Source organism: Bradyrhizobium liaoningense, assembly GCF_018130825.1.
Classification (GTDB): Bacteria; Pseudomonadota; Alphaproteobacteria; order Rhizobiales; family Xanthobacteraceae; genus Bradyrhizobium; species Bradyrhizobium liaoningense_B.
This window is the reverse complement of the sequence record NZ_JAFCJS010000002.1, coordinates 1,030,417-1,086,509: the sequence shown is the minus strand read 5'-3', so window position 1 is coordinate 1,086,509 and position 56,093 is coordinate 1,030,417. Positions and strand designations below refer to the sequence as shown.

56 protein-coding genes (2 of these 56 only partly in view) are annotated in these 56,093 nt (G+C 65.1%); 40 read left to right on the top strand and 16 right to left on the bottom strand.

Annotated elements, in window-relative coordinates; all coding sequences use genetic code 11:
- From JQ603_RS13505 to JQ603_RS13445, 13 genes are all read left to right on the top strand, one after another.
- On the top strand, nt 1–574 hold the 3' end of the coding sequence (locus tag JQ603_RS13505) for a flagellar hook protein FlgE (RefSeq protein WP_212339939.1). Its footprint begins 659 nt before the window's first position; only the last 574 of its 1,233 coding nucleotides appear in the window; its start codon lies beyond the left edge, outside the window; the stop codon is at nt 572–574.
- A 34-nt stretch (nt 575–608) separates the two neighbouring features.
- Nucleotides 609–2,084 carry a flagellar hook-associated protein FlgK gene (flgK, locus tag JQ603_RS13500; protein ID WP_212339938.1) on the top strand — a complete coding sequence of 492 codons (1,476 nt, stop codon included), beginning with the start codon at nt 609–611 and terminating at the stop codon, nt 2,082–2,084.
- Between the two features lie 3 nt (nt 2,085–2,087).
- Entirely contained in the window at nt 2,088–3,134 is a 1,047-nt protein-coding gene (locus JQ603_RS13495) for a flagellar hook-associated family protein (RefSeq protein ID WP_212339937.1), read from the top strand.
- A gap of 69 nt (nt 3,135–3,203) precedes the next feature.
- Entirely contained in the window at nt 3,204–3,548 is a 345-nt protein-coding gene (flaF, locus tag JQ603_RS13490; RefSeq protein ID WP_212339936.1) for a flagellar biosynthesis regulator FlaF, read from the top strand.
- Nucleotides 3,548–3,958, top strand: coding sequence for a flagellar biosynthesis repressor FlbT (flbT, locus tag JQ603_RS13485; protein ID WP_212339935.1), 411 nt, complete (start codon nt 3,548–3,550; stop codon nt 3,956–3,958). Before flaF ends, flbT begins: the two co-directional genes overlap by 1 nt.
- Nucleotides 3,959–3,973: 15 nt before the next feature.
- Nucleotides 3,974–4,396 (top strand): flagellar hook assembly protein FlgD, encoded by a 423-nt coding sequence (gene flgD / locus JQ603_RS13480; RefSeq protein WP_212339934.1) that lies wholly within the window; start codon nt 3,974–3,976, stop codon nt 4,394–4,396.
- On the top strand, nt 4,393–4,659 hold the full coding sequence (gene fliQ / locus JQ603_RS13475; protein ID WP_018641238.1) for a flagellar biosynthesis protein FliQ: 267 nt from the start codon (nt 4,393–4,395) through the stop codon (nt 4,657–4,659). The genes flgD and fliQ overlap by 4 nt, the downstream gene beginning before the upstream one ends.
- Before the next feature lie 73 nt (nt 4,660–4,732).
- Entirely contained in the window at nt 4,733–6,814 is a 2,082-nt protein-coding gene (gene flhA / locus JQ603_RS13470; protein WP_212339933.1) for a flagellar biosynthesis protein FlhA, read from the top strand.
- Nucleotides 6,811–7,563 (top strand): flagellar biosynthesis protein FliR, encoded by a 753-nt coding sequence (fliR, locus tag JQ603_RS13465; RefSeq protein WP_212339932.1) that lies wholly within the window; start codon nt 6,811–6,813, stop codon nt 7,561–7,563. Before flhA ends, fliR begins: the two co-directional genes overlap by 4 nt.
- Before the next feature lie 6 nt (nt 7,564–7,569).
- Nucleotides 7,570–7,989: a hypothetical protein gene (locus JQ603_RS13460; RefSeq protein ID WP_212339931.1), complete on the top strand. Its 420-nt coding sequence runs from the start codon at nt 7,570–7,572 to the stop codon at nt 7,987–7,989.
- Complete coding sequence (locus JQ603_RS13455) at nt 7,986–8,462, top strand: rod-binding protein (protein WP_212339930.1); 477 nt, start codon at nt 7,986–7,988, stop codon at nt 8,460–8,462. Before JQ603_RS13460 ends, JQ603_RS13455 begins: the two co-directional genes overlap by 4 nt.
- A gap of 41 nt (nt 8,463–8,503) precedes the next feature.
- On the top strand, nt 8,504–9,016 hold the full coding sequence (locus JQ603_RS13450) for a flagellar biosynthesis protein FlgN (protein WP_212339929.1): 513 nt from the start codon (nt 8,504–8,506) through the stop codon (nt 9,014–9,016).
- Nucleotides 9,013–9,471 carry a hypothetical protein gene (locus JQ603_RS13445; RefSeq protein ID WP_212339928.1) on the top strand — a complete coding sequence of 153 codons (459 nt, stop codon included), beginning with the start codon at nt 9,013–9,015 and terminating at the stop codon, nt 9,469–9,471. Before JQ603_RS13450 ends, JQ603_RS13445 begins: the two co-directional genes overlap by 4 nt.
- Nucleotides 9,472–9,667: 196 nt before the next feature.
- Here the strand turns inward: JQ603_RS13445 and JQ603_RS13440 are convergent, their stop codons facing one another.
- Nucleotides 9,668–10,438 carry a response regulator transcription factor gene (locus JQ603_RS13440; protein ID WP_212339927.1) on the bottom strand — a complete coding sequence of 257 codons (771 nt, stop codon included), beginning with the start codon at nt 10,436–10,438 and terminating at the stop codon, nt 9,668–9,670.
- Between the two features lie 823 nt (nt 10,439–11,261).
- On the opposite strand from JQ603_RS13440, the gene JQ603_RS13435 reads away from it, so the two are divergent.
- A complete protein-coding gene (locus JQ603_RS13435; RefSeq protein WP_212339926.1) occupies nt 11,262–12,206 on the top strand; it encodes a hypothetical protein in 945 nt (314 codons plus the stop codon).
- 14 nt (nt 12,207–12,220) lie between these two features.
- Here the strand turns inward: JQ603_RS13435 and JQ603_RS13430 are convergent, their stop codons facing one another.
- Nucleotides 12,221–12,799, bottom strand: a complete 579-nt coding sequence (locus tag JQ603_RS13430) for a MarR family winged helix-turn-helix transcriptional regulator (protein WP_183244958.1) — start codon at nt 12,797–12,799, stop codon at nt 12,221–12,223.
- Nucleotides 12,800–13,451: 652 nt separating this feature from the next.
- Between JQ603_RS13430 and JQ603_RS13425 the strand changes: the two genes are divergently transcribed.
- Complete coding sequence (locus JQ603_RS13425) at nt 13,452–14,339, top strand: dienelactone hydrolase family protein (RefSeq protein WP_212339925.1); 888 nt, start codon at nt 13,452–13,454, stop codon at nt 14,337–14,339.
- A gap of 99 nt (nt 14,340–14,438) precedes the next feature.
- Here the strand turns inward: JQ603_RS13425 and JQ603_RS13420 are convergent, their stop codons facing one another.
- Together JQ603_RS13420 and JQ603_RS13415 are read right to left on the bottom strand one after the other, a co-directional pair.
- Complete coding sequence (locus tag JQ603_RS13420) at nt 14,439–15,707, bottom strand: serine hydrolase domain-containing protein (RefSeq protein WP_212339924.1); 1,269 nt, start codon at nt 15,705–15,707, stop codon at nt 14,439–14,441.
- Between the two features lie 119 nt (nt 15,708–15,826).
- Complete coding sequence (locus JQ603_RS13415) at nt 15,827–16,675, bottom strand: SDR family oxidoreductase (protein ID WP_212339923.1); 849 nt, start codon at nt 16,673–16,675, stop codon at nt 15,827–15,829.
- Between the two features lie 141 nt (nt 16,676–16,816).
- Here JQ603_RS13415 and JQ603_RS13410 point away from each other — a divergent pair, with 141 nt between their 5' ends.
- Nucleotides 16,817–17,533 carry an HAD family hydrolase gene (locus JQ603_RS13410; protein WP_212339922.1) on the top strand — a complete coding sequence of 239 codons (717 nt, stop codon included), beginning with the start codon at nt 16,817–16,819 and terminating at the stop codon, nt 17,531–17,533.
- A gap of 67 nt (nt 17,534–17,600) precedes the next feature.
- Here JQ603_RS13410 and JQ603_RS13405 read toward each other — a convergent pair whose 3' ends face one another.
- Nucleotides 17,601–18,008 carry a nuclear transport factor 2 family protein gene (locus tag JQ603_RS13405; protein WP_212339921.1) on the bottom strand — a complete coding sequence of 136 codons (408 nt, stop codon included), beginning with the start codon at nt 18,006–18,008 and terminating at the stop codon, nt 17,601–17,603.
- A 110-nt stretch (nt 18,009–18,118) separates the two neighbouring features.
- Entirely contained in the window at nt 18,119–19,588 is a 1,470-nt protein-coding gene (locus JQ603_RS13400) for a mannitol dehydrogenase family protein (protein ID WP_212339920.1), read from the bottom strand.
- A 143-nt stretch (nt 19,589–19,731) separates the two neighbouring features.
- Here JQ603_RS13400 and JQ603_RS13395 point away from each other — a divergent pair, with 143 nt between their 5' ends.
- The 6 genes from JQ603_RS13395 to uxuA all read left to right on the top strand — a co-directional run bounded on the left by JQ603_RS13395 (nt 19,732) and on the right by uxuA (nt 25,976).
- Entirely contained in the window at nt 19,732–20,547 is an 816-nt protein-coding gene (locus tag JQ603_RS13395) for a FadR/GntR family transcriptional regulator (protein WP_212339919.1), read from the top strand.
- A gap of 89 nt (nt 20,548–20,636) precedes the next feature.
- The gene (locus JQ603_RS13390) at nt 20,637–21,596 is read left to right on the top strand and encodes a sialic acid TRAP transporter substrate-binding protein SiaP (protein WP_212340006.1); all 960 of its coding nucleotides are present in this window, start codon (nt 20,637–20,639) and stop codon (nt 21,594–21,596) included.
- Between the two features lie 139 nt (nt 21,597–21,735).
- Nucleotides 21,736–22,314 (top strand): TRAP transporter small permease, encoded by a 579-nt coding sequence (locus tag JQ603_RS13385; RefSeq protein WP_212339918.1) that lies wholly within the window; start codon nt 21,736–21,738, stop codon nt 22,312–22,314.
- Nucleotides 22,315–22,318: 4 nt separating this feature from the next.
- Nucleotides 22,319–23,725 (top strand): TRAP transporter large permease, encoded by a 1,407-nt coding sequence (locus tag JQ603_RS13380; protein ID WP_212339917.1) that lies wholly within the window; start codon nt 22,319–22,321, stop codon nt 23,723–23,725.
- Complete coding sequence (locus tag JQ603_RS13375; protein WP_212339916.1) at nt 23,722–24,771, top strand: L-idonate 5-dehydrogenase; 1,050 nt, start codon at nt 23,722–23,724, stop codon at nt 24,769–24,771. The genes JQ603_RS13380 and JQ603_RS13375 overlap by 4 nt, the downstream gene beginning before the upstream one ends.
- Before the next feature lie 14 nt (nt 24,772–24,785).
- Entirely contained in the window at nt 24,786–25,976 is a 1,191-nt protein-coding gene (gene uxuA, locus JQ603_RS13370; RefSeq protein ID WP_212339915.1) for a mannonate dehydratase, read from the top strand.
- 173 nt (nt 25,977–26,149) lie between these two features.
- Here uxuA and JQ603_RS13365 read toward each other — a convergent pair whose 3' ends face one another.
- Nucleotides 26,150–27,088 (bottom strand): LysR family transcriptional regulator, encoded by a 939-nt coding sequence (locus JQ603_RS13365; protein WP_212339914.1) that lies wholly within the window; start codon nt 27,086–27,088, stop codon nt 26,150–26,152.
- Nucleotides 27,089–27,299: 211 nt separating this feature from the next.
- Between JQ603_RS13365 and JQ603_RS13360 the strand changes: the two genes are divergently transcribed.
- The 6 genes from JQ603_RS13360 (at nt 27,300) to JQ603_RS13335 (ending at nt 33,187) form a co-directional block, all read left to right on the top strand.
- A complete protein-coding gene (locus JQ603_RS13360; RefSeq protein ID WP_212339913.1) occupies nt 27,300–28,382 on the top strand; it encodes an ABC transporter ATP-binding protein in 1,083 nt (360 codons plus the stop codon).
- A 35-nt stretch (nt 28,383–28,417) separates the two neighbouring features.
- The gene (locus JQ603_RS13355; protein WP_212339912.1) at nt 28,418–29,134 is read left to right on the top strand and encodes an HAD family hydrolase; all 717 of its coding nucleotides are present in this window, start codon (nt 28,418–28,420) and stop codon (nt 29,132–29,134) included.
- A 15-nt stretch (nt 29,135–29,149) separates the two neighbouring features.
- A complete protein-coding gene (locus JQ603_RS13350) occupies nt 29,150–30,457 on the top strand; it encodes an NAD(P)/FAD-dependent oxidoreductase (RefSeq protein ID WP_212339911.1) in 1,308 nt (435 codons plus the stop codon).
- Nucleotides 30,458–30,478: 21 nt separating this feature from the next.
- Complete coding sequence (locus tag JQ603_RS13345; protein ID WP_212339910.1) at nt 30,479–31,525, top strand: ABC transporter substrate-binding protein; 1,047 nt, start codon at nt 30,479–30,481, stop codon at nt 31,523–31,525.
- A gap of 70 nt (nt 31,526–31,595) precedes the next feature.
- Nucleotides 31,596–32,408, top strand: coding sequence for an ABC transporter permease (locus JQ603_RS13340; RefSeq protein ID WP_211412278.1), 813 nt, complete (start codon nt 31,596–31,598; stop codon nt 32,406–32,408).
- Nucleotides 32,405–33,187 (top strand): ABC transporter permease, encoded by a 783-nt coding sequence (locus tag JQ603_RS13335; protein WP_212339909.1) that lies wholly within the window; start codon nt 32,405–32,407, stop codon nt 33,185–33,187. The genes JQ603_RS13340 and JQ603_RS13335 overlap by 4 nt, the downstream gene beginning before the upstream one ends.
- A gap of 72 nt (nt 33,188–33,259) precedes the next feature.
- Here the strand turns inward: JQ603_RS13335 and JQ603_RS13330 are convergent, their stop codons facing one another.
- Nucleotides 33,260–33,910 (bottom strand): TetR/AcrR family transcriptional regulator, encoded by a 651-nt coding sequence (locus tag JQ603_RS13330; RefSeq protein ID WP_212339908.1) that lies wholly within the window; start codon nt 33,908–33,910, stop codon nt 33,260–33,262.
- A gap of 207 nt (nt 33,911–34,117) precedes the next feature.
- On the opposite strand from JQ603_RS13330, the gene JQ603_RS13325 reads away from it, so the two are divergent.
- From JQ603_RS13325 to JQ603_RS13315, 3 genes are all read left to right on the top strand, one after another.
- On the top strand, nt 34,118–35,455 hold the full coding sequence (locus JQ603_RS13325; protein ID WP_212339907.1) for an MFS transporter: 1,338 nt from the start codon (nt 34,118–34,120) through the stop codon (nt 35,453–35,455).
- 19 nt (nt 35,456–35,474) lie between these two features.
- Nucleotides 35,475–36,968, top strand: a complete 1,494-nt coding sequence (locus tag JQ603_RS13320; protein ID WP_212339906.1) for a carboxylesterase family protein — start codon at nt 35,475–35,477, stop codon at nt 36,966–36,968.
- A gap of 77 nt (nt 36,969–37,045) precedes the next feature.
- Nucleotides 37,046–38,644, top strand: a complete 1,599-nt coding sequence (locus JQ603_RS13315) for a carboxylesterase/lipase family protein (protein WP_245003563.1) — start codon at nt 37,046–37,048, stop codon at nt 38,642–38,644.
- Nucleotides 38,645–38,742: 98 nt separating this feature from the next.
- On the opposite strand, the gene JQ603_RS13310 is transcribed toward JQ603_RS13315, so the two are convergent.
- The 5 genes from JQ603_RS13310 to JQ603_RS13290 all read right to left on the bottom strand — a co-directional run bounded on the left by JQ603_RS13310 (nt 38,743) and on the right by JQ603_RS13290 (nt 42,335).
- The gene (locus JQ603_RS13310) at nt 38,743–39,195 is read right to left on the bottom strand and encodes a universal stress protein (protein ID WP_212339904.1); all 453 of its coding nucleotides are present in this window, start codon (nt 39,193–39,195) and stop codon (nt 38,743–38,745) included.
- A 71-nt stretch (nt 39,196–39,266) separates the two neighbouring features.
- The gene (locus JQ603_RS13305; protein WP_212339903.1) at nt 39,267–39,695 is read right to left on the bottom strand and encodes a universal stress protein; all 429 of its coding nucleotides are present in this window, start codon (nt 39,693–39,695) and stop codon (nt 39,267–39,269) included.
- A gap of 372 nt (nt 39,696–40,067) precedes the next feature.
- A complete protein-coding gene (locus JQ603_RS13300; protein WP_212339902.1) occupies nt 40,068–40,826 on the bottom strand; it encodes an amino acid ABC transporter ATP-binding protein in 759 nt (252 codons plus the stop codon).
- Nucleotides 40,823–41,485, bottom strand: a complete 663-nt coding sequence (locus JQ603_RS13295) for an amino acid ABC transporter permease (RefSeq protein WP_212339901.1) — start codon at nt 41,483–41,485, stop codon at nt 40,823–40,825. Before JQ603_RS13295 ends, JQ603_RS13300 begins: the two co-directional genes overlap by 4 nt.
- A 13-nt stretch (nt 41,486–41,498) precedes the next feature.
- Entirely contained in the window at nt 41,499–42,335 is an 837-nt protein-coding gene (locus JQ603_RS13290) for a transporter substrate-binding domain-containing protein (protein ID WP_212339900.1), read from the bottom strand.
- Nucleotides 42,336–42,572: 237 nt separating this feature from the next.
- On the opposite strand from JQ603_RS13290, the gene JQ603_RS13285 reads away from it, so the two are divergent.
- The 8 genes from JQ603_RS13285 (at nt 42,573) to JQ603_RS13250 (ending at nt 50,407) form a co-directional block, all read left to right on the top strand.
- Nucleotides 42,573–43,490, top strand: coding sequence for an NAD(P)-dependent oxidoreductase (locus tag JQ603_RS13285; protein ID WP_212339899.1), 918 nt, complete (start codon nt 42,573–42,575; stop codon nt 43,488–43,490).
- A gap of 17 nt (nt 43,491–43,507) precedes the next feature.
- Entirely contained in the window at nt 43,508–43,861 is a 354-nt protein-coding gene (locus JQ603_RS13280; protein WP_212339898.1) for a RidA family protein, read from the top strand.
- A 9-nt stretch (nt 43,862–43,870) separates the two neighbouring features.
- A complete protein-coding gene (locus tag JQ603_RS13275; protein WP_212339897.1) occupies nt 43,871–45,097 on the top strand; it encodes a pyridoxal phosphate-dependent aminotransferase in 1,227 nt (408 codons plus the stop codon).
- Nucleotides 45,094–46,755: a thiamine pyrophosphate-binding protein gene (locus tag JQ603_RS13270; RefSeq protein WP_212339896.1), complete on the top strand. Its 1,662-nt coding sequence runs from the start codon at nt 45,094–45,096 to the stop codon at nt 46,753–46,755. The genes JQ603_RS13275 and JQ603_RS13270 overlap by 4 nt, the downstream gene beginning before the upstream one ends.
- Nucleotides 46,756–46,758: 3 nt before the next feature.
- A complete protein-coding gene (locus JQ603_RS13265; protein WP_212339895.1) occupies nt 46,759–48,024 on the top strand; it encodes an NAD(P)/FAD-dependent oxidoreductase in 1,266 nt (421 codons plus the stop codon).
- A 9-nt stretch (nt 48,025–48,033) separates the two neighbouring features.
- The gene (locus tag JQ603_RS13260) at nt 48,034–48,777 is read left to right on the top strand and encodes an aspartate/glutamate racemase family protein (RefSeq protein ID WP_018641179.1); all 744 of its coding nucleotides are present in this window, start codon (nt 48,034–48,036) and stop codon (nt 48,775–48,777) included.
- Nucleotides 48,778–48,885: 108 nt separating this feature from the next.
- Nucleotides 48,886–49,590, top strand: a complete 705-nt coding sequence (locus tag JQ603_RS13255) for a GntR family transcriptional regulator (protein ID WP_245003562.1) — start codon at nt 48,886–48,888, stop codon at nt 49,588–49,590.
- 37 nt (nt 49,591–49,627) lie between these two features.
- Nucleotides 49,628–50,407, top strand: a complete 780-nt coding sequence (locus tag JQ603_RS13250) for an SDR family NAD(P)-dependent oxidoreductase (protein WP_212339893.1) — start codon at nt 49,628–49,630, stop codon at nt 50,405–50,407.
- Between the two features lie 149 nt (nt 50,408–50,556).
- Here the strand turns inward: JQ603_RS13250 and JQ603_RS13245 are convergent, their stop codons facing one another.
- Genes JQ603_RS13245 through JQ603_RS13235 form a run of 3 tightly spaced genes read right to left on the bottom strand, consistent with a single transcriptional unit; the run spans nt 50,557 to nt 54,327 of the window.
- Nucleotides 50,557–51,351: an IclR family transcriptional regulator gene (locus JQ603_RS13245; RefSeq protein WP_212339892.1), complete on the bottom strand. Its 795-nt coding sequence runs from the start codon at nt 51,349–51,351 to the stop codon at nt 50,557–50,559.
- 19 nt (nt 51,352–51,370) lie between these two features.
- Nucleotides 51,371–53,104 carry an FAD-dependent oxidoreductase gene (locus JQ603_RS13240; RefSeq protein WP_212339891.1) on the bottom strand — a complete coding sequence of 578 codons (1,734 nt, stop codon included), beginning with the start codon at nt 53,102–53,104 and terminating at the stop codon, nt 51,371–51,373.
- Between the two features lie 8 nt (nt 53,105–53,112).
- Nucleotides 53,113–54,327: an ABC transporter substrate-binding protein gene (locus JQ603_RS13235; RefSeq protein WP_212339890.1), complete on the bottom strand. Its 1,215-nt coding sequence runs from the start codon at nt 54,325–54,327 to the stop codon at nt 53,113–53,115.
- A gap of 590 nt (nt 54,328–54,917) precedes the next feature.
- Between JQ603_RS13235 and JQ603_RS13230 the strand changes: the two genes are divergently transcribed.
- Nucleotides 54,918–56,093, top strand: the 5' portion of a protein-coding gene (locus JQ603_RS13230) for an MFS transporter (RefSeq protein ID WP_212339889.1). The gene runs 123 nt beyond the window's last position; the window shows 1,176 of its 1,299 coding nt (coding positions 1–1,176); the start codon lies at nt 54,918–54,920; its stop codon lies off the right edge, out of view.

Sequence of the window (56,093 nt, the reverse complement as noted above, 5' to 3'; positions counted from 1 at the left end):
TCAGGTCTATGACTCCTCGACCGGTACGTCGCTCGCCGCCGCCACCACTTTCACCTTCGATACGACCGCAACCGGCAAAGGCGCGCTGGCCGCGGCGAGCCCGACCGGTATGACCTTTACCGTTCCCGGCGGTGCGGCGATGACCCTGGACTTGTCGAACATGACGCAGGTCGGAACCGACTTCAGCTTCAAGGCGACCGTCAATGGCAGCGTTCCCTCGGACATCGACAAGGTTGATGTCGACGATACGGGCCACGTGACGGCGACCCTCAAGAACGGGCAGCAGTTGACGCTCTACACCATCATGCTCGCCGACGTCGCGAGCCCCGACAATCTGACCCCCGAGGCGGGCAACGTCTATTCGACCAACATGAACTCCGGCAACGCGCAGGTCGGGAATGCCGGCACCGGCGGCCTCGGCACGATCCAGTCCGGCGCCCTGGAAGACTCCAACGTCGACCTCGCGGACGAGCTCACCGGCATGATCGAGGCCCAGCGTGGCTTCACTGCGAACTCGAAATCGTTCCAGACCGGCGCGGACCTGCTCGACGTCGTCGTCAACCTGAAGCGCTGAATTCTTCAGCGCCCGTTCCGGGCAAGTGCAAATCATGTCCCTTACCGCCGCTCTCGACTCCGCCCGCGCTTCACTTATGGCGTCGGGGATCCAGTCCTCGACGATCTCGCGCAACATCGCCGGTGCCAGCACCGCCGGCTATTCGCGCAAGATCGCCGTGCTGGACAATCTTCCCGGGGCCGGCGTCTATGTGGCGGCGATCCAGCGCGCCGCCAGCTCGGGTCTCTACAACAACGTCTTGACCGCGACCTCGTCGTCGGCCAAGCAAAGCGCGATCTATGACGGTCTCCAGAAGATCGCAACTGCCACGGTGGACGATCCGGAGCTCGACCAGTCGCCGACGGCGCAGCTCAATGCGCTGAAGCAGGCGCTGCAGCAATATGCCAACGCGCCGGACAACACTACGCTGGCGCAGGCGGCGGTCACGTCCGCCAAGGACATGGCGACCTCGCTCAACGAGGCGACCAAGACCGTACAGTCGGTGCGTGAGGGCGCGGATGCCGACATGGCGACTTCGGTCGCCAACATCAACCAGCTCCTTACCCAGTTCGACAAGGTCAACAATGCGATCGTAAGGGGAACGATTTCCGGTGACGACGTCACCGACTATCTCGACCAGCGCGACAGCATCGTCTCGAAGCTCTCGGAGGAGGTCGGCGTCTCGATGTCGATCCGCGCCAACGGCGATGCTGCGCTCTACACCGACAGCGGTGTCGTGCTGTTCGACAAGACGGCGCGAACGGTCAGCTTCACGGCTACCAACATCTATACGCCTGGCACCACGGGCAATGCCGTCTATATCGACGGCGTCCCCGTGACCGGCGCCAATTCGGTGATGCCGCTGAAGTCGGGCAAGCTCGCGGGGCTCGCTCAGCTGCGTGACCAGGACACCGTCACCTATCAGAGCCAGCTCGACGAAATCGCGCGCGGCCTGATCAATACCTTTAAGGAGAGCGATCAGACCGCCGCGGCGCTGCCTGACGTTCCAGGTCTCTTCACCTATCCCGGCGCGCCGGCGATGCCGGCGAGCGCCACCGTCTCGGTCGGCCTTGCCGGCCTGATCAGTGTCGCAGCGTCCGTCGATCCGGCCCAGGGCGGCAATCCGAATCTGCTGCGTGACGGCGCGATCAGCGGCAACGCCGCGTACAACTACAACACCGCCGGCAACGGGGGTTACTCGGCCCGGCTGCAGCAGCTCATCGGCGGCATGGATGCGGCGCAGCCGTTCGATGCAACCACGCAAGGCAAGCCGAGTGGCAGCCTGATCGACTTCGCGTCGTCGTCGACGAGCTGGATCGAAAACCAGCGAAAGACCGCCGACTCCAACGTCACCTACCAGAAGACGCTGCTCGACCGCAGCACCGCGGCGCTGTCCAACGTCAGCGGCGTCAACATGGACGACGAGATGTCCTTGATGCTTCAGGTCGAGCGCACCTATTCGGCCTCGTCGAAGATCATCTCGACCGTCGACGAAATGCTGCAGAGCCTGCTGGCTGCCGTGGGGAATTAAGCCATGATGAGCGCGAACTACATCTCGACCTTGATGCTGTCTTCGTCGTTGAGGTCCTCGATCACGAACAACCAGGCCGCGCTGAGCAAGGCGTCGACGGAGGCGACCACCGGCCGTTTCGCCGATGTCGGCCTCGAGCTTGGCGCCACGACGGGAAGCGACGTCACCCTGCGCGCGGACTGGAGCTTCGCCGATCAGCTCGTCGACACCAACGAGCTCGTCTCGGGACGCCTCGACGTCACGCAAGCCCGGATCACCCAGCTCGGCACGACCGCAACGGACTTCCTCAAGGACCTGATCGCGGCCCGCAGCACCGACAACGGCGGGCGGATCGTCCTGCCGCCAGCGTCCGCCAACCTCCAGGATCTGATCGGCGCGCTGAACGTCTCCTATAACGGTTCGTATTTGTTCTCGGGCATCGACACGCAGAACCAGCCGGTCACGGCCTATGCCGCGGGCTCGGCCAGCAAGAACCAGGTTGACGCCGATTTCCTCGCGACCTTCGGCTTCTCGCAATCCTCAGCCAGCGTGGCCGGCATAACCCCGGCCCAGATGCAGACGTTCCTCGACACCACCTTCGATGCCGAGTTCGCCAGCCCGGCCTGGAACACCAACTGGTCGTCGGCCACCGACCAGGTCATGCAAAGCCGCATCTCCACGACCGAGATCGCCGATACGTCCGTTAGCGCCAACCAGACCGGCTTCCGCAAGCTCGCCGAGGCCTACACCATGATGGCGGATCTCGGGAACGCGAAGCTCAGCCAGGAGACGTTCCAGGTCGTCGTGGACAAGGCCATCGGCCTCGTCGGCAGCGCGATCACGGACCTCGCCACGCTCGGCGGCAGCGTCGGCACGGTCCAGCAGCGGATCACCTCCGCGACCGACAAGCTCAAGGCGCAGCAGGACATTCTGAACAATCAGATCATCGGCATGGAGAAGGTCGATCCGACCGAAGCCTCGGTCCGGGTCAACACCCTGCAGACCCAGATCCAGACGGCGCTGGCGCTGACCTCACAACTCCAGAAGATCAGCCTCATCAACTATCTCTGAGTCAGAAGTTCGTTTCCGAGGTTCACGACCCTTGTCTTGTTATTCCGTTTCCTGCGCAGAGTGGTCCTGATGACGTTTGAAGCCTATGCATCGGTCGTCGACGAGAGCGGCTATGAGGCGAGAGGCCGCGAGCGGCAGGCGCTCAGTCTCGGCATCGATCGCCTCGAGCGACTTCAGAAGGGACGCTACAGTTTCGAGGATCACGTCCAGAGCCTGCTCTATGTGCGGCGACTGTGGACGATCTTCATCGAGGATCTTTCGCATCCGGAAAACGGGCTTCCCGAGAAGCTGCGCGCGGAGATCATCTCGATCGGCTTGTGGGTGGTCAAGGAGGCCGACCGCCTTCGTGAGGAGAAGTCGAACGACGTCATGCAGCTCATCGAAATCAACCGCCTGATCCGAGACGCGCTCTAATGAAGATATCCTTGCGAGCTGGCGAACGGATCTACATCAACGGCGCAGTGCTGCGCGTGGACCGCAAGGTTTCCGTCGAACTCGTCAACGACGTGATGTTCCTGCTCGAAGGGCAGATCATGCAGGCGTCCGACGCGACCACCGCGATGCGGCAGCTCTATTTCATCGTCCAGCTCATGCTGATGAACCCGACCGACGTCGGGGACGCTTCGGCGCTCTACGCGCAGCACCACGCGGCCTTGGTCGCGGTGTGCGAAAGCCGCGAGATGCTCGAGGGGCTTGCCGCGGTCGACGAACTGGTCGAGGCGACCCGTTATTTCGAAGCGCTCAAGCGGATCCGGGCGCTGTTCCCGGTGGAGCAGGCGATCCTGGCCGGCGCCACCACTGAAGTCCCATTCGAGGCTGCCTGACAGCGGAGAGGCCACATGAACGTCACCAGCGCGACCGACAGCACCAGCAAGTCGACCAGTTCGACCAGCTCCACCACAACCACGTCTGGCAGCGGCATCGACTACAACATGTTTCTCCAGCTTCTCATCGCCCAGATGAAGAACCAGGATCCGACCAACCCGACGGACACTTCGCAATATGTGAGCCAGCTTGCGCAGCTCTCGCAGGTCGAGCAGGCGACGCAGACAAATACGAAGCTGGATGCGCTGCTGTCGTCGCAGTCGTTGTCGCAGGCGGATGGGCTGATCGGAAAGACCGTGAGCTTCACCGACTCGACCGGAGCGACCTTCAGCGGCAAGGTCAAGTCGATTTCCATCAACAGCGACGGCTCCATCGCGACCCTCGAGGACGGCACGAAGGTCGCCGTCGGGCCCGGCCTCACGATCAGCCAGTCATGAACGAGCGCGACGCCCTCGACATCGTCCAGGCGGCGATCTGGACCATCATCGTCGCCTCCGGGCCTGCGGTCGGCGCGGCAATGCTGGTCGGCACCATCATTGCATTGATGCAGGCTTTGACCCAGATCCAGGAGGTGACGCTGACCTTCGTTCCGAAGATCATCGTCATTCTCGTGGTCGTCGCCGTCTCCGGCTCCTTCATCGGCGCCCATCTCTCGACCTTCACCGAGATGGTCTATTCGCATATCGAGCGGGGCTTCTGAGCCGCGAGGCGGCCACCACCCTCGCGTAAGCTTTGCGCGGCAGATTACGGGGCGGACCCTCTGCCGGTGACCCATGGCCGATACGTTAGCTGCTAGCCTGCCCAGCCCGCGCCGATTCGGGGCGGACGCCTTCTTTGCGGCCGGCATCGTGACCATGCTCACGATCCTGTTCCTGCCGATACCGCCGATCCTGATCGATCTCGGCCTCGCGTTCTCGATCGCACTGTCGGCGCTGATCCTGATGGTCGCGCTGTGGATCCAGCGGCCGCTGGATTTCTCGGCTTTCCCGACCGTGCTGCTGATCGCGACCATCCTGCGCCTGGCGCTCAACATCGCGACCACGCGCCTCATCCTGTCGCGCGGCGGGGAGGGTGAGCACGCCGCCGGCTATGTCGTCGCCGGCTTCTCCAAATTCGTCATGGGTGGTGACTTCGTCATCGGCCTGATCATCTTCGCGATCCTGGTCACGGTGAATTTCGTCGTGATCACCAAGGGCGCGACCCGTATCGCCGAGGTCGGCGCCCGTTTCACCCTGGACGCCATCCCCGGCAAGCAGATGGCGATCGACGCGGACCTGTCCGCGGGTCTGATCGACGACAAGGAAGCCCAGCGCCGCCGCCGCGAGCTCGAAGAGGAAAGCGCGTTCTTCGGCGCCATGGACGGTGCTTCGAAATTCGTCCGCGGCGACGCCATCGCCGGTCTGATCATCACCGCGATCAACATCTTCGGCGGCATCGTGATCGGTGTCACCCATCACGGTCTGACGCTGTCGCGCGCCGCCGACGTCTACACCAAGCTCTCCGTCGGCGACGGCCTGGTGTCGCAGATGCCGGCGCTGATCGTGTCGCTGTCCGCGGGCCTGCTGGTCTCCAAGGGTGGCACCAGGGGGTCGGCGGAGCAGGCCGTGCTCCGGCAGCTCGGTGGCTATCCCCGCGCGGTGTCGGCCGCCGCGCTGATGATGTTCGTGCTCGCGCTGATGCCGGGGCTGCCGATGCCGCCTTTCGTGCTGCTCGGCGGCGTCATGGCCTTTGTCGGCTACACCTTGCCCAAGCGGCAGGCGGCCGAGAAGCAGAAGGAAGATGCGCGCAAGGCCGACGAGCGCGCCCAGGCCCAGGCCAAGGAATCGGTCAAGGAATCGCTGAAGACGGCCGAGATCGAGCTGGCGCTCGGCGGCCATCTTTCGGTCCACCTCCTGGGCTCGCGCACCGAGCTTGGCCACCGCGTCGCCAAGATCCGCAAGAAGTTCGCCAAGCAATACGGCTTCGTGATTCCCGAGATCAAGCTCACCGACAATCTGTCGATCGATCCCAAGAGCTATCAGATCCGCATCCACGACACCCGCGTCGCCCACGGCGAACTCAGGCTCGGAGAGGTGCTGGTGCTCGTCGACAAGGACGGCAAGCCCGACGTGCCCGGCGAGGAGGTGATCGAGCCCGCCTTCGGCATGAAGGCGCTGTGGGTGACGGAAGCCTTCGCCGACGAGGTCAGGCGGCAGGGCTGCAAGCCGGTCGACAATCTGTCGGTGCTGCTCACGCATTTGAGCGAAGTCATCCGGGCGAACCTCGCCCAGCTGTTGTCCTACAAGGACATGCGGGGCCTGCTCGACCGGCTCGATCCCGAATACAAGCGCCTGGTCGAGGACCTCTGCCCGTCGCAGATCTCCTATTCGGGCCTGCTGGCGATCCTGAAGATCCTGCTGGCCGAGCGCGTGTCGATCCGCAACCTGCATCTGATCCTCGAGGCGATCGCCGAGATCGCGCCCCATGTGCGGCGCTCCGAGCAGGTCGCAGAGCATGTGCGCACGCGCCTTGCCCAGCAGATCTGCGGCGACCTCTCCGACAACGGCGTGCTCAACGTGGTCCGTCTCGGCAATCGCTGGGATCTCGCCTTCCACCAGAGCCTGAAGCGCGACGCCAAGGGCGACGTCATCGAATTCGACGCTGATCCGCGCCTCATCGAGCAGTTCGCGACGGAAGCCAGCGCCGCCATCCGCAAGTTCACCGAGAACGGTACCAGCGTGGTGCTGGCGGTGACCCCCGAAGCCCGTCCCTATGTCCGGATGATCCTGGAGCGGGTGTTCCCGACGTTGCCGATCCTGTCGCATGTCGAAGTGGCGCGCAGCGCCGAGATCCGCGCGCTTGGAGCCATATCGTGATCAGCGGCCTCGCCGACAGCGTGCTGGTGACGTTCATCGTGTTCTGTCGCATCGGCGCCTGCCTGATGTTCGTGCCCGGCTATTCCAGCGTCAACGTCCCGGCCCAGGTCCGGCTGTTCATCGCGCTGGTCACGACGTTCGCGCTGGCGCCGATCCTGATCGCGGTCCTGAAGCCTCTCACGGAGAACGCGGCGCCGCTGTCGCTCGCGCTCCTGATCGGCTCGGAGATCCTGGTCGGCAGCGTCATCGGCCTCGGCGGGCGTGTGTTCTTCCTGGCGCTCCAGACCATGGCGACCGTGATGGCGAGCGCGATCGGGCTGAGCAACATCCCGGGAACGCCGGTCGCCGACACCGATTCTGCGCCGGCCCTGGTGCCGCTGATCATGGCATCGGTCACCACGTTGTTCTTCATGACCGACCAGCACTGGCAGGTGCTGCGCGGGCTGATGAACTCCTACGACGTCTGGCATCCCGGCGGCAGGATCGGCGGCGGCATGGCGCTCGACCAATTTGTCGGTCGCCTCTCCGAAGCGTTCGTGCTGACGCTGCGCATCAGTAGCCCATTCATCGTCTATTCCGTCGTCGTCAATTTCGCGGTCGGTCTGATCAACAAGCTGACGCCGGCGATTCCGGTCTATTTCATCTCAACGCCCTTCGTGCTGTTCGGCGGCTTCCTGCTGCTCTACCTCACCAGCGACGAGCTCGTGACGCAGTTCATCCTCGGCGTCTCCTCCTGGCTGGCGGAGTGACGGATCATGAAGTCGCGCGCGGACAAGCTTGGTCGGATGGTCTCGCTGGTGAAGCTCCAGCTCCGGCTGTCCGAGTGGCAGCTCGCGCACCTGCGGCAGCAGGAGCGCAGCCTGCAGGACGAGCAGGAATGGCTGGTCGGCGCACTGAACGAGGGCAAGCCGCCGGCGGGATCGTCGAGCGAGTCGATCGCACGGCGGCTCAACAGGACAAGCGTCGGCGCGCGCGCCGTGCAGGAGCAGGCCTCGCGGCAGCTCGACCAGGTCCGCCTCGAGACCCGCCGCGTGAAACAGCTCGAGGAAGTCGCCAAGGCGGCGCTCGCGGAGAAGCTTCGCGACGCCGAAAAGCGCTCGCTCGAGGAAATCACGGGAACAAGCCTTACCGTGCGCGCGTGGACGCCACGGCCAGCCAGCCGGAACAAGACATGATCGTGACAGCGACACCCGACCTCGTCCTCGATGTCCTCGAGGCCGCCGATCCCGTGACGCAGCGCGCGGCGACCGCGAAGCTCGACGCGCTGAAATCGTCGGGCGCCGATTTCGCCGCCACGATGGACGCCGAGGTCAGTAAGGCCGCGGCGGCCGCCGATCAATCCGCGGCGAAGGTCGCCGAAGCGCAGTCGGGTGCGGTGAACGGGCCTCCGGTGCAGGTGATCAAGGCGCCGGCGTCCGGCGAGGTCTACCGGAAGTTCGAAGCCTTCATCCTCCAGACCTTCGTCGAAACCATGCTGCCGAAGGAGTCCGAGGAGCTGTTCGGCAAGGGGACCGCAGGCAGCGTCTGGAAGTCGATGCTGGCGGAGCAACTCGGCAACCAGCTCGCGAAGGGCAAGGGCATCGGCATTGCGAGGCAACTCGCCGCAGCGAATCCGGCGGGACCGGACGTAACGGGGAAGGCCGGATGATGATCCGGAATGGGTGACAGAAGTTGAGGGGTGAATTTCCTATGCAGGCACAAGAAAGCGCGGCAGCCCTGGTGATGGAGCAGCCGGTCATGGACACCGAGGCGATGACGGTTGCGGCAACGTCTCCCGATGCGCTGTTGCCCGTGCTGCTGCCCAATGTCGGCGGCGAGGCGGTGATCGACGGCGCTGACGCGGTAAGATCGGACGAGGTGCGCGGCCTGCTGGCGGCGATCCGCCGGCTCGAAAGCATCGTCGAGGAGGAGACGGTCGCGCTCACGACGCGCAAGAAGATCGATTTCGACGACTTCAGCGCCCGCAAGAGCCGGAGCATGCTGGAGTTCGTTCGCCTGATGCGGGCACGGATGCATCTCGGCAGCGAGGTCGAGATCACCGAGGAGATCCAGCGCCTGCGCGAGAAGCTCGAGCGCAACCGGTCCATCCTCGAGATGCACTACGACGCGGTGCGCGAGGTTGCGTCGATCATCGTCAAGGCCATCAAGGACGCCGAGTCGGACGGCACCTATACCGGTCGTTCAGCGCAGGACGGAAAATGATCAGGGTAGTGCTGGCCGGGCTCTGGGTCTGCATCCTCACGGCGGGCACGAGCTACGCCGTGGCCTATTGGAAGGAAAACGGCAGCCTTTTGCCGGCCAAGGACGCCTATCTCGACGGGCTGCAATACCAGAAGACGCGGGCGCTGAGCGTGCCCATGGTCGAGAACGGCAGTGTGCAGGGCTATATCGTCGCGCGCTTCGTCTACACCGTGGAGGCTAAGGTTCTGCACCAGCTCAACGTTCCACCGGAGCCGTTCGTCGTCGACGAGGCGTTCCGCAGGATCTATGCCGACGACCGCCTCGATTTCAGGAAGCTCGCCCGCTACGATCTATCGATCCTCACGACGGCCATCAAGCAGCGCGTCAACGCGCGGATGCAGGCCGACGTCGTCCAGGACGTCCTGGTCGAGGACTTCAACTACGTCTCCAAGGAAGAATTCCAGTCGAAGCCGTAGGCTTCACCGGACCGGCGTGACGTGGCTTTTCGGAAGCACCACGCCCGATGAGATCCTGAGGCGCCATTCTCATCTCTGCGGCTGCGCCCGCGGTGCGAGGCCCGCATTCGCCGCTCTCGGCTCTTGAAAGTGCAACGGCCCCCGCGAAGATGCTCCGCGGGGGCCGTTGTCGGTTTCGTGGCGGCGCCCTGCCGCGTCAGTTTCCGGCCGGATACGCCGCCGGGGCGGCATGCGCCCTGTTGAGGAGAATGCCGACCTCGTCGAGCTCCTGCATCGGCTCTTCGAGGGTCTCGCCGGCCGGGATGTTGAGGCGGTATCCGACGTAGCGGCGGGCCACGATCGCATCGAAGCCGAGGCGGTCGCGGAGCTTCTTGCGCAGCTTGCTGACGTGGCTCTCGATCACGCTCTCGTCGAAGGTGGACTCGAAGATGCCGTAGACCGCGTTGAAGATCTGCGTCTTGGTAATCCACTTGCCGTGGTTGCTGACCATATATTCGAGAATGCGCAGTTCGCGGCGGGGCAGGGTGAGCGCGTGGCCCGCGATCTCGGGGTCGCGCCCGTTGAAGAAGACCTGGATCCTGGTCTCGCAGGGCCTCGGCAGCTCGCCGACCCGGCGGCGAGAGATCGCGGCCGTTCGGGCGAGAATCTCGCGGAGATGAATCGGCACGTGCACGACGTCGTCGACACCCGATTCGAACAGCTCCAGCGTGTTCTTGAGCATCTTCTGGCCGCTCATGGCGATGATGGGAGCCGAGGAGCGCTTGCGCATCGCCCGCGGCAGGCTTCCGCGGGCATCGCAATCCCCGAGGAGGAAGGCGTCGACCGCTGCCAGGTCCGATTCACTCGCAGATTGCAACCAGTCCCAGAATTCTCCGGAGGAGAAGCCGATCGACGATACGCCTTCGCGAACGAGCCCTCCAACGTAGCTGTTCGTGACGCTCTCGCGATCATCAACGATAATATACATCAGTCTTTCGCCCCTGTTTCGCACTTGTCGCGGCCGGCAGGTTGTTGTGATGCACCGGCTCGGCGACCATGCTGTTTGACGATATTTCCAGCCCGCGAACCGTTGTTATGGTTTCGATATTCGCGGGCAGCCCTACGCATTCAGTGCCTGCGATTTCCGCGGGCCTGTTACTTCGACTCGATACTGAACGCTTACTGCGTGAGGCCCGGCGGGTGTCTTACGGATCACCTTGCGGGGCGGATTGAGACAGCGACCTAGAACAGTTGCGCCAAGTTGCCTATTGCGTCCGAACGCTACTGAACTTTGCCGATCTCCTCGCCAACTGGCGAGAATCACTTGAGTAGGACCGTAACAATTGCCGATTCCCGATCAAGCGCGCGTAACGAAGCGGTTGCTATGTGTGTTTGATGCTGTTGATTTGTTGCGAGTTGTTTCTTGGTATCTCCGACCACATCAGTTGATTTTATTTCTGAACTAGTTTTGCACCGTGTCGGGCCTATAGTTCCGCAAACCTGTATAATCACAGCTATTTTGGGTGGTTCTGCGGGTCACGCACATGGAGGGGTTTTCAACCCCGGATTGACTCTGTCCACCGCTTTTCCACATGCGACAATTCGACTCATATGTGGCGCGGCGACTCCAGCTTGGCGAAATCTTGGCGAGTGTGTGTCTTTCGAGTCGCACTCTCGCCGCGTGCGTGACGCTTTTGACTCATTCGCCGTCGCTTTGTGCGTGCTGAAAAGTTTTCGATGCGCACGTTTCAGGCAAGCTTCGACAAATAAATTCGTCTCTCGATAGATCGAAGCGAACGGAGCATTTTCACATGTTGTCCGATGGACAAGCTCGTCCTGGCGCAACCGCCGATGTTGCCGCGGCGGCGCAGCCGGCTCCGGAAGCACGCAACACAAAGCCGACGCAGGCGGCGAAGCCTGCAGCAAGTGCAAAGCGCATGTCGGCCGCGGCGAACGACGAAACTCTGGCGAAAGAGGCGCTCGAGGGCTTGAAGCGCATTCGCGCCAAGGCGCGCCTCGACAAGATGGCAATACCCAAGCCGGCGCCGGCCGTGATCAAGCCGGCCGTGATCGTGGCCAAGCCGCCGCCGCCCCGTCCGACCTGGGTGGCGCCGCTTGCGACATTGGCAGTCGCCGCCATCCTGGTGGTCTGCGCCTGCACCGGCGTGATCGCCTATCTCACCACGCAGCCCGCCCAGAACAATGTCGCGGCCAATGCCGAGATCAGGAATCTGCGCGAGACGGTGGCCCAGCTGCGCAAGCAGCTGTCGGGCGTGTCCGAAAATCTCGACGGCCTGCGGACCGCGGTCGATCAATCCAGCAAGGCAACCAATGATCGCTTCGGCAGGTTCGCCGACAACCTCGACCGCATCGAACGGGTGAGCTCGTCGTCCACGGTGAAGCTCGACAAGCTCGCCCAGGCGCAAGCCCAGGCTCAGGCGCCGGCGACCGTGGCTTCGCAGCCGCCCTCGCAGGCGATGCCGATGCTGGCCTCGGTCGCCGCGCCGGAATTCACGGGTTCGGTGCCTGCGTCCGAACGCACGGCGGCACCGCGAAAGGTGGTCAAGGGCTGGTCGGTGCGCCAGGCCTATGAGGGGATCGCGATCCTGCAAAGCCCGAACGGCGTCATCGAGGCCGTGCTGGGACAGCAGGTGCCCGGCCTTGGCCGCATCGAGGAGATCCGCAGCGAGAACGGACGCCTGGTGGTGGAAACCAGCGGCGGCGTCATCTATTCGTCGCGCAAGGCTACGCCCTGATCGGAGCCTGCCTGTTACTGGCGGTGATGCTCGAAGCTGGTGCAGAGCAGCTCGACTTCCGGCTCGGCGATCGGCGCGCGGAACAGGCGGCAGGAGAACTCGACCGTCGTCTTGCCGTCCGCGCTGGTGCGATCTTCCCGGAGGAAGATGCAGCGCTTGCAGACGTCGGTATGGTGCCGCTGCTCGGCGGCGTCGGACTGATCCAGCACGTGGCGGAGCGCGTCGCGGAAACGGATCTTGGCCTCCTCGTCGAGCACGGCAATCGCCTCGACGAGAACGTTGACGGGGTCGCGCGCCAGGAACTTCTTGCCCTGCTGGGTGACGCTCAGCATCACCGACCGCTTGTCCTTGGCCGAGCGCTTGCGCTCGAGATAGCCGAGCCGTTCGAGCTCGCCGATGATGAACGAGGCGGTGCCGCGCGTGGTGCCGACATAACTCGCGAGCGCCGAGGGCGTGCGGGAAAACCGGTTGGCGCGGGAGAGGAAGCGCAGCGCCATCCACTCGCGATCGCGCAAGCCGTGCTTGGTGCCTTCGAACCACAGGATCCGTGCGACCTGCTCCACCAGTTCAATCGATTCACGAGCCAAATTCATTTCAATTCCGGATCGGATAAAGCTTTATTCAATTGAGCCTTTGGGGAGCGCAATCTGGGGGGCGACAATGAAGCTCTCGGGCGATCCCTCGTCCTTGGCCGGACGGCGGAGCGCTCTTGGAAGGCGCCTTTTCGGTTTCCCGGAGGGAACCTTCGGACGTGCAACTAGAGCGTCACAAAGAAAGTTCGGGTGAATCGCACGGCTCAACTCTTCGGAAAATTTCAGTCAAATGACTGCGCTTCACCTGCCGGATTCCGATGGCGCGCAGCATCCCGGCAACATGATGTGTCGTTGCCGCCACTGCGCAGCCCATTTGTTGCCGCGGAGTGTTTCGAATTGCGCGAAGCGGCGGCGAGTCTGCAACTTCTGACCGTGTGGAGTGGGGCGGGAGAACCACAATCTTGGGTTAATGGATGTTGCGCCGCAGTGCGGCCACGCGGTTAAAGCCCGCACACGATCTGTCCCCGGCGGACGGCTGATCCGGTCGAGTGGCACGCGTGGTCCTTCGGTGGGCACCGGTGCTCGCGCCAACGAAGGGATGAGGCGGTGGGCATCGTCCTCGCAGGCTGGTGACTTGCGTTTGCCCGGCAACTATTGGCGAATGCGGCGCCCCTGGGGGCACCAGCATGGGAAAGCAGGAAGGGAAAGACCGATGAGCTTTGAAACCACCATGACATCCGACGTCGTCGGGCTGACGAAAGTCGCCCCGCTCTCGCGCCGCGGATTCATGAGCGCCACCGCGGCCGTCGCCGCCGGCTATACGCTTGCGGCAGGTCCCGTCCGTGCCGACATCATCACGACGGATACCAACGGCCTCCAGGCCGGCGATGCCAGGATCAGGGTCGGCTCCGAGGAGATGCCCGCCTATTTCGCCCGTCCGGCCGGCAACACCAAGGCGCCGGTGATCATCGTGGCGATGGAGATTTTCGGCCTGCACGAATACATCAAGGACGTGACGCGGCGCCTCGCCAAGCTCGGCGCCTTTGCCATCGCGCCCGACTATTACTTCCGCAAAGGCGTCGATCTGACCAGGGTCACCGAGGTCAAGGACCTCTTGCCGATCGTCAATTCCAAGCCGGACGCCGAACTGCTGTCCGACCTCGACGCGGTGGCTGCATGGGCGGGATCGCAGGGCGGCGATACGGCGAAGCTCGGCATCATCGGCTTCTGCCGCGGCGGGCGCACGGTCTGGGAATATGCCGCCCATAGCGGCACGCTCAAGGCCGGTGTGGCCTTCTACGGCACGGTGGTCGACCCCGCCAATCCGCTGTGGCCGAAGAGCCCGATGCAGCTCGCCCCGGAGATGAAGGCGCCGGTGCTCGGCCTCTACGGCGGCGCCGATACCGGCATTCCCGTCGCCCAGGTCGAGCAGCTCAAGGCAGCGCTCGAGCAGAACAAGAAGACGGCCGAGTTCAAGATCTATCCCGATGCGCCGCACGGCTTCCACGCCGACTATCGCGGCAGCTACCGCAGGGACGCGGCGGACGATGCGTGGAAGCAGGCCGAGGCCTGGTTCAAGAAATACGGCGTGCTGAGCTGACGCCGGAGCATGATCCGGAAAAGTGTGCGCGGTTTTCCGGCAAGATCATGCTCGAAAATGAGGGCGGCCCGAGTGGCCGCCCTTTCCTTGTCGAGACGGTCACTTCGTCATCGCACCGTAGACGATGTCCTGGACCTGCTCGCGATAATATTTGCGCAGCTCGCCCGGCGCCGCCGTTCCCACCACGACGACGAGACGCTCCTTCGGATCGCAGAAGAACTGCGTCCCGTAGGCGCCGTTCCAGGTGAACTCGCCGGGATTGCCGGGGACCGACGACAGGCCCTCGCTGGTGCGGACCGCAACGGAAAGGCCAAAACCGAAGCCGCCGCGATGCGGCTCGACATTCGCGACGTTGTTCTTGATCTCGGGGCCGAGGTGATTGGTCGTCATGTGGCGCACGGTCTTCGGGCCGAGGATGCGCTGTCCCTCGAGCTCGCCGCCGTTGAGCAGCATCTGCCCGAAGCGGATGTAGTCGCCGACGGTCGCGAACGAGCAGGCGCCGCCGCAGTCGAACTTGGTCGGGGTGTCGAGCAGCTTGATGGCCTGCGGCTTGCCGGTTAGCAGATCGTTGGCGAACGGGCGGGCAAGGCGAGGGCGCTGCGCGTCGGTCGGGTGGAAGGTCGCGTCCTTCATGCCGAGCGGCTGCCAGACATTGGTGGCGAGATAGTCGCCGAGCTTCTGCTCGCTGACCTTCTCGACCACGGCGCCGAGCACGTCGATCGAAAAGCCGTATTCGAACTCGGTCGAGGGCTGATGCGCCAGCGGCAGCTTCGTGATGCGGTCGATGAAGGCCTGGGTGTCGCCTTCGATCGCGGGCGCGACGCCGTCAGGGTATTGCCGCGCCACCGGGCTCGATGAGTCCGGGCGGCCGCCATACATCAATCCGGACGTGTGCCGGTAGAGATCGTGGATGAAGATCGGCGAGGCCTGCGGCTCGAGCTTGAGCGAGCCGTCGGCCTGGGGTGCGCCGACCTTCATGTCGGCAAAGCCGGGATAGTATTCGGACAGCCTGGCCTGGAGCGGCAGCTGGCCCTTTTCCATCAGCGTGAGGCCTGCGACCGCCGCCATCGGCTTGGTCATCGACGCCAGTGCGAAGATCGCATCGACCGGCATCGGCGTGCCCTTGTCCGGATCGAGCATGCCATAGGCCTTGTAGTGCACGAGCTTGCCGTCCCGCGCGATCGCGACGACCGCGCCCGGCACGCGCTTGGCGGCGATCTCGCGTGCGAAGAAATTGTCGAGCCGCGCAAGACCCTGCTTCGAGAAGCCGACGTCGTCGGGATTGGCTTCGGGCAGCGGCGCGGCGTGCGCTGCACTGAACGTGATGGCGGCAGCCGCCGCCGCGATCATGGCGATCGTCTTGTTCATTCTATCCTCCCAGGCGAGCTCGTTATGCGAATGGCTCGCTCATGCCTAGATCACGATTGCCCTGAAGCGAAGTCAAGCGCGCGCAGGGCATGTCTGGGAGGCGCCGGACGTGTCGGAACCTATCGGCCTTCGCCTGCGCGCCACAGCGCATCCAGGGCCTGGCGATAGGTCGGATAAGCCAACGTGACGCCGAGCTCGCGCTTCAATTTCGCATTGGAGACACGGGCGCTGCTGGCATAGAAGCTGCGCGCCATCGCCGACATCTCGGCTGTCTCGAACGTCTCTTCCGGCGGCGGCGCGAGGCCCATGAGCTGCGCGGCATAGGCGATCACGTCCTGCGGCGGCGTGGGCTCGTCGTCGCAGACGTTCCAGGTGCCGCCGCCGCCGTGCTGAATGGCGGCCATGATGGCGCTCGCGATGTCGTCGACATGGATACGGTTGAAGACCTGTCCCGGCTTGATGATGCGCCGGGCTGTGCCTTCGCGCAGCGTCACCAGCGCGTTGCGGCCGGGGCCGTAAATGCCGGCAAGCCGCAGGATCGCGACATTGCCGTACCCGCCATTGGTCCAGGCCTGCTCTGCCGCGAGCCGCAGGCGCGTGCGCTCGAAGACGGCCCGCGGCGGCGTGTTCTCGTCCACCCAGCTGCCTGCGTGATCGCCATACACGCCGATGGTGGATAGGTAGATGATCTTGCGATGACCCGTTGCCAGGACGTCTGCGAAGGCTGCGAGTGCGGGATCGCCGGCGCTGCCGGGCGGAATCGATATGAGAAGGACATCGGCGCCGCGGACCAGTTCGGCCGTCTCGCGGGCGGGAGCATTGCCGGAAAAGGCGTGCACCTCGATGCCCGCAAGGTCATCCCGCTTCGCGGGATCCCGCACGGTGCCGGCAATATGCGAGAAGCTGCTGCCGAACTGGCGGACGAAGTGTCTGGCGCTATAGCCAAGGCCAAGGATGAAGAGCCGCATGCGCCTCCCGTGCAGAGTTCCCGTTCGCGCGAGCTCCGCGCCAGTCGCTCATAAGAGATTTTTGGGTCCGGCAAAAGATATTGCGATTTGTCTCGCCCGCCAGCCCGGGCGATTCTCGCCTGGCACAGGGAGGCACCGATCATGCAGGCAGAAGCGTTCGCTCCGGCGCCGGCGGATGCGGCCGAGCTGATCCGGCGCGCGGCCGCGCTGATCTTCGATGTCGACGGCACGCTGGCCGAGACCGAGGAGCTGCACCGGCAGGCCTTCAACCACGCCTTTGCCTCCGTCGGTCTCGACTGGCAATGGGACCGCGCCGTCTACAAGGACCTGCTCCGGGTGACGGGCGGCAAGGAACGCATGCGCGCCTATCACGCCAGGCTGGGGATCGCCCCGCCTTTGTCGGATGCAGACATCGCCGAGCTTCACCGCATCAAGACCGCGCGTTACGCCGAGCTGATCGAAACCGGCTGCTGCCCGTTGCGGCCGGGCGTGGTGGAACTGCTCGCCGCGGCGAAGGCGCGCGGCCAGCGGCTGGCGATCGCGACCACGACCTCGCACGGCAACATCGATGCGCTGCTGTCGCAGGCGCTGGGCAAGCGCTGGGCGGCGGACTTCGACGCGATCGTCGCCGGCGACGATGTCAGGCACAAGAAGCCGGCGCCGGACGTCTATCTCGAGATCCTGGCGCGGCTGAAGCTGGACGCGGTCGACTGTCTCGCGATTGAGGACTCTGCCAATGGGCTGATTGCGGCGTCGCGGGCGAACATACCGGTTCTGATCACGCGCAGCATGTTCTTCTGCGATGACGACTTCAGCGCGGCGCGGGTGGTGCTGGACGATCTGTCGGGGCTTGGATGAGGTCGCCAACAAAAAAGTCGGAAAACAACCCCATGCACAGTACATCACGCCGGCGTGTCCGGTCCGTTCAGTGGACGCGGCGGCTCGTTCTATCGTCCTCAGCCTGCTCGACAATCTGGGCGATCGGGCTCGACTGGTGATGCACCAGGCGCCAGCCGTCGCCGACGCGCCGAAAATGGTTCGCAGCCGCCAAAGCGGTGCCGTCGACGATTTCGATGCAGAGCACGCGGGCGCTGTCGCCGTCGACGATGGCCTGCGGTTCGGCGCAGACGATCTGCGGCCGCTGCGGGTTCTGCAGGATGTCGCGCCAGCTTCCGATCACCGTGGCGCGCCCGATGATGGCCGGCCAGCCGGGATGGATGCAGGAGATGCCGTCGTCGTCCGCCCACATCCGCTCCATGCCGGCGAAGTCGCCGGTGGAGAAGGCGGCATAGAAGGCCGCGTTCGCGGCGATGACCTTGCTGTCCTTTGCCATGCCTCTCGGGTGCGGCAATGACAGGCAAAAATCAAGCGCGACTTGCGTTTGATTTTGCGTTCGATTTTGACCGCAGTGCAGCATTGGGAACGCCGCTGCCTGCTTTGTGATCAGGCCGAAACGAGCGTCTGCACCGCCCGCCGCGCGCCATCCCGATAGAGGCCGCCGAGCGCCGCGGTGACGGCTTCACGCAGGCGCGGCTCGGTGCCCAGCGGTCCGAACACCTTCTCGACCCCGAGCAGGGCCGGCGCAAGCCGTTCGGCAACGGGACCGGCCTCGCGCGCCAGGCCTGCGAACTCGGCGGCAAGGGGGTCGCGCACGTCGATGGGGCGGCCTTGCTCATCGGCGGCGGTGACGTAGCGCATCCAGCCGGCGACCGCGAGCGCGTGGGTCGCGATCGGCAGGCCCCTCGCAAGGCGATGCTGCATCGCGCCGAGCAGGCGTTGCGGCAGCTTTTGCGAGCCGTCCATGGCGATCTGCCAGGTGCGGTGATGCAGCGCCGGATTGGAAAAGCGCTTGAGCAGCGAGGCGCGATAGGCAGCGAGGTCCGTGCCTGCTGGCATCGTCAGCGTCACCGCGGCCTCTTCCATCACGCGCGCGGCGAGGCGCGCGAAGTGCGGATCCCGCATGGTGTCGGCGATGGTCTCGTAGCCGCCGAGATAGCCGAGATAGGCGAGCGCCGAATGGCTGGCGTTGAGCAGCCGCAGCTTCATCAGCTCGAACGGCTTGACGTCGGTGACGAGCTCGACGCCGGCGGCGGCAAGATCGGGCCGGCCCGCGGTGAAGCGATCCTCCACCACCCATTGCGTGAACGGCTCGGTCATGACCGGCCAGGCGTCGCGCATGCCGAGCGCGGATGACACCGCATCGCGATCGGCATCCGTCGTTTCCGGCACGATGCGATCGACCATGGTGCAGGGAAAGGCGGCCGTATCCGCGATCCACTTGCCGAGATCCTTCGATCGGAGCGCGGCGAACTGCGTCACGATCCGCTGCACGGTATGACCGTTGGCGGCAAGGTTGTCGCAGCATAGCACGGTGAAGGGCGGCAAGCCTTGTGCCCGGCGGCGCGCCAGCGCCGCCACGATGAAGCCGGGCGCCGAGCGCGGCGCGTCAAAATTGTTGAGGTCGTGCACGACATCGGGATGCCGCTCGTCGAGATCGCCGGTCTGCGGCGTGTGGCAATAGCCCTTCTCGGTGACCGTGAGCGAGACGATGCGGATGGCGGGATCGGCCATCCGCTCGACCAATGCTGCCGGCTTCTCGCGCGCGACGACGCTGTCGAGCAGGGCGCCGATGACGCGGTGCTCGGTGCCTTCGGCGGCACGTACGGCAACGGTATAGAGATGATCCTGCGGGGCGAGGGCGTCGCGCGTGTCCGGGCTGCGCAGGCTCGCGCCGACGATGCCCCAGGACATGGCGCCGGTGGCAAGGCAATCGTCGATGACGACGGCCTGATGTGCGCGATGAAAGGCCCCGAGGCCGAGATGCACGATGCCGGGCGTAACGCGCGAGCGGTCATAGGCCGGGCGGCGGATGGCCGGCGGCAAGCGGTCGAGATTGGCGCGGCCAAGGCGCATGGACGTCTCCCCTCTGCTTTGCCGCTGCTTGACATGGCGCCCGTCCTCGGTCAATGCTCCGGTCAATTGGTAAGACCAATTTTCCAAAAATTGGCGGGCCGCGGGTTTCGACGACCCCGCGCGACCCTTCCGGGAGGACCAGCGTGCCGCTGGAAGCTGTGGAGGCGAGACGGCTTTATCGCCAGGTCGCCGATCAATTGCGAAGCCTGATCGACAGCGGCGAGTACGCGGTCGGCAGCCGCTTGCCGACCGAGCGCGAGCTCGCCGAGCAGCTCAAGGTGTCGCGGCCGACGGTGCGCGAAGCCCTGATCGCGCTCGAGGTCGAAGGCCGTCTCCGTATCCGCGTCGGGTCCGGCATCTATGTGATCGAGCCTGCCGCCGTAGCCGCGCCTGCAGCCGCTGCTGTCATCGAGGGGCCGTTCGAGCTGCTGCGCGCCCGCGAATTCCTGGAAAGCGCCATTGCCGAACAGGCCGCGCGCGTCGCGACCAAAGACGATCTGGCGCGCATCGACGCCTCGCTTCTTGCGATGGAGAATGTCGAACATCCCGGTGAAGCCTCGATGGTGCACGACCGCGCGTTCCATGTCGCGATCGCCGGAAGCCTCGGCAATGCCGTTCTGGTGCGCGTGGTCGGCGAGCTGTTCGACCAGCGTCTCAATCCCTATTTCGCGAAGCTTGCGCATTATTTCGAGAGCCCGGGCACGTGGCGCACGGCGCTCGACGAGCATCGCGCCGTGCGCGACGCGATCGCGGCGCATGATCCGGACGCCGCACGCAACGCGATGCGCGATCATCTAGCGCGGTCCCAGGAGCGCTTTGCGCAGAATTTCGGCGCCGAGAGTGCGGGAGGGCCGGTTTCGGGCCACGGCCGCGCGGTGCGAGCGCCGGTAAAGCCATCGAAGCCGAAACCGGCATCGAAGAAGAAGCAGGCTGCGGGCGGCAGCGCGCGGCGGCGATGAGATTGGGCGGCCCGCATCCGCTTAAGGTGCGGGCGAACAAGAAGCAGACTTGAACGATGGAGGAAAAGTCAGTGTTGAAGAAGATGACGATGATGCTCGCGGTCTCCGCCGCGGCGATGTTTGCCACCACTCATGCCGGTATGGCGCAGACCAAGCTCAAATGGGCCCATGTCTACGAGACCTCGGAGCCGTTCCACACCGCGTCGGTCTGGGCCGCGCAGGAGATCGGCAAGCGCACCAACGGGCGCTATACGGTCGACGTCTATCCGGCCTCGCAGCTCGGCAAGGAAGCCGACATCAACCAGGGCCTCTCGCTCGGCTCGGTCGACATCATCATCTCCGGCTCGAGCTTCGCGGCCAAGAGCTTCGCGCCGATCGGCGTGACCTATTATCCCTACACCTTCCGCGACTCGGACCATCTCCTCGCCTACACCAAGAGCGACATCTTCAAGGAGCTCGCCAAGGGCTATGAGGACAAGAGCGGCCACCACATCGTCGCGGTGACCTATTACGGCGTGCGCCAGACCTCGTCGAACAAGCCGATCAAGAGCTGCGCCGACCTCAAGGGCCTGAAGATGCGCGTGCCCGACGTGCCGGCCTATCTCGCAATGCCGCGCGCCTGCGGCGCCAACACCGCGCCGATCGCCTTCGCCGAGGTCTATCTCGCGCTCCAGAACGGCACCGTCGAGGCGCAGGAGAACCCGCTGACCACGATCGAGGCCAAGAAATTCTACGAGGTGCAGAAGCACATCGTGCTGACCGGCCACATCGTCGACCACCTCAACACGGTGGTCGCCGGCGCGCTCTGGAAGAAGCTCAGCGACGAGGACAAGAAGATCTTCACCGACGTCGCGCAGGAGGCCGCCGCGAAAGCGACCGACGAGATCAAGCAGAACGAGGCCAAGCTGGTCGCCTTCTTCAAGGAAAAGGGCCTGACCGTGACCGAGGTCGACAAGAACGAGTTCCGCGACATCGTGCTGAAGAACGTTCCGTTCGAGACGTTCGGTTACCGCAAGGCCGACTGGGAGCGGATTCAGGCGGTCAAGTGACGCGCCCGTCGTTCCGGGGCGACGCGGAAGCGTCGAACCCGGAACCTCGAGATTCCGGGTTCGGTTCTCGGGACCGCGCTTTGCGCGGCCCCGTCGAGCCGCCCCGGAATGACAATGGAGAGGTTTGAGGAGCACACCCATGTCGACCGCCGAAATACACCGGCAGATCACTGCGGACGAGATCGCCCACACCTTCGAGGAGGAGGCGGCGCCGAAGGTCGATCTCGGCGTCTACGCTTTCGAGGACTGGGTGGCGCTGGCGATCTTCTGGGTGATGGCGCTTGCCGTCTTCCTCCAGTTCTTCACCCGCTACGTGCTCAACGACAGCTATGCCTGGACCGAGGAGATCGCGACCTACTGCCTGATCGGCGTGGTCTTCATCGGTTCCTCGATGTGCGTGCGGCTGTCGCGGCATATCCAGGTCGACCTCGTCTACCGCTATCTGCCGCATGTGGTGGCGCGCGCACTGTCGACGATCATCGATCTGATCCGGATCGCTTTCTTCGGCTACGCCATCAAGCTGGTCTGGGTCTACATCCAGATCATCGGCGATGAATCGATGACGACGATCAATCTGCCCAAGGACTACGTCTATTACGCCGTGCTGGCGGGCTTCGTGCTGATGTTCGTGCGCTCGGTGCAGGTGGCCATACAACATTTGCGACAGGGTTATTCGATCCTCGAACGTCCCGGCGCCTACGACGGTTTTGAAGGGTAACGTCATGCTGCTGTTGCTTGGAGGCTTTCTCATCCTGATGTTGCTCGGCGTTCCCGTGGCGATTTCCATGGCCGCGTCGTCGCTGCTCTACATCCTGGTCAGCGGCGTGACCCCTGATGTCACGCTGGCGCAGCGCATGATCGCCGGCGTCGAGAGCTTTCCGCTGCTCGCCGTGCCGTTCTTCATCCTGGCCGGCAATCTCATGAACATCGCCGGCGTCACCGGCCGCATCTACAAATTCGCGGTCGCGCTGGTCGGCTGGATGCGCGGCGGCCTCGGCCACGTCAACATCATCGGCTCGGTGATCTTCTCCGGCATGTCCGGCACCGCGATCGCGGATGCCGCCGGCCTCGGCACCATCGAGATCAAGGCGATGAAGGACCACGGCTACTCCACCGAATTCTCGGTCGGCGTCACCGCGGCGTCCGCAACGCTTGGGCCGATCATTCCGCCGTCGCTGCCCTTCGTGATCTACGGCATGATGGCCAACGTCTCGATCGGCGCGCTGTTCCTGGGCGGCGTCATCCCGGGCATCGTCATGACGCTGCTGATGATGGCGACCGTCACCTATTTCGCGCACAAGAACAAATGGGGCAGCGATACGCCGTTCTCCTGGCCGCAGCTCGGATCGGCCGGCCTCGAGATCGCCATCGTGCTCGCTTTTCCGATGGCGATCTGGCTGATGGTGCTCGCCGGCCTCTCGGTCAATATGGCCGTCGTCATTGGTCTCGGCACGCTGCTCATTATCGACTGGTACTTCGACTTCTCGGCGGTGATGGCGCTGATGGCGCCGGTGATCCTGATCGGCGGCATGACGCTCGGCTGGTTCACGCCGACCGAAGCCGCGGTCGCCGCGGTGATCTGGTCGCTGTTCCTGGGCCTCATCCGCTACCGCACCATGACGCTGAAGACCGTGGCGAAGGCGACCTTCGACACCATCGAGACCACGGCCTCGGTGCTGTTCATCGTGACCGCAGCCTCGATCTTCGCCTGGCTGCTGACGGTGTCGCAGGCCGCGCAAATGCTGTCGGACTGGATGCTCAGCATCACCCACAACAAATGGGTGTTTTTGGCGCTCGCCAACGTGCTGATCCTGTTCGTGGGCTGCTTCATCGACACCACGGCGGCGATTACCATCCTGGTGCCGATCCTGCTGCCGATCGTGCTCAAGCTCGGCATCGATCCGATCCACTTCGGTCTGATCATGACGCTGAACCTGATGATTGGCCTGTTGCATCCGCCGCTCGGCATGGTGCTGTTCGTGCTCGCCCGCGTCGCAAAGCTCTCGGTCGAGCGCACGACGGTCGCGATCCTGCCCTGGCTGGTGCCGCTGATGCTCGCGCTGATCGCGATCACCTACATTCCCGAACTGACCCTCTGGCTGCCTAAATACATGGGACTCTCCAAATGACCTCGACTGCTCTCGCCGCAACCCTGTTCGGCCCCGAAGACCTGCGCATGATCGAGCATCCGCTCGACAAGCTGGCATCGGGCATGGTGCGCATCCGCTTCGGCGCCGGCGGCATCTGCGGCTCGGACATGCACTACTTCCGCCATGCCCGCACCGGCGACTTCGTGGTGAAGTCGCCGCTGGTGCTCGGCCATGAGATCTCGGGCGAGGTCGTGGAGATCTCCGGCACTGCCGCCAACCTGAAGGTCGGCGACCGCGTCGCCGTCAACCCGTCGCGCTGGTGCGGCCATTGCGTCGCCTGCCGCGAGGGCCGGCCGAACCTGTGCGAGAACATCTACTTCATGGGCTCGGCCTCGAAGACGCCGCATATGCAGGGCGGCTTCGCCAATTACTTCGACGCGATCCCGGCGCAGTGCGTGAAGATTCCCGACCACGTCTCCTATCAGGCCGCGGCGCTGGCCGAGCCACTCTCGGTCTGCCTGCACGCGGTCGCGCGCGCCGGCAACATCGAGGGCAAGCGCGGCATCATCTTCGGTGCCGGCCCGATCGGGCTTCTGACCATGCTCGCCGCGCACCGTGCCGGCATGGCCGACGTGACGGTGGCCGACATCGCGCCGGCGCCGCTGGCCTTTGCGACCAAGCTCGGCGCCTCCCATGTCGAGAACGTCTCTACTGGCGAGGAGGGCCTGAAGGCGCAGGCCGCCGCACGCCCCTACGACGTCGCCTTCGAGGTCTCGGGCACGGCCGCGGGCCTCGCCAGCGCGATCGGCATCGTCAGGCGCGGCGGTGTGGTGGTGCAGATCGGCAACCTGCCGGGCGGCCAGATCCCGACGCCGTCGAACGCCGTGATGGCCAAGGAGATCGATCTGCGCGGCTCGTTCCGCTTCGGCTTCGAGTTCATGACCGCAGTGGAACTGATTGCGGCCGGCAGCGTCGATGTGCTGTCGCTGGTCACCGCCGAGCGGCCGCTGGCGACCGCGCCGGATGCGCTGCGGCTGGCGCTCGACCGCTCGCAGAGCGTCAAGGTCGTGCTCACTGCGAACTGATTAGGAGAACGGGCATGATGCTGGAGGGATGGCGCTGGTACGGGCCCGATGATCCCGTCTCGCTGGACGACGTCAGGCAGGCCGGGGCGAGCGATATCGTCTCGGCGCTGCATCAGGTGCCGATCGGGGAAGCCTGGACGCGCAAGGCGGTCGAGGAGCGCAAGAACTTTATCGAGAACGGCCAGCCTGGCCGCTCAAAGCTGACCTGGTCGGTGGTGGAATCGATTCCGATCCCCGACGACGTCAAGCGCCTCGGCGGCAAGGCGACGAAGTCTATCGAAGCCTGGATCGCGAGCCTGGAGGCGGTCGCCGCCTCCGGCATCAAGATCATCTGCTACAATTTCATGCCCGTCGTCGACTGGTGCCGCACCGATCTCGAATGGGAGTTGCCCAACGGCGCCCGCGCCATGCGCTTCGACCAGGATCGCTTTGCCGCGTTCGAGCTGCACATCCTGAAGCGCCCGGCCGCCGCGCAGGAATATTCGCCCGAGCAGCAGGCGCGCGCCAAGAAGCTGTTCGACCAGATGAGCCAGGCCGATATCGACTATCTCGTCATGGTCATCGCCAGCGCGCTGCCGGGCTCGACCACCGAGCCGATGACGATCCCGCAATTCCGCGACCGGCTCGAGACCTATCGCGACATCACGCCAGAGATCCTGCGGCAGCACCTCGCCGAGTTCCTTGCGTGCGTGGCGCCGGTCGCCGAGCAGCTTGGCGTCTCCCTGACGCTGCATCCGGACGATCCGCCGCGGCCGCTGTTCGGCCTGCCGCGCATCGCATCCAGCGCCGACGACTATCAGGCTCTGTTCGATGCCGTGCCGTCGAAGGCGAACGGCATCTGCCTGTGCACGGGTTCGCTCGGCGTGCGCGCGGAGAACAATCTGCCTGAAATGGCGGAACGCTTCGGCCCGCGCATTGCCTTCGCCCATCTGCGCGCGACCAAGCGCGAGGCGGACGGCCTGTCGTTCTACGAGTCCGATCATCTCGACGGCGACGTCGATATGGTCGCGGTGCTCAAGGCGCTGCTGAAGGAGAACGCGCGGCGCTCACCGGACAAGAGCATCGTGTTCCGCCCCGATCACGGCCACCGCATGCTCGACGACCTCGCCGCCACCAAGCGCACCAACCCAGGCTACACCGCGATCGGCCGCCTCCGCGGCCTCGCCGAGCTGCGCGGCGCGATCAGGGCGATCGAGCATCGGTAGAGGCGCCAAGCGTGGAACTCTTCGCCTCTCCCCGCCTGCGGGGAGAGGCCGGAATGCGCGCTGAAAGCGCGGATTCCGGGTGAGGGGGACTCTCCGCGAGTCCAAACTCTTACCGTCCCCGCGGAGACTCCCCCTCACCCCGACCCTCTCCCCGCAAGCGGGGCGAGGGGAAATTAGTAGCACGCGTCCATTGCGCCGAGCTTCGGATAGAGCCGGTCGATCGCGGCGATCTCGCTTTTCATCTGGGCGATGATCCAGTCGCGGATCTCGGCGGCGATCGGGCGCATCGGGCGGTTGCGCGGCGGCAGGAATTCGCAGATGCGGCGCGTGGTGGTGAGCGTGTCGGAGGCCGGCACCAGCGCGCCGGTCAGCAGCCAGTGCGAGGCGACCGTCAGCCAACCGAGCGCGATGCCCTGGCCGAGCAGGGCGGCCTGCACCACGACGGCATAATCGGTGAAGCTCAGCGCCTTGGCCGCGCCGCGGCGCCCGGAGAGAAGCGATGCGTAATCCGCGGCCCAATCGCCCGGCGTCTCGGCGAGGCGGATGATGGTGTTGCCCTCGGCCGGATCGGTCTCGCCGAGATAGCCGGGGCTGCACATCGGCAGCATCACTTCCTTCATGATCAGCGTGCCGCCGGACGGGGGCTCTTCGCGATCGCGGAAGCGCATGCCGAGATCGACATTCTCTACCGCTCCGCGCAGCGCGCCGGAGATGAGCTGGAAGCGCAGATCCACTTGCGGAAACTGCTTCTGCAGCTTGTCGATGCGCGGCATCAGCCAATGCGTGGTGAAGGCGGAGGAGACCGACAGCGTCACCGTCTCGGTGCCCTTGCGCCGCCGCTCGATCTCGACGAGCCCGCTCTCGATGCTGCGGAAGCCTTCGAGCACGCGGCGATAGAGCAGCTCGCCTTCCTCGGTGAGCACCGCGCGGCCCGCCTTGCGATCGAACAGGCGAACGCCGAGATGCTCCTCGAACTGGCCGAGCATCCGGCTCACCGCCGGCTGCGTCACGTTCAGTTCCGCGGCGGCCGCGGTGAAGCTGCCATTGCGCGCCGCTGCGTCGAAGACGAACAGGGCGTTACTGGACGGCAGCATGCGGCGGAGCTCGGGCATAACGTCATGTTATGAGCGCGGTGAGAATTTGGCAATTGCCGAGTTTTCGCAAGTCTGGTGTCATGAGGATGACAGCCTAAAGACAGGGCCTTCGAGAGAAGATTTGGTGCAGCGCACGCTTCGGCCGCGAGTGCCCCAAATCCCTGTCTATAAAGCAGGCTTATGGCGTGCAGTGAGGCACGCCAGCGCAGGGACATGGCGAGGTCGATCGTTGGACAAGCGAGCGGAAAGCGTCGAGATCAGGTCCGCCAGCAAGGCCTATGGCGCCGTTCGCGCCCTCGACGACGTTTCGCTCAATGTCGGCGCCGGTGAATTCGTCTCGCTGCTCGGCCCCTCCGGCTCCGGCAAGACCACGCTGCTCGGCATTCTGGGCGGCTTCATCCTGCCGACCTCAGGCACAATTCTCTTCGGCGGCCGCGACGTGACCTGGATGCCGCCGCACAAGCGCGACATCGGCGTCGTCTTCCAGAACTACGCGCTGTTTCCGCATATGAGCGTCGGCGAGAACGTCGCCTTTCCCCTGCGCGCGCGGCGCCTGCCGAAATCCTCGTGGCCGGACAAGGTGCGCGCGGCGCTCAGCATGGTCGGCCTTGCCGGCTATGAGGAGCGCGGCATCGCGCAGCTCTCCGGCGGCCAGCGCCAGCGCGTGGCCCTCGCACGCGCCATGATCTTCGAGCCGCGCCTGATCCTGATGGACGAGCCGCTCTCCGCGCTCGACAAGCAGCTGCGCGAATCCATGCAGATCGAGCTGCGCGCGCTGCACAAGCGCATCGGCGCCACCATTATCTATGTCACCCATGACCAGCGCGAGGCGCTGACCATGAGCGACCGCGTTGCCGTCATGAAGGACGGCCGGCTGATCCAGATCGACGAGCCGGCGCGGCTGCACGATCATCCCGCCGATTCCTTCGTCGCCAGTTTCATCGGCGAAGCGACGATGCTCCCGGTCCGCCGCGTCGATGCCTCCAGCGTCGCGCTCGGCAATGCCCTGCTGCGCAGCGCGCGCGCCATTCCCGACGGCGATGCCCTGATGCTGGCCGTGCACAGCGAAAAGCTGCTGATCGACGACGGCGCGCAGGATGCCGCCTGCAACCGGCTGACCGGAACCGTCACCGACATCGTCTACCAGGGCGAGAGCCTGCGCATTTTCCTCGCGCTCGCCGACGGCATCGCGCTCAGCCTGCGCCAGCCGAGCTACCACCAGGCCTATCACCGCATTCCGCCGCTCGGCGGCAGCCTTACCGTCACGCTCCATCCCGAGGACACCATTGTCGTCCCCAGGGTGGGGGATTGAACTCAAGCCCCATCCAACCCGAGAGAAGAAACGATATGTCCACCCAAGCCGCGTTCAGCAATTTCAAGGTCCTCACCTTCGACGTCGTCGGCACCTTGATCGATTTCGAGACCGGCGTGCTCTCCGCGGTGCGCAGGATCTCGGGCAAGACGCCGGCCGAGCTCAGCGACGACAAGATCTTCGAATCCTACAAGCGCGGCCGCGACAAGCATTATGAGCGCTCGAGCGAGGTGATGTTTCACGTTTACCGCTATCTCGCGCAGGAGCTCGGGCTGCCGGCGGATGACGCCTCCTGCGACGTGTTCCAGCTCGCCGTGCTGCGCTGGGGTCCGTTCTCCGATTCCGTCGAGGCGCTCAAGCGGCTGCGCACGAAGTTCCGCCTGGTCGCGATGACCAATGCCGACCGCGTCGCGCTGTCCTGCTACGCGCACGCGCTCGGCAATCCCTTCGACGATACCGTCTGCGCCGACGACACCGGCGTTGCCAAGCCGAACCCGGAATTCTTCGCCTACAACAAGGGCCGCCAGTCCGCCTTCGGCTACAAGCAATCCGACATCCTGCACGTCGCGCAGAGCCAGTATCACGACATCGGGATCGCGCGGAAGCTCGGCTACAAGGTGTGCTGGATCGAGCGCCGCCAGGGCATCGCCGGCTTCGGCGGCACGCCTGCGGTGGAGACGCTGACCAAGCCCGACTTCCATTTCCCGACCCTGAAGGCGCTCGCCGATGCGGCGATCGGGCCAGTGGCGTAAACGGAGAGCTGTGGCATGACACGGGACTGGAGCGCGCTGCCATCGGTCAATTCGCTGTGGGAAGCCACGGCGGAGCCGGCGCGCGACTATCCCGTGCTGTCGGGCGAGCGACAGGCCGATGTGGTGATCATCGGCGCCGGCTATACAGGCCTCTCCGCCGCGCACCACATTGCCAAGAGCGGGCTGAGCCCCGTCGTGCTCGAGGCCAACCGTCCCGGCTGGGGCGCGAGCGGGCGCAATGGCGGGGTGATCACCGCAAAATTCCGCCTCTCGTTCCGCGAGATCGACGCCGCACATGGCCGCGCCATGGCGCGGCGCATGTACGAGATCGCGCATGAATCGACCGACATGGTCGAGGAGCTCGTCTCCGAGTTCGGTATCACCAGCGCGAACCTCACGCGCACCGGGCAGGTCAAGGCCGCCCACAACGAGACCACGCTGAAGGCCGCGATCGACGAAGCCAACTGGATGACGCGCGAGATGGGCTCGGCCGCGGTTCGCATCCTCGACAAGAACGGCGTGCGCGAGGAGACCGGCTCCGATATTTTTGTGGGCGGCGTGCTCAATCCCGGCTCGGGCGGCATCCATCCGCTGAATTATCTGCGTGGCCTCGCCGACGGCGTGGCGCGCCGCGGCGTGCCCATCTTCCAGCAGTCGCCGGTCATCAAGCTCCGGCGCGAGAACGGCGGCATCATCGCGGAGACTCCGCAAGGCGCAGTGCGCGCGAAACAGGCGATCATCGCCACCAACAGCTATTCCGATCTGACCGGCGCGACGGCGCATCTGCAGCGCACGCTGATCCCGTTCCGCAGCGCCATGGTCGCAACCGAGCGCCTCCCCGGCAATCTCGCAGGGCGGCTGATGCCGACGGGGCGCACCTACACCGAGACCAAGCGCATGATGCGCTGGTTCCGCATGGTCGACAACCGCGTGATCTTCGGCGGCCGCGGCGCCTTCGGCAAGCAGGATTCGCAAGCCGCGTTCGATGCCTTGCGCAAGGCGATGGTCGGCATCTTCCCCGATCTTGCCGATATCAAGCTCGCCTACAAATGGTCGGGCCTCGTCGCGATGACGCTGGATTCGGTGCCGCATATCGGCCGGCTCGACGATCGCACGCTGTTCTCGGTCGGCTACAACGGCGCCGGCGTTGCGATGTCGAGCCTGATGGGCCGCTATCTCGCCGCCTTCGTGCGCGGCGAGACGCCCGACGTCGGCCTGCTCGATGCGCGGCGCATGAAAGCTATACCGTTCTATCCGCTGCGCGAGCCCGCCGTGCGCATGGTCGCCGGCTGGTACCAGTTTCTCGATGCGATCGGTCAGTGAGATCATTTGGAGGAGGTGAGGATGACGATGAAACAGAGCTTTGGATTGGGCTGCGCGCTGCTGGGCGCAATCGGATTGACCAGTGCGGCTGATGCCGCCGAGCAGATCACCTTCGTCTCGCAGGGCGGCGCCTATCAGCAGGCGCAGACGGTGGCGATCCTCGATCCGTCTGCCAAGAAGCTCGGCATCACCATCAACCAGGACTCCATTCCCGACGCCTGGCCGGCGATCAAGACCCAGGTCGGCAGCGGCAAGCCGATCTGGGATGTCGTCGATACCCCGACCGGCAATTGCCTGCGCGGCGGCGAGCAGGGGCTGATCGAGAAGCTCGACTTCTCGAAGATTCCAAACGGCGCGGCGATGCCGGAGGCGTATCGCAGTCCCTATTCGGTGTCCTACGAGTTCTATTCCAGCGTGCTGTCCTACAGCCAGAAGACCTTCCCGAAGGACGCGCCGAACAGCTGGGCCGATTTCTGGGACGTCAAGAAATTCCCCGGCCGCCGCGCGCTGCGCAACCACCCGTTCGCGACGCTCGAGGCCGCGCTGATGGCCGACGGCGTCGCGCCCGACAAGCTCTACCCGCTCGACGTCGACCGCGCCTTCAAGAAGCTGGAAGAGATCAAGCCGCACATCACGGTGTGGTGGACCTCGGGCGCGCAGTCGGCGCAGCTGCTCAATGACGGCGAGGTCGACATGGAGATGGCCTGGAACGGCCGCGTCAGCGCGGTCGCCAAGGAAGGCGCCAAGGTCGCCTTCACCTACAACCAGGGCATCCTGCAGAGCACCTCGCTCTGCATCCTCAAGGGCGCGCCGAACCTCGAGACGGCCGTGAAATTCCTCAACGAGGCCGTCGATCCCGTGCACCAGGCCAATCTGCCGCTGCACATCGATTACGGTCCGGGCAATCCCAAGGCGTTCGAGACGGGCGTGATCAAGCCCGAGCGCGCCGCGCAATTGCCGAGCGAGCCGGCCAACGCGGCCAAGCAAGCCCTGATGTCCTACGCCTGGTGGTCCTCGCCGGCCGGAGAGGCCGCCGAGAAGCGCTGGGCGTCCTTCATGCAGAAGTAAGGCGAGGCGAGCGTTGACGACATCCGTGCCAGATCCCTCCCATAAGCATCAGCGCCGCGAGCACGGCCTGATGCTGGCATTGGTGTCGCCGGCGCTGCTGGTGATCCTGGCCCTGATCGTGCTGCCGGTCGGCTGGCTCGCCTGGCAGTCGATCTATCATGACGGCTTCACGCTGGAGAACTATCGCCGCGTCTTCACCGAAGACGTCTACTGGCGCAGCTTTGCGCTGACCTTCGAGATCAGCCTCGCGGTCACGGTGATCGCGCTGCTGCTCGGCTATCCCGTGGCCTATCTCGCCAATTCGGTGCCGAAGGGGTGGAGCATCCTGATCCTGTCGCTGGTCGTGCTGCCGTTCTGGACCAGCGTGCTGGTGCGCGCCTATGCCTGGCTGGCGCTGCTCCAGCGCACCGGCGTGATCAACCAGTTCCTGCGCTATCTCGATGTGATCTCGGAGCCGCTCGCGCTGGTCCACAACACCTTCGGCACGGTTGTCGCCACCGTGCACATCCTGCTGCCGTTCATGGTGCTGCCGCTCTACGCCACCATGCAGAAGATCCCGAATGATCTCATGCAGGCCGGCGCCAGCCTGGGTGCGAGCCCGTCCCTGACCTTCATGCGCGTGTTCCTGCCGTTGTCGCTGCCGGGTGTGCTCGCCGGCTGCACCATGGTGTTCGTGCTGTGCCTCGGCTTCTACATCACGCCGGAGCTGCTCGGCGGCGGCCGCACCGTGATGGTGTCGATGCTGGTGAGCCGCAACGTCGAGCTCTACAACCAGTTTGGGGCTGCGAGCGCGGTTGCCGTGGTGCTGCTCCTGAGCGTGCTCGCGATCTTCTTCGTCGTCAGCCGCTTCATCTCGCTCGATCGCGTGCTGGGGCAGAAATGATGCGCGCCTCGCCCGCACGGATTGCCCTCTACGTGATCAGCGCGCTGGTGCTGGTCTATCTGATCATCCCCGTCCTGATCATCGCGCCGATCTCGTTCTCCAGCGCGCGCTTCCTGACCTTCCCGCCGCCGTCCTTCTCGCTGCGCTGGTACCAGCAATATTTCTCAAACCCCGCCTGGATGCAGGCGACGCGGGTGACGCTGACGGTCGCGCTGCTGACCGTCGTGATCGCGACCCCGTTCGGGGTGGCCGCCGCCTATGCCATCAGCCAGTCGAAGCTGCGGATCATGCGGCTGATCCACATGGCGCTGCTGCTGCCGCTGGTGGTGCCGATCATCATCACCGCCGTCGGCATCTTCTTCGTCTATGCCAAGGTCGGCCTGGTCGCGACCATGCCCGGCCTCGTACTGGCCAACGTGATGCTGGGCCTGCCCTATGTCGTCATCTCCGTGCTCGCGGGCCTGCAGAGCTTCGACCCCGCGCAGGAGATGGTGGCGCGCAGCCTCGGCATGAACCGCCTGCGCAGCTTCTTCGCGGTGACGCTGCCGCAGATCAAGTCGAGTGTGGTGGCGGGCGGCATCTTCGCCTTCATCTCGGCGATGGACGAGACCATCGTCGCGCTGTTCATCTCCGGTGGCCAGTATCAGCCGCTGACCAAGCGGATGTTCACCGCGCTCCGCGACGAGATCGACCCGACCATCGCCGCGATCTCGACGCTGATGACGGCGGCGTCCTTCATGCTGGTGCTGCTGGCGAGCACGCGGCAGAAGAAGGGGTGAGCCCCCGATGTCGTCCCGGCCTAGTGCGCAATTGCGCACTAGGCCGGGACGACATCGAATATGTGGTGGCTGCTAAGCCTTCGCCCCCAGCCACGCCAAGATCATCTCCACGATCTGTGCCCGGCTCTTCGCCAATACCTTCGGCTCGCTGAGGTCGCGGTCGAACAGCGCGCCGAACGTGTGGCGGTTGGCGACGCGGAAGAAGCAGTAGGAGGAGATGGCGAGGTGCAGGTCGATGGCGTCGACGTCGTCGCGGAAGACGCCTTCGGTGCGGCCGCGCTTGAGGATGCCGTCGAGGGTGGCGATCACGCTGGCGTTGAGCTGGCGCAGCTGCAAATTCTGCTTCAGATGCTTGCCGTGGTGGATGTTCTCGATCGAGACGAGACGGATGAAGTTGGGGTTGCGCTCGTCATGGTCGAAGGTCGCCTCGATCAGGCGGCGCAGGCCCTCGCGTGCGTCGCAGCTTTCGATGTCGAGCTGATCCTCCAGGGCGCGGATGCTGCGATAGGCCTCCTCCAGCACCGCGAGGTAGAGCTGCTCCTTGCCGCTGAAATAGTAATAGATCATCCGCTTCGACGTGCGCGTGCGCGCCGCAATCGCGTCGACGCGGGCGCCGGAATAGCCCTCCGAGGCGAATTCGGCCATCGCCACTTCGAGGATGTCGCGCTTGGTGCGCTCGGGGTCGTTGGTGCGCTTCGATGGGGGCGGCATGCGCTCGAGCATTGCTGTTTCTCCCGCCAGTTTCCATGGATCGCCTTGAAGGTGAAGGCAAATTTCGCCTCTTTGGGCGGCGATCCAATGCGTATTGCATAAACGTACTAGTTCGTACATTATCGATCCAAACCAAAGCTGCGGCAACAAGAACAACAAGAGCGCGCGCGAGGCGATCGGCCTGGCGCGAACCGCACCGGACACATGGGGAGGACTTTCATGACTTTGACGTCAACCGCATCGCTGCACGCATCATCCGGCGCGGACGCCGCGCCAAACAAGCTGCCCAAGCGCGCCGCGCTCGTCAGCTTCGTCGGCAGCATGCTCGAATACTACGACTTCTTCATCTACGGCACCGCGGCGGCGCTGATCTTCCCGAAAGTATTCTTCGCCAATGTTGATCCCGGCACGGCAACGCTGCTTGCGCTTCTGAGCTTCGGCATCGGCTACATCGCGCGGCCCGTCGGCGCCGTCATCCTCGGCCATTTCGGCGACCGGATCGGCCGCAAGACGGTGCTGCTGTTCACGCTGGTCCTGATGGGCTGCTCAACGCTCGCGATCGGCCTGCTGCCGGATGCCAAGACGATCGGCAATGCCGCGCCTGTCATCCTGACGCTGCTGCGCCTATTGCAGGGCCTGTCGGCGGCCGGCGAGCAGAGCGGGGCGAACTCGCTGACCCTCGAGCATTCCGCCAACTCCAACCGCGCCTTCTTCACGAGCTGGACGCTGAGCGGCACCCAGGCCGGCGCGATCCTGGCGACGCTGGTGTTCATTCCGGTGTCGAGCCTGCCGGAAGAGCAGCTCCTGAGCTGGGGCTGGCGCATTCCGTTCCTGCTCTCCGCGCTGGTGCTGCTGGTTGCCTATCTGGTGCGGCGGACCATGCCGGAAACGCCTGTGTTCGAAGACATCAAGGACAAGGCGCAAGTGGCGCGCTTCCCCGTCGTCACGCTGCTGCGCGACTACTGGCCGGACGTGCTGCGCGTGATCGTCTGCGCGCTGATCGCGACCGTGAGCACCGTGACGGCCGTGTTCGCTCTCGGCTATGTCACGAGCAAATTCGGCGTCGCGCGTTCGACCATGCTGTGGGCCGGCGTGCTCGGCAATGTCACAGCGCTGGTCGCGCAGCCGCTGTGGGCCTTGCTTGCCGACAAGATCGGCCGCAAGCCGGTGTTCATCGGCGGCGTGCTCGGCTGCGCCGTGCTGCTATTCCCTTATTTCATGCTGGTGACGTCGGGCAGCACGCCCGCGATCTTTGCGGCCGCGATGGGCCTGTACATCGTCTATTCTGCGCCGAACGCGATCTGGCCGTCGTTCTACGCGGAGATGTTCGAGGCACGCGTGCGCTATTCCGGCACCGCGATCGGCACCCAGCTCGGCTTCCTCGCCGCCGGCTTCACACCGCTGGTGAGCGCGAGCCTGGTCGGAGAAGGGCCGAACGGCTGGATTCCCGTTGCGATCTTCGTGGCCTGCTGCTGCGTGATCTCGGCAGCCGCTGCTGCGACCGCGCGCGAAACCCACACCGTCGACATCGCCGATCTCGGCAAGCGGCGCGCTTGAGCGAAGGACAGGGCATCGCATGCTGACCAATGCAGTCCCGACCGCGAACGGTCCCGTCATTGGGGCCGAGCAGGAGGCCGTGCGTGCCTTCAAGGGCGTGCCGTTCGCAACCGCGCGGCGCTTTGCCCGGGCAATGCCGCCACCGGCGTGGACGGAGCCCCGCCGCTGCACGGACTACGGCGCTTATGCGCCGCAGCCCGGTCATCTCGATCAGGCGGAGGAGTCCTGTCTCAGCCTGAACGTCTGGACGCCGGCAGGGGTGGATCGCCCACTGCCGGTGATGTTCTTCATTCACGGCGGCGCCTTCGTCACCGGCGGCGGCGCCGATTATGACGGCGCCTTCCTCGCCAAGCACGGCCCGGCAGTGATCGTCACGATCAACTACCGGCTTGGCCCGCTCGGCTTCCTGCAACTGCATCGCCATGGCTTGGGCGAGGCGAACAACCTCGCGCTCCAGGACGCGCTCGCTGCGCTCGACTGGGTGCATGCCAACATCGCGAATTTCGGCGGCGATCCGGACGCCATCACGCTGTCCGGCCAGTCGGCCGGCGCCTCCATGGTGATCGCGCTCGCAACCCTGCCGCAGGCGAGGGGCAAGTTCAGCCGCGCGCTCGCGCTCAGCGCGCCCGGGCGAAATATCATGAGCGCCGATCACGCCGACGAGGTCGCGCGTCGCGTGCTCGACGAGCTTGAACTGGCGCGCGATCCGGCCGCGATCGCCTCTGTGGCCTTGCCAAAGCTCTTCGCGGCGGTGGAGCGGGTCGGCCGCAGGCTCGCGGACGAAACGGAATCGGGCACCGTGTTCGGTCCGGTGCTCGATGGCACCGTGATTGCGCGCGAGCCCCGCGACGTCTTCGCCGACGGCAGCTTGCGCGACATTCCGCTCTGGCTCGGTTCCTGCCGCGACGAGATGGTGATGTTCCTCAAGAGCACCCCGCCCGCTGCGATGATCCGCACCACCGAGCGCAATGTGCGCGCCGCCTTCGGTGATGCCGGCTGGGAACGCCTGCTGTCCGATTACCGCGCCACGGCGCGCGTCGACGAGGATCCGTATGAGGCGCTGCTGTCGGACGCGTTCTGGCACCGCCCGATGGCCGATCTCGCGCGGCTGCACGCTGCGGCCGGCGGCGCGGTGTGGCTGAGTCGGTTCGACCATCGCCCGGCGCTGGAGCCGTTCCTGTCGCAGGGGCCCACACACGGCGCGGACAATGCCTGCCTCTGGGCGCATCTGCCCGACTTCATCGATCGTCCGATCCTGAAGCGCAAGGGCGGGCCGATGACGCCTGCCGATATCGACGTCGCCGCGCGGTTTCAGGCGAGCTTGCTGCGCTTCGTCACATCAGGTGTGCCCGATGTCGCGGAAGCCTGGCCGCGCTTCGAGCTGCCTCAGGAGCCGCTCGCCATTTTCGGCCAGCCGTTCCATATTGTGCCACTCAATGAAGGCGTACGCTCGCGCCTGTGGGTGGAATTGAGCGCGAGCGACAACAACAAGAAAATGAGGGAGGCCGGATGAGTATCTCGAACACGAACGCTGCGCGCGTTCAGTGGCGATCGGCTATTTTGGTCATCTCGCTCGTTGGTACATTCGTCATGCGGGCAGCTTCGCCAGCGTCGGCGCAGGTCGTCGCGACGCCTGTCCCCGGTGATCCCGTCAGCATCGACAGCGGTGCTGTCTCGGGCAAGGTGCTGCCGTCGGGCGTGAGAGCCTATTTCGGCATCCCCTTTGCCGCGCCGCCGCTCGGCGATCTTCGCTGGCGCGCGCCGCAGAAGGTCGAGGCATGGAAGGGTACCTATCATGCGGACCGGCTCGCGCCGGAGTGCATCCAGGTGCTGCGCCGGCACAATCTCAATCATTATTTCGGCGAGGAGGCGACCAGCGAGAACTGCCTCTACCTGAACGTCTGGGCAAGCCCGGATGCGAAACCGGACGCAAAATTGCCGGTCGTGGTCTGGATCTATGGCGGCGGCTTCACGCTCGGCTCCAGCGGCATGGCGATGTATGACGGCGAGAACGTCGCGAAGAAGGGCACGCTCTTCGTCAGCTTCAACTACCGTGTCGGCATCCTGGGCAATCTCGCCCATCCCGAGCTGACCGCGGAATCGCCGCAACGTGCCTCCGGCAATTACGGGCTGATGGACCAGGTCGCCGCGCTGCAATGGGTCAAGCGCAACATCGCGCAGTTCGGCGGCGACCCCGATAACGTCACCATCACCGGACAGTCGGCCGGCGCCATGTCGGTGTCGGCGCTCGAGGCAAGCCCGCTGGCGAAGGGCCTGTTCCATCGCGGCTTCGCGATGAGCCTGAGCATGTTTGACAACCGCTTCAAATTCCCGGCGCTTCCGGCCGCTGAGAAGATCGGCCTCGAGGTGCAGTCGGCGCTCGGCGCATCGTCGCTTGCCGAGATGCGGCTGATCCAGGCTGACAAGATTCTTGCGATCCAGAAGGACTGCCAGCTCGGCTGCGCCGGCACGATCTCCGTCACCCCCGATATCGACGGCTATGTCTTGCCCGACACCGTCCCGAACATTTTTGCCGCCGGCAAGCAGAACGACGTCGCCACCGTCGCGGGCTTTACGCGCGACGAGAGCTCGAACGATCTGCGCACCGCCGGAGCGGTGGATGCCTATGTCACTGCTGCGCGAAAACTCTATGGCGATCAGGCCGACCGCTTCCTCGCGCTCTATCCCGCGAAGACCGACGGCGATGCGAAAGCCATGGGGCTGCTTGCGGCGCGCGAGGGGCTGGTCGAGATCGGAACGCGCAACTGGGCGGTCGCGCAGAGCAAGACCGGCAAGGCACCGTTCTATATGTACATGTTCTCGCGCGTGCATCCGTTCGCGCCCGGCGTCGAGTTCTTCGACAGCCCGCAGAAGATCGGCGCCTATCACACCTCGGACGTGCCCTATTGGTTCGGTACCCAGGATGCCTTCAACAAATTCCGCACCACGCGCAACTGGACCGAGTTCGATCGCGCACTGTCCGAGCGCATGATGGACACGCTGGTCGCCTTCGCGCGCATGGGAAATCCCGCTACGCCCGCGACGCCGTGGCCGCAATGGGCCGAGGGCGCGCAGAACTATGTCGAATTCGGCGACGACAGCGGCGTGCGCGAGGAGAACCGCGCGCGCCTCGACTTTCACACGCCGGCGAACGTCACCCCGTCAACGCCGCGGCTGTCGCGGGACTAGACGCCCGATCTAGAACTGCACTTCGCTCGGGATGTCCTCGGCGCCGAGGCCGACGGTGGAGCCGGCTTTCACCAAGCCTGCGCTATAGTTTCCGTTGGTTAGTGTACGACCAACACCGGCACGCTTCCGTCGGCCAGGACCTCCGATGTTTGGCTTCCCAGGAATAGCTTCTTGAGACCGCGGCGCCCATGAGAGCCCATGACGATCAGGTCGCAGCCTCCTGACTTTGCTGTTGCGATAATCGCGGTGGCCGGATGCGCATTCGGAACATGCAGGAGCTCTGCGGATATCCCGGCTTGCTCTGCCATAGCTCGCGCTTCGTCGAGGACTTTGCCCGCACGTTCCTTGCAGGCCGCGTCGAAGCTATCAATTTCCTGCTGCGACGGTATCCATCCCGAGGCGTGTCCGCTCCCGTAGTCGATCGGCAGTGATTCCGTCACGGCGATGACTGTCACTTTGGCCTTCAAGGCCTTTGCCAAAGCGATCCCATGCCTAATGCCGTTTCTCGCGACGTCCGATCCGTCCGTGCTTAGGAGAATCCGGGTGTACATTTGGAGGCTCCCTTTCTGGACCCTGTCGCCATCTTCCGGCGCGGTGGTTTGACTTCAACAGAGGCTCACATTCAGGGACAGACCAGGACGGGTGTCTTTGCGTGCGTCAGCACCTTGTTCGTCACGCTCCCGATGAGAAGCGCGGCAAGTCCGCTGCGCCCATGCGACGACATCACGATGAGATCGCAGCCCTTGTCCGTGGCTGCTGCGATGATGGCCTGATGGGGTTGCCCGTTCTCCGCTTGAATCGTCTCGCAGGAGACACCGGCCGTCCTGGCCGCATTTGCCGCGCCGTTCAATACGCTCGCGGCCTGTTCCTTGCGCAACTCGGCATATGTTCCGACTGCTTCGAGGAACCGGCCTGACACTTCGGAAAATGGTTCCACAACGAAAATGAAGGATACGGTGGCTCCAAGGGATTTCGCCAGCGCCAATCCGTGCGCCACTCCACGCTCCGCTAGCTGAGACCCATCTGTCGGAATGAGAATGTGCCGGTACATGCTCTACCTCCCGATTGTCCGGACGTATCGCTGCCTTGCGAAGGTAAGTTAGCTCGCGTCCCGAATGCAGTCTTGAGATAAATCAACCTGTTGGTTCACCATACCGCGATCCGGATGTCCGCAATTGGCACAACCGCGACGTCTGTCGAGGCGAGCTAGGCGACGCCCTGGCCGCAATGGGTTGAGGGGACGCAAGAGCATGTCGCGTTCGGCGACGATCGCGGCGGGCGCGAGGAGAATCGCGCGCCTCGAGTTCCATACTCCGGCGAACGTCACGCAACGCCGCAGCTGTCGCGGGATTGAACGTGGTGTCCGGCGCCTGTCCCGGCAAGTTCAGCGCAGGAACGGCACGGGATGGTCGTAGCAGGCCGTCTAATGCGTTTCGTGAAACCGGCTGAGGAACGACTTCAGCCGCTCGCTGCGCGGCTGGCGGATGGTCTCTTCGGGCGTGCCGATCTCGGCCATGACGCCGCCGTTCATGAAGCCGACCCGGGTAGAAACATCGGCGGCGAAGGCCATCTCGTGCGTGACCAGCACCATGGTCATGCCCTCGGCGGCAAGGCTGCGGATGACGGCGAGCACCTCGCCGACCAGCTCGGGGTCGAGTGCCGAGGTCGGCTCGTCGAACAGCATGACGTCGGGCTTCATCGCGAGCGCGCGCGCGATCGCGACGCGCTGCTTCTGGCCGCCGGACAGGCGGCTCGGAAACGCGTCGGCCTTGTCGGCGAGGCCGACTTTTGCAAGCAGGTCGCGGCCGAGCGCGTCGGCTTCAGCCTGCGTCATGCCTTTCACCTGCACCGGACCCTCAGTGATGTTGCGCAGCACCGACATGTGCGGGAAGAGATTAAAGTGCTGGAACACCATGCCGACGCTGCGGCGGAGCAGCGCGAGCTGCGCATCGCCTGCGGGACGCACGCTCTTGCCGAAGGCGAAATTGTGCGTGCCGATCGCAAGCTCGCCGTGCTGCGGCATTTCGAGCAGGTTCAGGCAGCGCAGGAAGGTGGATTTGCCGGAGCCGGAGGCGCCGATCAGGGTGACGACCTCGCCGCGTGCGACCGTGAGCGATACGCCCTTCAGCACCTCGTGGTCGCCGAACGCCTTGTGGATGTTGCTTGCGATCAGGGCGCTCATCGATGCGCTCCCATCTTCAGCTCGACCCGGTCCGCGACCAGCGTCAGCGGGAACAGCACGATGAAATAGAGCACGGCAATCGTGGTGTAGACCTCGAGCGGCCGGTAGCTCGCCGCCGTGATCACCGAGCCCTGGTAGAGCAGGTCGCCGACCGCGACCACCGACACCAGCGAGGTGTTCTTGAGCTGCATGATGGTCTGGTTGATGAAGGAGGGGATCATCACCTGGGTCGCCTGCGGCAGCACGATGCGGCGAAAGATCTTGCCGCGACGCATGCCGATGGCGCGCCCGGCCTCCCACTGGCCGACGTCGACGGCCTCGATGCCGCCGCGAAAGATCTCGGCGTAGAACGAGCCGGCATAGAGCGAGAGCGCGATGAAGCAGGCCATCGCCGGCGACATGTCGACGCCGATCAGGACCGGTAGGGCGTAATACATCCAGACCAGCTGCACCAGCAGCGGCGTGCAGCGGAAGATCTCGATGTAGAGCCGCAGCGGCACCGCGACCCAGCGCGGTGCCGTCGTGCGCAGGATGCCGACGATCAGTCCGATCAGGAGGCCCGCGGCGACCGTGATCACCGTGTAGAAGACGGTGACCAGGAGCCCTTGCCAGATCAGGCCCCAATACGGCTTGAGCGCCGCGAACTCCCAGACATACATCGTCGAACGGCCGTCAGAACTGCACTTCGGGCGGGAGATCGTCCGCGGTGAGGCCGACCGCCTCGAAACCCTTGAGCATCCATTCGCGGGTCTGGCCCATCGAGCGGTTGTAGTCGGCCCAGGCGCTGAGGAAATCCTTGTAGCGGCGGTCGCCCTCGGCGCGGATGCCCATGTTGGTCGGCAGCGTCAGGAGCGGGCGGGGGATCGCGAGATCGCCGAGGTTCGGGTTCTTCTTCAGGGTCGAGACCGAGAGCACGGCCAGCGAGACGTTGCAGTCGGCGCGGCCGGTTGCGACCGCGAGGATCGCCTCGTCGCGGTTCTTGAAGCCGAGGATCGTCGCCTTCGGGCAGTAGCGGCGCGCGATCGTCTCATGCGTCGAACCGATGTCGACGGCGATCTTGACCTCGGGCTTGTTGAGCTCGGCCCAGGTCTGCGGCTTGGCAAAGCCCTTCTTGGTGATGACGGTGAAGGAGTGCACCAGGATAGGGGTCGAGAAGTCGATGACGAGGGCGCGCTCCGGCGTCGGGTTCACGGCGAAGGCGAGGTCGACCTTGTCGGCCTGCAGGTCGAGGATCTGGTTGCCCCAGGTCGATTCCAGCGTCTCGACCTTGGCTCCCAGCTTACTCGCGATGTCCTTGGCCATCTCGATGCAGGCGCCCGACCATTCGTTGGTGGCGAGGTCCTTATGGAAGTAGGGCTCCTGGCCGACGATGACGGCGACCCGGAGCACGCCATTCTTCTTGATGCGGTCGAGCGTGGAGGTCGGCGCGTCGGCCTTGGCCGAGCTGCCTGCGGCGGCCATCGCTGCGCCCGCGAGCGCGACTGTGGTGAGAGCGTCCCTGCGATTCATGGTCTCTGTCTCCCTGGAATTTGGGTCGGATCGGCTCCGGCCACTGGACTATTTCTGTATTCAGGATAAAATGCAATACGGTATTTCACGTTGCTGACCATTTGTGCGGCAAGGCAGAGATGAGCCCAATATCTTGGCAGGATTGCGCAAATTTCCTCGGACTGTGGGGTTGTCAATCGCATGCAAGTCTGTATTCAAGACTGAACGCAACAATCTCGTGACCTGAAGGAGAGGCCTGTGCGCGCTCTATTCGTCGATGCAAACGACACCCTGGCGGCGGTGACCGACAAGCTGCTGCGCTCCCAGGACCTGCCTGTCGGCATCAACCGCAACCCCTCCATCAAGCCCGACGACCTGCCCGGCCTGCTCGGCGACGCCGAGATCATGATCGTGGATCATACGGCCGTGCCGACCGCGATTGCCGAGAAGTGCAAGGCGCTCAAGCATGTCGTCTTCCTCGGCACCGGCGCGCGCAGCTACATGAATCCGGAGGAGCTGGCCGAGCGCGGCATCTCCGTCCACACCATCAAGGGTTATGGCGACACCGCCGTCGCCGAATGCGCGATCGCGCTGATGTGGGCCTCCGCGCGAAATTTTGGCGAGATGGACCGCGGCATGCGCGAGGGCAACTGGCTGCGCCGTGACGCGGTCCAGCTCACCGGCAAGACGCTCGGCCTGATCGGCTTCGGCGGCATTGCGGCGGAAGCCGCGCGCATGGCGGCGGGTTGCGGCATGAAGGTGATCGCCTGGAACAGGACGCCGAAGACGCATCCGGGCGTCGAGTTCGTGTCGCTGGAGAAGCTGCTGGCCGAGAGCCATGTCGTCTCGCTGCACCTCCTGCTCAACGACGAGACCAAGGGCTTTCTGTCGCGCGAGCGCATCGCGATGATGCGCAAGGGCAGCATTTTGATCAACACCGCGCGCGGTGCTGTGGTGGATGAAGACGCGATGCTCGACGCCCTGCGCTCGGGCCATATCGCCCATGCCGGCCTCGACGTCTTCACCATCGAGCCGCTGCCGGCGGGCCATCCCGTGACGAAGCTGCCGAACGTGACGCTGTCGGCGCATTCCGCGTTCCGCACGCCCGAGGCGAGCGACAATCTCATTGGTGCTGCGCTCGATCACTGTCGCCGCATCATCGCCACCGGCAAGTAAAGACATAAGGACATCCCATGTCGGATATCACCCGCATCGACCAGAACGCCCGCCGCAGCCGCGCCTCCGTGTTCGGCGATCTCGTTTTCCTCGCAGGGCAAGTTGCGGACACCAAGACCGCCGACATCACCCAGCAGACAAAAGAGGCGCTGGCCAAGGTCGACGACATGCTGGCGCGCGCGGGCACCGACAAGTCGCGCCTGCTCAGCGTGCAGGTCTGGCTCAAGAGCATGGACGATTTCGATGCCATGAACGCGGTCTATGATGCCTGGGTCGTGCCCGGCAACACCCCGACCCGCGCCTGCGGCAAGGTCGAGCTCGCCGATTCCGCCTACCGCATCGAGGTGATCGCGATCGCCGCGCGCAAGTAAGGGCCAGCCGTGACTGTCCAGGCTCCCGCATCCGGCTTTCGGTCCGCCCGGCGCATCAGCGCGATCGGCGTCTCCGAGATCCTCAAGATCGGCGCGGTCGCGCAGCGGCTGAAGCGCGAGGGGCGGCCGGTGATCGTGCTCGGCGCCGGCGAGCCTGACTTCGATACGCCCGACCATGCCAAGGACGCGGCCGAGCGCGCCATCCGCTCGGGGCAGACCAAATACACCATCCTCGACGGCACGGTGGAATTGAAGGCGGCGATCGCCGAAAAATTCCGCCGCGAGAACGACCTCGTCTATGCCACTGACGAGATCACAGCCGGCGCCGGCGCCAAGCAGGTGATCCACAACGCCTTCATGGCGACGCTTAGTCCCGGCGACGAGGTGATCCTCGCCGCGCCCTATTGGACCAGCTATGCCGACATGGTGCGCATCGCCGACGGCACGCCGGTGGATGTGCCTTGCCGCGAGGAGAACGGCTTTCGCCTCGATGCCGCCGATCTCGAACGCGCGATCACGCCCAAGACGCGCTGGCTGCTGCTGAACTCGCCGTCCAATCCGACGGGCGCGGCCTATTCGGCGGCGCAGCTCCGTCCGATCCTGGACGTGCTCAAGCGCCATCCGCATGTCTGGCTGATGGCCGACGACATCTACGAGCACCTCACTTACGACGGCATGCCGTTCGTCACGGCGGCCGCGCTCGAGCCGAGCCTGAAATCGCGCACGCTGACCGTGAACGGCGTCTCCAAGGCCTATGCCATGACCGGCTGGCGCGTCGGCTATGGCGGCGGCCCGCGCGAACTGATCGCGGCGATCGCGGTGGTGCAGAGCCAGAGCACGACCAATCCGTGCTCGGTAAGCCAGGCCGCGGCGATCGCGGCGCTCACCGGCCCGCAGGACGTCCTTGTGGAACGCCGCGCCGCGTTCCAGCGCCGCAGGGACATCGTGGTCGATGCGCTCAACGCCATCGACGGCGTCAGCTGCCGCCGGCCGGAAGGCGCGTTCTACACCTATGCCAGCTGCGCCGGCCTGATCAGCCGCCGCACGCCCGATGGCGTCTTGATCGACAGCGACGCGGCGTTCTGCCGCTTCCTGCTGGAGAGGCATGACGTGGCCGTGGTGCCGGGCAGCTGTTTCGGCCTTGCACCTTATTTCCGCCTGTCCTACGCCACCTCGGAACAAAACTTGCGCGAAGCCTTGAAGCGCATCGCCAAAGCCTGCAGGGAGCTGTCATGACCATTCGCAACACCCGCACCGGGGGCCAGATCCTGATCGACCAGTTGGTTGCTCAGGGCGTCGACCGCGTCACCTGTGTGCCGGGCGAGAGCTATCTCGCGGCGCTCGACGCGCTGCATGACAGCCCGATCGACGTCGTGATCTGCCGCGCCGAAGGCGGCGCTGCGATGATGGCGGAGGCCTATGGCAAGCTCACCGGCCGCCCCGGCGTCTGCTTCGTCACCCGCGGCCCCGGCGCCACCAATGCCAGCCACGGTGTCCACATCGCGATGCAGGACTCCACCCCGATGATCCTGTTCGTCGGCCAGGTCGACACCGGCATGCGCGAGCGCGAGGCGTTCCAGGAGCTCGATTACAAGGCGGTGTTCGGCTCCATGGCGAAATGGGCCGTCGAGATCGACCGACCCGACCGCATTCCGGAGCTGGTCGCGCGGGCCTTCCGCGTCGCCATGCAGGGCCGTCCCGGTCCCGTCGTGATCGCGCTGCCGGAGAACATGCTGACCGAGACCGCCGCCGTTGCGGACGCCATGCGGATCGAGCCGGCGGTGAGCTGGCCGGCGCCTGCTGACATCGAGCAGGTCGGTGCGATGCTGGCGAGCGCCAAGGCGCCGCTGGTCATCCTCGGTGGCTCGCGCTGGACCGAGGAGGCGACCAGGAGCATCGCGCGTTTTGCCGAGCGGTTCGACTTGCCGGTCGCGACCTCGTTCCGCCGGGCCTCGTTGATCGACGCCGATCACTCGCATTATGCCGGCGATCTCGGCATCGGGCCGAGCCCGGGCCTGAAGGCGCGCATCGACAATGCCGACGTCGTTCTCCTCATCGGCGGCCGCATGTCGGAGATGCCGTCCTCGTCCTACACGCTGCTCGACATTCCAACGCCGAAGCAGAAGCTGATCCACGTGCATCCGGGCTCGGAAGAGCTCGGCCGCGTCTACCAGCCCGAGCTTGCCATCCAGGCAACGCCCGCTGCATTCGCCGCTGCCGTCGAGACGCTGAAGCCCGCGGGCGCGGTTGCCTGGAAGGGCGAGGCCGCCAAGGCGCACGCCGATTATCTCGCCTGGACCGACAAGGCGCGCGAGCTGCCGGGCTCGTTCCAGTACGGCCAGGTCATGACCTGGCTGCGCGACCGGCTGCCGAAGGATGCGATCGTCTGCAACGGCGCCGGCAATTATGCCGGCTGGATCCACCGTCATCACCGCTTCCACAGCTTCGCCGCGCAGCTCGCGCCGACCTCGGGCTCGATGGGCTATGGCGTGCCGGCGGCGGTGCTCGCCAAGCGCCAATATCCGGATCGCGTCGTCGTTGCCTTTGCCGGCGACGGCTGCTTCCTGATGAACGGCCAGGAGTTCGCGACCGCCGTGCAGTACGACGCGCCGCTGGTCGTCGTCGTCGTCGACAATTCGCAGTACGGCACCATCCGCATGCATCAGGAGCGCGACTATCCCGGCCGCGTCGTCGGTACCCAGCTGAAGAACCCCGATTTTGCGATGTACGCAAAAGCGTTCGGCGGCCATGGCGAGCGCGTCGAGCGCACCGAAGAGTTCGCGCCGGCGTTCGAGCGCGCGCTCGCCTCGGGCAAGCCGTCGATCCTCCACTGCATCATCGATCCCAGGGCGATCTCGGTCGGCAAGGACTTCTCGCCAGCGGTGAAAGCTTAAGCGATGCCTGAGGGCCGCCACGTCGCCATCATCGGAGCCGGCGCGGTCGGCGTGATCAGCGCCATCGAGGCGCTGCGCGAAGGACATCGCGTCACGCTGATCGATCCGGGCGAGCCCGGCGGCGAGCAGGCGGCGAGCTACGGCAATGCCGGCTGGCTCTCCTCCCATTCGGTGATCCCGCCGGCCGAGCCGGGTATCTGGAAGAAGGTGCCGGGCTATCTGATGGACCCGCTCGGCCCGCTCGCGATCCGCTGGTCGTACTTGCCGAAGGCCTTGCCGTGGCTGATCAAGTACCTGCTCTCGGGCTGGACCGCGGCGCGGGTCGAGAAGACGGCGTTCGCGCTGCGCGATCTCCTGAAGGATGCGCCGCTGCTGCACAGGAAGCTCGCGGAAGAGGCGGGTGTGCCTGAACTGGTCGAGCGCAACGGCGTGATGCATGTGTTCCCGTCGCGCGGCAATTTCGACAACGATCTCGGCTGGCGCCTGCGCAAGAAGGTCGGCGTCGAATGGCTGGAGCTCAACGCCGACGAGATGCGTCAGCGCGAGCCGGACCTGCATCCGCGCTACACCTTTGGCGTGGTGGTGGAAGAGGCCGGGCGCTGCCGCGATCCCGGCGCTTATGTCGCCGCTCTCGCCAATCATGCGATCGCCGGTGGCGCCAAGCACGTGCGGGCCAAGGCGACCGGGCTGAAGCTGTCCGGCAACAAGCTCGTGGCCGTTCTCACCGAGACCGGCGAGATCGCTTGCGATGCTGCCGTCGTCGCGGCCGGTGCCCGCTCGAAGCAGCTCACCGCATCGGTCGGCGATCCCCTGCCGCTCGAAACCGAGCGCGGCTATCACGTCATGATCGAGAATCCGGAATCAGGTCCGCGCAGCTCGATGATGGCCTCCGACGCCAAGATGGTGGTGAACTGGACCAACAAGGGCCTGCGCGCCGCCGGCACGGTCGAGATCGCCGGCCTCGAGGCCGCGCCGAACTGGAAGCGCGCCGAGATTTTGCGCAACCACCTTCTCGGCATGTTCCCGAAATTGCCGAAGGATATTCCGGCCTCGCGCATCAAGACCTGGTTCGGGCATCGGCCGAGCATGCCTGATGGACTTCCCTGCATAGGCCATGCGCGCGCCTCGCGCGACATCGTCTACGCCTTCGGCCACGGTCATGTCGGCCTGGTCGGCTCGGCCCGCACCGGCCGTCTCGTTGCCCAGCTTCTGAGCGGCAAGCAGCCCGAAATTCCGCTCGCGCCGTTCGCACCCAATCGCTTCCTCTGAGATCGCACCATGACCTATCCTGCCAACTCGCCTTCTCGCATTGCCCGCGGCGGCAAGGCCGTCTATGGCGCGCCGCTCGGCATTCTGATGCTGGAAGCGCGCTTCCCCCGCATCCCCGGCGACATGGGCAACGGCACGACCTGGCCGTTCCCCGTGCTCTATCGCGTGGTGAGCGGCGCTTCGCCGGAGAAGGTGGTGCTGAAGGGCGCGGCCGGCCTGCTGCCCGATTTCATTGATGCCGCGAAAGACCTGGTGCGGCTCGGGGCGGAGGCCATCACCACCAATTGCGGCTTCCTCTCGCTGTTCCAGAAGGAGATCGCCGCCGCCGTCGGTGTGCCTGTCGCGACCTCATCGCTGATGCAGGTGCCGTGGGTGCAGGCGACCCTGCCGCCCGGCAAGCGCGTCGGCCTCGTCACGGTGTCGGGCTCGACCTTGACGCCGGCCCATCTCGAAGGCGCCGGCGTGCCGCTCGATACGCCGCTGGTCGGCACCGAGCACGGCAAGGAGTTCTTCCGCGTCCTGATCAAGGCCGAGAAGGATGACATGGATATCGCACAGGCCGAGCGAGACGTGGTCGAGGCCGGCAAGGAGCTCGTTGCCAAAAATCCCGACGTCGGCGCCATCGTGCTGGAATGCACCAACATGCCGCCTTATGCGGCGGCCTTGCAGGCCGAGGTCGGCTTGCCGGTCTACGACATCTATTCCATGATCACCTGGTTTCATGCTGGACTGCGTCCGCGCGCCTTCGCCTGATTCCTTCTGTCGCAAAGCTCTAGACAAGCTCTGCTAAACTCCGGTTTGCATTGCCATTGTCCACTTTAGCCCGGTATATTGGGCTGTGTTCGGGCATGAATGCAGCTGATGATGAGCAACGTGGAACTGGCTTCCGACAGTATCGTCGATCGCGTCTATGAACAGCTCAAGGCGATGGCCGTGAGCTACGAGTTCAAGCCGGGCGAACGGCTCAACGAGGGCGAGCTGGCCAAGCGCCTCGGCGTCAGCCGCACGCCGCTGCGCGAGGCGCTCAACCGCCTCAACACCGAAGGCTTCCTGCGCTTCACACCGGGCAAGGGCTTCTTCTGCCGCGAGCTCGACGCGCACGAGATCTTCGATCTCTACGAGCTGCGCAAGTCGATCGAGGTCGCCGCGATCCGCCTCGCCATCAAGCGCGCCAAGGACGAGGATATCGACGCGCTGCTGAAATTCCTCGAGGCCACCGGTCCCGATCCCGGCGAGCGCACCTCGGTGGAACTGGTCGAGCTGGACGAGACCTTCCACGAGCGGCTGATGGGCATGTCGAACAATGCCGAGATGCTGCGCGTGCTGCGCAACGTCAATGCCCGCATCCGCTTCGTGCGCTGGATCGACATGGACCGCATCAACCGCTCCAACACCCAGGCCGAGCACCGCGCGGTGGTCGAGGGCCTGAAGGCGCGCAATGAAGAGGCCTGCGTGTCGGTGCTGGAAAAGCACATCGACCGCCGCCTCGATCGCATCACCGCCGCGATCAAGGAAGGCTACGCGCAGATCTACATGCCGGCCACGGCGCGAACGGCGGCGAATTGACGCCCGACACGGCGTCCTGTTTTCGGGAAGCGCACGGATGAAGCTCAAAGACAAGGTCGCCGCCATCACCGGCGCGGCGCGCGGTATCGGCAAGGCCTGCGCCAAGAGATTTTTGGATGACGGCGTCAAGGTCGTCATCTCGGATGTCGATGCCGAGGGTCTTGCCGCGACGGCCGCCGAGCTTGGCCGGCCGGATGCGCTGCGCACCGTCGTCGGCAATGTCGCCAAGCGCGCGGACGTCGATCAGCTCGTCGCGACCGCGGTGAAGGAGTTCGGCCGGCTCGACATCATGGTCAACAATGCCGGCGTCGCCCGCAACCGGGACATCCTCGAGATCACCGAAGAGGAATTCGACGAAGTCATCGGCATCAATCTGAAGGGCGCGTTCTTCGGCGTGCAGGCGGCGGCCAGGCAGATGATCGCGCAAGGCGGCGGCGGGGTCATCATCAACATGTCCTCGGTCAACGCGCTGCTGGCGATCCCGGCGCTTGCGACCTACGCGATGTCCAAGGGCGGCATGAAGCAGCTGACGTCGGTCGCGGCCGTCGCGCTCGCCCCGCACAACATCCGCGTCGTCGCGGTCGGGCCGGGCACGATTTTGACCGACATGGTGGCGTCGTCCATCTACACGTCCGAGGATGCGCGCAAGACCGTGATGTCACGCACGCCGGCCGGCCGCGGCGGCGAGCCGAGCGAGGTCGCATCCGTCGTGGCGTTCCTCGCCAGCGACGATGCATCCTACATCACCGGGCAGACGATCTATCCCGACGGCGGGCGGCTGATCCTGAACTACACGGTGCCGGTGAAGGAAAAGTAGAGGGCGCGAGGTCGCTCCACGATGTCGTCCTGGCGAAAGCCAGGACCCATTACCACAAGACGTGGTTTGGCGTAGACTCGTGGTTGCCAGCTCACCCGACGACTGCTCCCGGGGGTAATGGGTCCTGGCTTTCGCCAGGACGACTCGAATCACTCCGCCGCAATCGTCATCCCATGGCCCAGCCGCTTCGAAATGCCGCCGGCGCAGTCGCGCAGCGCATGTGCGATCGGGCTGTCCCAGCGCGCATCAAAAGTGCCTTCCGGCCCCATCGCGGTGATGACCAGCGCCACGTGGCCGGCATGGTCGAACACCGGTGCCGAGAACGCGTTGACGCCGGGCAGGGGATCGCCGAGCGCGCGGGCGAGGCCGTGCTTGCGGACCTCGTTCAGCATCTCGGCGACCTTCGCGCCTTTCACCGCCCGCTTCGGATTGTAGCCGACGCCGTGGCGGTCGAGGCCGCTTTCGAGTGCGGCACTGATGGTCTTCTCCGGCAGGAACGCCGCAAACGCACGGCCGGTGGCGGTTTCCAGCAGCGCCATCACCGAGCCGGCCCGCATCACGATGTGCACGGGCTGGCCCGGTTCTTCGAGCTGCACCACGGTCGGGCCATGCGTGCCCCAGACCGCCAGCGAGACCGCGTGCCCGATCTGGCTCGCAAGCGCAGCGATCCTGGGACCCGCGATGCGCACGCCAGACAGACGGCGCAGGCTGATCAGGCCGAGCTCCAGTGCGAGCGCACCGATCTCGTAACGGCCGGTGGTCTCGTCCTGCTCGATCAGCCCGATGCGCGAGAAGCTGGCGAGATAGGGATGCGCCTTGGCCGGCGTCATGCCGGCCTCGCGCGCGAGATCGCGCAGCATCATCGGCTCGCCGCTGCGGGCGAGAGCGCGGAGCAATTCTCCGCCGACCTCGATCGACTGGATGCCGCGGCTTTCTCTCTTCATGCGCCTCCTGGCGTCGCGCTTACGCCGCGTTGCGCCTCGCGGCGCTGTCGGCGAGATGACGGCCGGCAATGTAGCCGAAGGTCAGCGCCGGCCCAAGCGTGATGCCGGCGCCGGGATAATTGCCGCCCATGATGCTCGCCATGTCATTGCCGGCGGCATAGAGGCCGGGAATCACCCGGCCCTCGGCGTCGAGCGCGCACGCGTTTTCGTCGGTGACGATGCCGGCATAGGTGCCGAGATCGCCGATCACCATCTTGACGGCGTAGAACGGGCCGTTCTCGATCGGGGCAACGCAGGGGTTGGGGCCGTGCAGCGCGTCGCCCTGATAGCGGTTATAGGCTTTTGAACCCTTGCCGAAGGCGGCATCCTGGCCTTGCGGCGCCGTCGCATTGAATTGCTTGACGGTCTCGACGAATGCCTTTGCGTCGATACCGGCTTTCGCCGCCAGAGCTTCAAGCGTGTCGCCGCGCATGAGGTAGCCGGTCTTGAGGTGATGACCCGTCGGCATCGGGAAGGGCGGCACGCAGCCGAGGCCGTATTTGCGCAGCGTCGGGTGATCGCAGACGAGATACGCTGCGATCTCCTCGCCGGGTTTTGCGGCCTTGATCATGGCCTGGACGAAGTCGTGATAGGAATTGCCCTCATTGGCGAAGCGCCTGCCATCGCGCATCACCGCGATGACGCCGGGCTTGGCGCGGTCGATGAAGTGCGGCATCACGCCCTTCGAGCCGTCCTTGCGCGTGGTCAGCGACACCGGCACCCAGGCTGCCGCGTTCGGCAGGCGATCCTCGATATGCCCGCCGGCGCTTTCCGCAAGCCGCAGGCCGTCGCCGGTATTGCCGGTGGGGCCGGGCGAAAAGTGCTCCTTGCCGGTCGGTGCGTGCGGGAACATCTTCTTGCGACGTTCGACATCGTGCGGGAAGCCGCCGCAGGCGAGCACGACCCCCTGTCGCGCGCGAACACGCACCTCGCGGCCCTCGCGGACGACGATGGCGCCGGTGACTGCGCCGTTCTCGACCGTCAGCTCGCGCACCGGGGAGGACAGCCACATCGGAATCTTCAGATCCTGCGCGGACTTCGCGAGGCGTCCTGCGAGCGCATTGCCGTTGGTCAAGGTCATGCCGCGGCCATAGCGGAGCACGTCCATCAGGTGCCGCGACAGGCGCTTGGCGACATAGACCGCCGAGGTCAGCGATTTCGTCGCGCGCATGAAATGGACGATGTCCTTGCCTGACCCCAGCATCATGCCGAATACGGTGAGCTCGGGGAGCGGCATGCCCAGCGTCTTGATCTGGTCGCCGAGCTCGCGGCCGTCGAACGGACGGGCCACCATGGAGCGGCCACCCTGCGTGCCGCCCGGCGCCTCGGAGTGGTAGTCGGGAAAGACCAGCGGCATGTCGAAGCGCAGCGTGGTCCTGGTGGTGAAGAAATCAACGGCCTCGGGGCCGGCGTTCAGGAAGGCATCGACCCGCGCGGCGTCGTAATTGTTGCCGGCTTCGTGCCGCAGGTAAGTTCGCGCCTGCTCGGGCGTTTCCTCGATGCCATAGGCCTTCGCCAGCGACGTGCCGGGAATCCACAGCCAGCCGCCGGAGCGGGCGGTGGTGCCGCCGAAGCGCGGCTCCTTCTCCACGATCAGCACGTTGAGCCCGCGAGAGCGCGCGGTGATCGCGGCCGACATGCCGGAGCAACCCGATCCGGCCACGAGCACGTCGCACTCGTAAGTCTCAACTGCGTTGTGCTCGCTGCCGGTCATCGCTCACCTCACTTCTTCAGAAGCGGACATTTGGACTCCGAGACCGGGCGAAAGGCGTCCTCGCCCTTCACGGTCTTGACGATGTCCAGATAGTCCCACGGTTCCTTGGACTGCTCGGGTGACTTCACCTTGGCCAGATACATGTCGCGAATGACGCGGCCGTCCTCGCGCAACTTGCCGCCATGGACGAAGATATCCTCGATCGGCAGCTCGCGCATCTTGGCCATTACCTTGGCGGGATCGTCGGTGCCGGCGGCCTTGATGCCCTTGAGATAATGCAGCACCGAGCCGTAGACGCCGGTGTGGATCATGGTCGGCATCACCTTGGTGCGCTCGTAGAACTTCTTCGACCAGGCGCGGGTTGCCTCGTCCATGTTCCAGTACGCGGCCGTGGTCATGTAGGTGCCCTGCGCGGCCTTGAGGCCGATCGCGTGCACGTCGGTGTCGAACATGAGGAGGCCGACCAGCTTCTGGCCGCCCTGGACGAGGCCGAACTCGCCGGACTGCTTGATGGCGTTGTCGGTGTCCTGGCCGGCATTGGCGAAGGCGACCACGTCCGATTTCGAGCTCTGCGCCTGCAGCGCGAAGGAGGAAAAGTCGGCGGTATTGGTCGGGTGCTTGACGCCGCCAAGTACCTTGCCGCCCATCTCGTTGATGAAGCGCGTCGCGTCCTTCTCGAGCTGCTGGCCGAAGGCGTAGTCCGCCGTGATGAAGTACCAGGACTTGCCGCCTTCCTTGATCACGGCGGACGCCGTCACCTTCGACAGCGCATAGGTGTCGTAGGTGAAGTGCACGGTGTTCGGGCTGCACAGCTCGTCGGTCAGCGAGCTCGCGCCGGGGCCGGAGAGCAGGGCGATCTTATTGCGCTCGCGCACCATGTTGTGCACGGCGATCGCGATGCCGGAATTGGGGATGTCGACGACGGCATCGACCTTGCCGTTGTCGAACCAGCCGCGCACGATCTGCACGCCGACATCGGTCTTCATCTGGTGATCGGCACTGATGATCTCGATCGGCTTGCCGAGCACCGTCGGCCCGAACTCCTCCACCGCCATCCTGGCCGCTTCGACCGAGCCCGGCCCGCTGTTGTCGCGGCCCCAGCTCGACAGGTCCGTCAGCACGCCGATCCGCACCGCGTCGTCGGAGACTTGCGCAGTCGCGGCTGTTGTCATGGCAGCCGAAGTCATGGCCGCGAGCATGGCGCAGGCCAGAAAGCCTCTCATCGTCGTTCCCTCACTTTTATGGGCCGCTTGTTGTGGCCGTTGTTCTGGCGATAAATTAGATATTGGCAAATGAATTTGTCAATGGCGAATAGAGGGGTGAGGCGGGTTCCGCGGGGCGGCGGCTTGGAGCGGTGAGTTGGAATGTCGGTGCCCAATACGCGGTGTCGTCCTGGCGAAAGCCAGGACCCATAATCACCGCAGGCTGTTGTTTCGGACGCTTTAGCCGCAGCGCGTGTTTGATAACGCTGACCGGGGTAATGGGTCCTGGCTTTCGCCAGGACGACGATGAATGGGCAGAGTGCCAAACTGGTTCACCAACCGTCATTGCGAGCCAACGGGTCCGCGCAAAGCGCGGCCCGATGACAGGCTCCGCGAAGCAATCCAGAGTCTTTCCGCAGAGGCAGTCTGGATTGCTTCGTCGCATCAGCGCAAAATTGCTGCGCAATTTTGTCGCGAGCTCCTCGCAATGACGGGCGTTGCGAAGCGGCCCACAAATCTCTCGTTGTTATCCTGTGAGAGCCTTCACCTCCGCAGGTTGCAACCCTCCCTGCGATTGGCCATGATGCCATCCGGAATTTTTGGGGCAGGGCATGACGGCAGCAACGGGGGTCTCCGCGGCGACGGAGAGATCGACGACGGCGCATGTGGTGTGGGCGAGCGCGCTCGGCACCGCGATCGAGTGGTACGACTTCCTGATCTACGGCACGGCCGCTGCGCTCGTCTTCAACAAGCTGTTCTTTCCGAGCTTCGATCCGTTCGTCGGCACGCTGGTCGCGTTCTCCACCTACGCGGTCGGCTTCGTGGCGCGGCCGATCGGTGGCGCGATCATCGGGCATTACGGCGACCGGCTCGGCCGCAAGACGATGCTGGTTGCGACCATGATCGCGATGGGGCTCGGCACCTTCCTGATCGGCTGCCTGCCGACCTACAGCCAGATCGGCGTCTGGGCGCCGATCCTGCTGATCGCCTTGCGCTTCGTCCAGGGCATCGGGCTCGGTGGCGAGTGGAGCGGCGCGGTCGTGATGGTGATCGAGCATGCCGGCAACCGCCGCGGCTTCTACGGCAGCCTGGTGCAGATCGGCTTTCCCGTCGGCGTTGCCGCCTCCACCGGCATCTTTGCTCTGATGACCAAGCTGCCCGAAGCCGATTTTCTGAGCTGGGGCTGGCGCATGCCGTTCTGGATCAGCATTCTGCTGGTCGGCGTCGGCTTCATCGTGCGGCTGAGGCTGGCCGAGACGCCGCACTTCAAGGAAGTCGTCGAGCGCAAGGAGGTGCTGGCGCAGCCGGTGCTGGAGGTGCTTCGTCGCGACTGGCGCAGCTTTCTTCTGGCGATCGGCATCACGGTGTCGGAGGTCGGGCTCGCTTATCTCCTCACTGTCTTCACCGTGGTCTATGCCACGACCAAGCTCGGCCTGCCGCGCCAGGTGATCCTGGATGCGGTGGTCTATGCCGCGATCGTCGAGTTCGCGACGCTGCCGCTCGCCGGCTGGCTCTCCGATATTTTCGGCCGCAGGGCGCTGTATCTCGCCGGCGGCGTGTTCTCGGTGGCGCTCGCGTTTCCGCTGTTCTGGTTCCTCGACACCAGGGAGCCGGCACTGATCACGCTCGCGCTCGTCGTCACGATGACGCTGACCCACGCGCTGCTGTTCGGACCGAAGGCCGCCTTCATGCCGGAACTGTTCCGTACCCAGGTGCGCTACAGCGGCGCATCGCTCGGCGCCAATGTCGCGGCCGCGCTGAGCGGCGGTTTCTCGCCATTGATCGCA

Coding starts and splice junctions, on each gene's coding strand:
- flgK (WP_212339938.1), top strand. CDS start 609: ATGTCCCTTACCGCCGCTCTCGACTCCGCCCGCGCTTCACTTATGGCG.
- JQ603_RS13495 (WP_212339937.1), top strand. CDS start 2,088: ATGATGAGCGCGAACTACATCTCGACCTTGATGCTGTCTTCGTCGTTG.
- flaF (WP_212339936.1), top strand. CDS start 3,204: ATGACGTTTGAAGCCTATGCATCGGTCGTCGACGAGAGCGGCTATGAG.
- flbT (WP_212339935.1), top strand. CDS start 3,548: ATGAAGATATCCTTGCGAGCTGGCGAACGGATCTACATCAACGGCGCA.
- flgD (WP_212339934.1), top strand. CDS start 3,974: ATGAACGTCACCAGCGCGACCGACAGCACCAGCAAGTCGACCAGTTCG.
- fliQ (WP_018641238.1), top strand. CDS start 4,393: ATGAACGAGCGCGACGCCCTCGACATCGTCCAGGCGGCGATCTGGACC.
- flhA (WP_212339933.1), top strand. CDS start 4,733: ATGGCCGATACGTTAGCTGCTAGCCTGCCCAGCCCGCGCCGATTCGGG.
- JQ603_RS13460 (WP_212339931.1), top strand. CDS start 7,570: ATGAAGTCGCGCGCGGACAAGCTTGGTCGGATGGTCTCGCTGGTGAAG.
- JQ603_RS13455 (WP_212339930.1), top strand. CDS start 7,986: ATGATCGTGACAGCGACACCCGACCTCGTCCTCGATGTCCTCGAGGCC.
- JQ603_RS13450 (WP_212339929.1), top strand. CDS start 8,504: ATGCAGGCACAAGAAAGCGCGGCAGCCCTGGTGATGGAGCAGCCGGTC.
- JQ603_RS13445 (WP_212339928.1), top strand. CDS start 9,013: ATGATCAGGGTAGTGCTGGCCGGGCTCTGGGTCTGCATCCTCACGGCG.
- JQ603_RS13440 (WP_212339927.1), bottom strand. CDS start 10,438: ATGTATATTATCGTTGATGATCGCGAGAGCGTCACGAACAGCTACGTT.
- JQ603_RS13435 (WP_212339926.1), top strand. CDS start 11,262: ATGTTGTCCGATGGACAAGCTCGTCCTGGCGCAACCGCCGATGTTGCC.
- JQ603_RS13430 (WP_183244958.1), bottom strand. CDS start 12,799: ATGAATTTGGCTCGTGAATCGATTGAACTGGTGGAGCAGGTCGCACGG.
- JQ603_RS13425 (WP_212339925.1), top strand. CDS start 13,452: ATGAGCTTTGAAACCACCATGACATCCGACGTCGTCGGGCTGACGAAA.
- JQ603_RS13420 (WP_212339924.1), bottom strand. CDS start 15,707: ATGAACAAGACGATCGCCATGATCGCGGCGGCGGCTGCCGCCATCACG.
- JQ603_RS13415 (WP_212339923.1), bottom strand. CDS start 16,675: ATGCGGCTCTTCATCCTTGGCCTTGGCTATAGCGCCAGACACTTCGTC.
- JQ603_RS13410 (WP_212339922.1), top strand. CDS start 16,817: ATGCAGGCAGAAGCGTTCGCTCCGGCGCCGGCGGATGCGGCCGAGCTG.
- JQ603_RS13405 (WP_212339921.1), bottom strand. CDS start 18,008: ATGGCAAAGGACAGCAAGGTCATCGCCGCGAACGCGGCCTTCTATGCC.
- JQ603_RS13400 (WP_212339920.1), bottom strand. CDS start 19,588: ATGCGCCTTGGCCGCGCCAATCTCGACCGCTTGCCGCCGGCCATCCGC.
- JQ603_RS13390 (WP_212340006.1), top strand. CDS start 20,637: ATGATGCTCGCGGTCTCCGCCGCGGCGATGTTTGCCACCACTCATGCC.
- JQ603_RS13385 (WP_212339918.1), top strand. CDS start 21,736: ATGTCGACCGCCGAAATACACCGGCAGATCACTGCGGACGAGATCGCC.
- JQ603_RS13380 (WP_212339917.1), top strand. CDS start 22,319: ATGCTGCTGTTGCTTGGAGGCTTTCTCATCCTGATGTTGCTCGGCGTT.
- JQ603_RS13375 (WP_212339916.1), top strand. CDS start 23,722: ATGACCTCGACTGCTCTCGCCGCAACCCTGTTCGGCCCCGAAGACCTG.
- uxuA (WP_212339915.1), top strand. CDS start 24,786: ATGATGCTGGAGGGATGGCGCTGGTACGGGCCCGATGATCCCGTCTCG.
- JQ603_RS13365 (WP_212339914.1), bottom strand. CDS start 27,088: ATGCCCGAGCTCCGCCGCATGCTGCCGTCCAGTAACGCCCTGTTCGTC.
- JQ603_RS13355 (WP_212339912.1), top strand. CDS start 28,418: ATGTCCACCCAAGCCGCGTTCAGCAATTTCAAGGTCCTCACCTTCGAC.
- JQ603_RS13350 (WP_212339911.1), top strand. CDS start 29,150: ATGACACGGGACTGGAGCGCGCTGCCATCGGTCAATTCGCTGTGGGAA.
- JQ603_RS13345 (WP_212339910.1), top strand. CDS start 30,479: ATGACGATGAAACAGAGCTTTGGATTGGGCTGCGCGCTGCTGGGCGCA.
- JQ603_RS13340 (WP_211412278.1), top strand. CDS start 31,596: ATGCTGGCATTGGTGTCGCCGGCGCTGCTGGTGATCCTGGCCCTGATC.
- JQ603_RS13335 (WP_212339909.1), top strand. CDS start 32,405: ATGATGCGCGCCTCGCCCGCACGGATTGCCCTCTACGTGATCAGCGCG.
- JQ603_RS13330 (WP_212339908.1), bottom strand. CDS start 33,910: ATGCTCGAGCGCATGCCGCCCCCATCGAAGCGCACCAACGACCCCGAG.
- JQ603_RS13325 (WP_212339907.1), top strand. CDS start 34,118: ATGACTTTGACGTCAACCGCATCGCTGCACGCATCATCCGGCGCGGAC.
- JQ603_RS13320 (WP_212339906.1), top strand. CDS start 35,475: ATGCTGACCAATGCAGTCCCGACCGCGAACGGTCCCGTCATTGGGGCC.
- JQ603_RS13315 (WP_245003563.1), top strand. CDS start 37,046: ATGCGGGCAGCTTCGCCAGCGTCGGCGCAGGTCGTCGCGACGCCTGTC.
- JQ603_RS13310 (WP_212339904.1), bottom strand. CDS start 39,195: ATGTACACCCGGATTCTCCTAAGCACGGACGGATCGGACGTCGCGAGA.
- JQ603_RS13305 (WP_212339903.1), bottom strand. CDS start 39,695: ATGTACCGGCACATTCTCATTCCGACAGATGGGTCTCAGCTAGCGGAG.
- JQ603_RS13300 (WP_212339902.1), bottom strand. CDS start 40,826: ATGAGCGCCCTGATCGCAAGCAACATCCACAAGGCGTTCGGCGACCAC.
- JQ603_RS13295 (WP_212339901.1), bottom strand. CDS start 41,485: ATGTATGTCTGGGAGTTCGCGGCGCTCAAGCCGTATTGGGGCCTGATC.
- JQ603_RS13290 (WP_212339900.1), bottom strand. CDS start 42,335: ATGAATCGCAGGGACGCTCTCACCACAGTCGCGCTCGCGGGCGCAGCG.
- JQ603_RS13280 (WP_212339898.1), top strand. CDS start 43,508: ATGTCGGATATCACCCGCATCGACCAGAACGCCCGCCGCAGCCGCGCC.
- JQ603_RS13270 (WP_212339896.1), top strand. CDS start 45,094: ATGACCATTCGCAACACCCGCACCGGGGGCCAGATCCTGATCGACCAG.
- JQ603_RS13265 (WP_212339895.1), top strand. CDS start 46,759: ATGCCTGAGGGCCGCCACGTCGCCATCATCGGAGCCGGCGCGGTCGGC.
- JQ603_RS13260 (WP_018641179.1), top strand. CDS start 48,034: ATGACCTATCCTGCCAACTCGCCTTCTCGCATTGCCCGCGGCGGCAAG.
- JQ603_RS13255 (WP_245003562.1), top strand. CDS start 48,886: ATGATGAGCAACGTGGAACTGGCTTCCGACAGTATCGTCGATCGCGTC.
- JQ603_RS13250 (WP_212339893.1), top strand. CDS start 49,628: ATGAAGCTCAAAGACAAGGTCGCCGCCATCACCGGCGCGGCGCGCGGT.
- JQ603_RS13245 (WP_212339892.1), bottom strand. CDS start 51,351: ATGAAGAGAGAAAGCCGCGGCATCCAGTCGATCGAGGTCGGCGGAGAA.
- JQ603_RS13240 (WP_212339891.1), bottom strand. CDS start 53,104: ATGACCGGCAGCGAGCACAACGCAGTTGAGACTTACGAGTGCGACGTG.
- JQ603_RS13235 (WP_212339890.1), bottom strand. CDS start 54,327: ATGAGAGGCTTTCTGGCCTGCGCCATGCTCGCGGCCATGACTTCGGCT.